This is a genomic window from Streptomyces sp. NPDC042336, assembly GCF_055581985.1.
The window spans coordinates 284281-340619 of sequence record NZ_JBVJEA010000005.1; the positions used below are offsets into that span (position 1 = coordinate 284281).

Below are 56339 nucleotides of genomic sequence, written 5' to 3' on the forward strand. Positions count from 1 at the left end.
CGCGGACGACGGCGACATCGGGCACGGGGAGAAGGGGGAGCACGGAGAAGCCGGCGCCACCGGCCCCGGTCCCGGCACCAGGGCGCGCATACCGCTGCCCCGTGCCTCCGTCGAGGACGGCGGGCGGGTACTGCCCGACCCGGCGCCGGCCGCGCTGGAGCACCAGGTGCTCACGTCACTGCTCGGTGCGTGGGCGCTGGCCGCCTGCTCGGCTCAGGAGGCGGCGGCCGTCGAGGATCACCTCGGGGAGTGCGAAGCCTGTGCCGAGGAGGCGCTGCGCCTGCGCGAGGCCGTCGCCCTGCTCCAGCGGCCGGAGAGCCTCGATCTGAACCCCGCCCTGCGCACCCGGGTCCTGGACGGGTGCCTGGAGCGGCGTCCGCCCCGCATCCCGGTGCCCGAGTGGGCCACCCCCTACGACGCCGAGACCGCGCGCCTCGACGCGCTGCTCCAGGACTTCGGGGACGCCGAGTGGCACGCCCCGGTCCGGCTGCGCTGGTTCGAGGCCGACGACACCGCGAGCCGCCGCACCACCGTCGCCGGGGTCATCGCCCACCTGCTGACGGTCGACGGGACGGTCGCCGTCGCCCTGGGCCTCGACGACCCGCTGGGTGACATCACCGCGCCCACCCGCGCACCGGCCGCCCGCACGGAGGCGTACTGGCGGGCCTCGCACTACCCGCCCACCCGCGCGGTGCGCGCGCCGTGGCGTGAGCAGAGTCACAGCATCGTCCGGACCGTGGCGTTCACCGGTGACGCGGGCGGGATGCCGGTCTCGTACGGCGACTTCGAGCTGCCGTTGCGTGACGCGATGCTGGACCGGGCGTTCGAGTGCTGGGTGCACGCGGAGGACATCGCCGAGGCGGTGGACTATCCGTACGCGCCGCCGTCCGCGCGCCATCTCAACGGCATGATCGACCTCGCGGCCCGGCTGCTGCCGGGCGCCCTCGCGGCCCGCCGCCGGGCCGGACTGGCCGCGCCCGGCGACCGTCCCCACCTGGTCACCGCGGGCGAGCCGGGACGCAGCCTGCGGCTGGAGATCGAGGGCTCGGGCGGCGGCGAGTGGCTCATCCCGCTGGACTCCCCCGGCGCGGTGGGCTCCGCCGACCACGAGGTCGCCCATGTCGCCCTGGACGGCGTGGAGTTCTGCCGGCTGGCCGCGGGCCATGTGCCTCCGGCGGAGGCGGCGGCGGGTCAGGTGGGGGACCGGGAGGCGATCCGGGACGTGCTGTTCGCTGCGGCCGGCTTGAGCCGGATGTAGGGGGCGGTTGCGGATTCGTCGGCGGCTGCGGGTCTGTGGGGGGCTCGCGCAGCTCCCCGCGCCCCTTGAGGGCGTGCAGTGGACGCCCCTTCAGGGGCGCGGGGAGCTGCGCGACCAGCCACGAGGCATCCGCAGCCGCCGACGAGGCGGAAGGCCCCGCCCCACTGGGCGCCGCTAGGCGAAGACCACCGTGCGGCGGCCGTTCAGGAGAATCCTCCGCTCCGCATGCCACTTCACGGCCCGCGCCAGCGCCTGGCACTCCACGTCCCGCCCGATCGCCACCAGCTGGTCCGGCGTGACGTCGTGGCCGACGCGCTCGACCTCCTGCTCGATGATCGGCCCCTCGTCGAGGTCGGCCGTCACGTAGTGCGCGGTCGCGCCGATCAGCTTCACGCCCCGCGCGTGCGCCTGGTGGTACGGCTTCGCGCCCTTGAAGCTCGGCAGGAAGGAGTGGTGGATGTTGATGATCCGCCCGCTGAGCGCCTTGCACAGGTCGTCCGAGAGCACCTGCATGTAGCGGGCCAGCACGACCAGTTCGACGTTCTCCTCGCGCACGATCTCCAGGACCCGGGCCTCGGCCTCCGGCTTGGTGTCCTTCGTCACGGGGATGTGGTGGAAGGGGATGTCGTAGGACCCCACCAGCTCCGCGAAGTCGGTGTGGTTGGACACCACAGCCGCGATCTCCACGGGCAGCGCGCCGATCCGGGCGCGGAAGAGCAGGTCGTTCAGGCAGTGCCCGAACCTGCTCACCATGAGCACGATGCGCATCTTCGCGTCGGCCCGGTTGATCTGCCAGTCCATGTGGAAGGCGTCACCGATCGCGGTGAAGCTGGCGCGCAGCTTGTCCACGGTCACCGGCTCGCCGGCCGAGAAGTGGACCCGCATGAAGAACAGACCCGTGTCGTGGTCCCCGAACTGCTGGCTGTCCTCGATGTTGCAGCCGGTCATGAACAGATAGCTCGAGACGGCGTGCACGATGCCCTGCTTGTCGGGGCAGGACAGGGTGAGGACGTACTGGTCGGCCGGGGCGTCGGCCGAGGGGACGGCGGCGGAGGACTGCGCGTTCATGCAGCACAGGGTCCCATATCCGGCCCCCCGGACCGCGTGCCGTCCCGTCAGGCGGACCGGGTCAGGATCTGCAGCACCTCGAGCGAGCGCGGCTCCGCCTCCGGGTCCTCGCCGTCACTGGTGGCCAGCCGTACGTGCGCGTCGCGCGCCGCCCGCACCGCCTCCGGCCAGTCCGCGTGTTCCAGGTACGCGGTCACCGGCGCGTCTGGCCCCACCTGGTGCATGATCCGCAGGACCCGCAGCACGGCGGTGTCGACCAGCGCCGCCTCCTGCGAGTCGCGGAAGACCGTGCCCACGTACTTCTCGGCCGACCAGTGGTCCAGCCAGGTGTCCTCCACCAGGCGGTACACGGCGTCGGTGACGTCCCCGTAGCCGTCGACGCCGGCCAGCCAGACGTCCCGTTGGAAGGCGGGGGCGGAGAGCATGTGCAGCGCGGAGCGCACCTGGCTGCGCCAGCGCCACCACGGCATGTCGTTGAGTGGCATGCCGCCCATGGTGGAGGAGCGACGGCCGCGACGGGAAGAGTTCTCCGAACCTTGCACGGTCGTCGATCCTACGTTCCTCTCTCCCGCCTCCCTCCGGCACCCGCAATTCACCTCCGCGTCACCGCTCGTTGACCGCGGGTCACTCCCGGGTTGGCCGGGTGACGGAATCGTGCGGGTACATGACCGGCAGGCGTCCCATCCGCAGCACGTTCCCCGGCGGCCTCCGCGGCCGCTCCCGGGCCACCCGCACCGGCGTCCTGTCCGCGGGCGCGCTGGTGGCGTGCGCGTCACTCGCCGCCGGCTGCGGGGTCGTCCCCGGTGCCACGGGGGGCTCCGGGGCCGACCCCATCACCGTCATGACCTGGGCGCCGCAGGACACCGGCGCGACCAACAAGCCCGGCATGCCCTCCCTGGCCCAGGCCTACGCCCGCTGGGTCAACGCCCAGGGCGGCCTGGGCGGCCGCAAGCTCAACGTCCTGACCTGCAACGACCACAACGACAGCGTGACCGCGGCGAAGTGCGCCCGCCGTGCCGTCAAGGAGAACGCGGTCGCCGTCGTGGGCTCCTACAGCCAGTACGCGGACTCCTTCTTCCCCGTCCTGGAGGGCGCCCGCATCCCGTACATCGGCGGCTACGGCCTCACCAACACGGAGTTCACCAGTCCGCTGTCGTACCCGGTCAACGGGGGCCAGCCGGCGCTGCTCGCGGGGCTCGGCAGCGCGCTCGCCGACGCCTGCGGGCCGGTCACGCTCGTCCGGCCCGACACCATCGCGGGCGACCAGCTGCCCGGGCTGCTGGACTCGGGCCTCGTCTCGGGCGGGCACGAGCGGTCCCACGACCAGCGGGCGGCCGAGGACGCCACCGCCTACGACGACCAGTCCGGGCAGGCGCTGGCGCGGGAGGGCACCGGCCGGGGGAAGCCGGGGTGCGTGGTGCCGGTCCTGGGGGACCGCACCGGCACCTTCATGGACTCCTTCCGGCGCGCCCGCGAAGACCACCCCGGCGTACGGACCGCGACCGTGCTCGGCAGCGTCGATCAGACGACGGTCAACGCGAGCGGCGGAGCGTCCGGGCCGTACGAGGGGGCGTACGTCACCGGCTGGTACCCGTCGGTGGGCGACCGGGCCTGGGACGGGCTGAAGAAGCTGATCAAGGAGCAGGCGTTCGGCGACAACAACGTCGACGCGGCGGACGCCGGGGTGCAGACCACCTGGATCGCCTACACCGTGTTCAAGCAGGTCGTCGAGTCGCTCGGCGACGGCGAGGTGAGCGCCGACACCGTACGGCGGGCCCTCGACGACGGTCTGGAGGTCCGCACGGGCGGGCTCACTCCCGACCTCCGCTGGACGTTCGCCGACAAGCTGGCATCGGTCGGTTTCCCGCGCCTGGTCAACGCCGACGTCACCCTCCAGGTCGTCCGGGAGGGCCGCCTGGTCTCGGCCCGCCAGGGCACCGTGGACACCACCCGCACCCTGCAGAACGCGGACGTGGCCTAGGGGGCTGCCCCGCCGGACAGCGCCCCGGCCGGCTCACCGCCTCACAGCTGGGTCGGCCGGCGCTCGGTCAGGCCGTACTTCTTGGCGATGGCGTTCCAGAGCGCCGCGGCCTTGGCCTTCTCCTTGCTGGCCGTGCCGCTCGCCCGGTTGGCCTCCGAGGGCTGGGTGGCGGCCTTGCCCTTCTTGCAGCCCTTCTTGCCGGCCGTCCGGTCGGCCCAGGCCGCGTAGTGGTTGTCGGCCGACGCGGAGGCCTGCCACGCCTTGGTGAGCGCGGTGGTCAGCTCGGTGTGGCGGGGCAGCTGGTCCACCGACAGCTTGGAGAGGCTGTCGACCAGCCCGTTGCGCTGCTTGGCGGCCTCGCGCAGGTCCTTGGCCGCCTGGGACAGGTTGTCGCAGGTCTTCACGTCACCCACGGCGTTGATCACCGTGGTGCGGCCGGTGCCGCTCTCGGCGAGCAGCTTGTCCAGCTCGACGGCCTGCTGCCGGACAGGATCAACCGTCGGCGAGGCCTCGGCGGACGCGGACTCGGACGCGGGGGCCGTGGCGGACACCGTCTGGTTGGCGCCCTTGTCCTCGTCCTCTCCCCCGCCGGCCATCATCGCGCCGGCGCCGACCCCGACGACGGCGATGCCCACGCCGACGGCCACGAGGACCGGCAGCCGCGAACCGGTACGCCCGCCCCGGCCGCCCCGGCCGCCTGCGTCGTCGTTGCCGCGCCGCCTGCCGCCGCCACCGCCGCCGCCCGGGCCCTGCGGGACGTACCCGGCCTGGCCGCCGGGGTACGGCGCCTGGGGCGCGTCGAAGCGGGGCATCTGCTGGGTGGCCGAGGCCGGGCTCTCGGCCCCCGGGGAACCTCGGAAGAGGCTGTCGAACTCGGCGGGCGGCTGACGGCCCTCGTCGACGCCGGGCCCGGCACCGAACGGGGCACCGGCGGGGCCGCCGGGCACGGGCGCGATGAACTGCGTGGCCTCGGCGTCGGGGTTGGGCGCGGGCGCGGCGGGCGCGGGCTGGTGCCCGGCCACGGGCGGCGCGGCGTACTGGGGTGCCTGGCCGAGGTACCGCGTCGACTCGCCGGCGTGCGGCTGCACGGGTCTCTCCGGCGGCAGCGCGCCCGGCCCCGCGGGCGGGACCGGCGGTATGTACTGGGTGGCGCCCTCGTCGGCGGGCGGGACCGGCGGCAGGAACTGCGTCGCGCCCTCGTCGGCGGGCGGCAGCGGCGCGGCACCCCCGCCCTGCTGCTGGTACTGCTGGTACTGGTGCTGCCCGTACGGCGGCTGCGCGCCGTAGGACGGGTCGCCCGCCGGCGTGCCGTACGACGGCGGCTGCGCGCCCTCCGGCGGCAGCGGACCGGGTCCGGCCTGCGGCGGCAGGGCGCCCGGGGCCTGCGCGGGGGAGCCCTGCGCGGGCGGCCAGGCCTGCGGGGCCGAGGGCGGCGCGGACTGCCGCGGGGTCTCCGGGGCGCCCCACGGCTGGGCGTCGGGCGGGGTGGGCCAGCCCTGGCCGGGGGACGGGCTCTGCTGCTCGGGGCCCCAGGGGCGGTCCCAGGCCTGGCCGCCGGGCGGCGCCGAGGCGGGCGCCGGGCCACCGGCCTGCGGGCCGACGGGAGTGCCGGCCAGACCGGGCAGCAAGGGCTCGCCGCCGTCCGAGGGCAGCACGATGCCTTCGCGCGCTTGCCGCGGCGAGGGCTCCTCGCCCTGTCCACTCTGCGTCACCGGGACTCCTACGAATGGGGGACCTTCGGAATCGTCGGCTCACGCTACCGGGTCCCCCGAGCCCACTGCCACGCCGCCCGGGGCGTCGACTCCTTCCCTGTGACAGCAGTAACAAAACCAGGCCGCGGTGCGCTGTTGATGTCCCTTTCCGCTCACCGCGGCGGAGTTTCACGCGTGTTCACTCATCCGCGCCCCGTCCGTTCACGCCGCGGCCTGCAGGTCGAGCCGGGCACCGAACTCCCTGACCACCGCTTCTTCCCGGTACGGCTCGAGCCGGGCCTGGAAGTCGTCCAGGTACTCGGCGCCCCGGTTCGAGCGCAGCGTCTCCAGCAGTTCGACCGCCTTCGTCGCCGTGTTGCAGGCCTGTTCGATCTCGCGCTGCTGCACCTGCGCCGTGGCCAACAGCACATGGCCGATGGCCCGCCTGCGCGCCCGTGACTCGGGGTGCCCGTCCAGGGACTGCCGCGCGTAGCGGGCGGCCGCGTCGGCCTGTCCCAGGTCCCGGTGGCAGTGCGCCAACTCGTCGGCGAGGTAGGCGTCGTCGAAGTGCGCGATCCACACCGGGTCGTCCCCGGAGGCCGGATCGGCCGACTCCATCGCGCCGACCGCCCGCCCGGCCGCCTCGTGGGCCGCCCGTACGTCGCCCAGCAGCGCGTGGCCGCGGGCCTCGGCCGCGTGGAACATCGACTCCGCGCGCGGAGTCACCCGCCCGCGTGCGCCCTCCTGCGCCGCCCGCGCCAACTGGGCGATCTCGCGCGGGTTCCCGAGCTGTGCGGCGAGGTGGCTCATGGAGGCGGCGAGGACGTACCCGCCGTAGCCGCGGTCCCCGGCGGCCTGGGCCAGCCGGAGCGACTGGATGTAGTACCGCTGCGCGAGGCCCGGTTGGCCGGTGTCGACGGCCATGTATCCGGCCAGTTCGGTCAGGCGCGCGACGGTGGCGAACAACTCCCTTCCGACCGCCTCCCGGTAGGAGCCGGCCAGCAGCCCCGAGACGACGCTGTTCAGGTAGTGCACGAGGACCGGGCGCACGTGCCCGCTGCCGTACTGGTGGTCCAGGTCCACCAGGGCCTGTGTCATCGCCCGCACGGCCGCCACGTCGGACTGGCCCACCCGCGGCCCGGCCGAACGCGACACCTGCGGATCGGGGGCGGAAATCAGCCAGTCCCGGCTGGGCTCGACGAGCGCCGAGGCGGCGACGGAGGAACCGGACAGGAAGTCCCGGCGCCCCACGTCGCTGCGCCACAGCTCGCAGACCTGCTCGATGGCCCCCAGTACCGTCGGCGAGAACTGGAGGCCGACGCCGGACGCGAGGTTCTTGCCGTTGGCCATGCCGATCTCGTCGATCGTGACCGTGCGGCCGAGCTTGCGTCCGAGCGCCTCGGCGATGATCGCCGGTGCCCGGCCCCGCGGTTGCTGTCCCCGCAGCCAGCGGGCCACGGAGGTCTTGTCGTACCGCAGGTCGAGACCGTGCTCGACCCCGCACACGTTGACCCGGCGGGCGAGGCCCGCGTTCGAGCAGCCCGCTTCCTGAATGAGCGCCTGCAGTCGTTCGTTCGGCTGCCGCGCGACGAGAGGCCTTGCGGCCATGGCGTAACCCCCATGCGGTCTCATGCGGTCTCGATGCTGTCCCGGCGGATCGTCGGACGAAATGGAACGGATCCGGCCGTGAAGATCAATGCCCAGTCGATGTGCCGACAATGCGAGACTTACGAAGCTTGCGATGCTTACGAGGATTGCCGGGGTAACGGCCGGTGCCGGCCCCAGTCCTGGCTACCCAGCTCCCGCGCTGAATCCTCCTGCGCGCCCCCACCTGTGCACCCATGCGCCCCGAGTGCCGTGCCGACGCCCCTCCCCCGCGCGCGCCGCCCCCGTAACCCCTGGTGGGCCCGGGAGTTGAGTTCCACGTGGAAGAGACCATCCCCGGCACCGAAGCCGCCCAGATCCCGCAGCAGCGCGGCACGTCGCTGCTGGAGACCGCCGTTCGCTACGCCGAGGAGCGTCACTGGGACGTGCTTCCCGGCACCTGGCTGGTGCCCGCCGACGGGGTGCAGCGCTGCTCCTGCGGCGACCCGGCGTGCGCCGCCCCGGGCGCGCACCCGGCGCGCGAGGACTGGGCGGCGCAGGCCACCGGCAGCGCGACCGTCGCCCGGCGGATGTGGCAGAAGCAGCCGGGGGCGTCGATCCTGCTGCCCACGGGACGGACGTTCGACGCGATCGACGTGCCGGAGACCGCCGGGTTCCTGGCGCTGGCGCGGATGCAGCGGATGGAGCTGACGCTGGGACCGGTGACGCTGGCGCCGGACCGGCGGATGCGGTTCTTCGTCCTGCCGGGGGCCGGGGCGAAGGTGCCCGATCTCGTGCGGCGGTTGGGGTGGTCGCCCCGGGTTCTCGATCTGGGCGTGCTCGGGGAGGGGGCGTACGTGGCGGCGCCGCCGACGCGGTTCGGGTCGGCGGGTGCGGTGCAGTGGGCCTGCCGGCCGACCGCTGCGAATAGGTGGTTGCCGGATGTGGAGGAGTTGATCTCGCCGTTGACGTACGCGTGCGGTCGGGATCGTTAGGGGGCGGGATCGTCAGGGGGCGCGCCCCTTCATCTGCCGCGCTGCCGCGACTTGGCGGCTGACGGCCGTGGGTGGCCTCTCGCGCAGTTCCCCGCGCCCCTGGTCGGCGCTGCTCCCCCGTAGGGTGCCAAGTCGACGGAGGGAGACGTGGTGAGTAACAGCGCCGTGCGGGTTCAGGGGCTCTGGAAGCGGTTCGGGCAGCAGGTGGCCGTGGGCGGGATCGATCTGGAGCTGCCGGCGGGGAAGTTCATCGGGCTCGTCGGGCCCAACGGGGCCGGGAAGACCACCACGCTCTCCATGGTGACCGGGCTGCTGCGGCCGGATCAGGGGTCGGTCGAGGTCGTGGGGCACGACGTGTGGCGCGATCCGGTCGAGGTGAAGGCCAGGATCGGGGTGCTGCCCGAGGGGCTGCGGCTCTTCGAGCGGCTGTCGGGGCGGGAACTGCTCGGCTACACCGGCCGGCTGCGCGGGCTGCCCGGCGCGGAGGTCGACAAGCGGGCCACCCAGCTCCTCGACGTGCTCGACCTCGCGGGGGCCCAGCACAAGCTGGTCGTCGACTACTCGACCGGCATGCGGAAGAAGATCGGCCTCGCCGCCGCACTGCTGCACAATCCGGAAGTGCTCTTCCTGGACGAGCCGTTCGAGGGCGTCGACCCGGTCTCCGCGCAGACCATCCGGGGCGTTCTGGAGCGATACACCGCCTCCGGCGCCACCGTCGTCTTCTCCTCCCACGTCATGGAGCTGGTGGAGTCGCTGTGCGACTGGGTGGCCGTCATGGCCGCGGGCCGTATCCGTGCCACCGGGACGCTCGCCGAGGTCCGCGGCGAGGCGGCCTCGTTGCAGGAGGCGTTCCTCGAACTCGTCGGTGCGGGGGGCCGGGACGCCGGTTCGGACCTGGACTGGCTGGGCGGCGGATCCCGATGAGCACGCGGACCTCACCGGCCGCGTCGGGCCCGTCCGGCTCGTCGGGCCGCCCACCGGCCGCCTCCAGCGCGTCCGTCACCTCCGTCACCTCCGTCTTCGTGCGGCTGAAGCTGTCGCTGCTGTGCAACGGGCTGCGGCAGTCCGGCGGGCGGCGGGCCGCGTACATCGCCTCCGCCGTCCTCGTGCTGCTCTTCGCCGCGCTCCAGCTGATCGGCCTGATCGCACTGCGCGGGTACGCCCACGTGGACTCGCTGGTCGTCCTGCTGGCGGCGGTGCTCGCGCTGGGCTGGGCGGTGATGCCGCTGTTCTTCCCCGGCGGCGACGAGACGCTCGACCCCACCCGGCTGGTGATGCTGCCGCTGCGGCCCGGCCCCCTGGTGCGGGCGCTGCTCACGTCCTCGCTGGTGGGCATCGGGCCGCTGTTCACCCTGTGCATGTTCGCCGGTTCCGTGGTCGCGGTCGCGCACGGCGGGGCGGCGTACGCCGTCGGGGTCGTCGGCGCGGTCCTCGCGCTGCTGGTGTGCGTGACCCTGGCGCGGGCCGTCGCCGCCGCCAACGTACGGCTGCTGACCAGCCGCAAGGGCCGCGATCTCGCGGTGCTGAGCGGGCTGGTCGTCGCGGTGGGCGCGCAGCTCGTCAACTTCGGCGCGCAGCGGCTGGGGTCCGCGGGGCTCGGTGAGCTCGACCCGGTGGCCGACGTGGTGCGCTGGGTGCCGCCGGCGTCGGCGGTCGGCGCGATGGACTCGGCGAGCGACGGTTCGTACGGCGTCGCGCTGGTCCAGCTGGCGCTGACGGCCGCGGCGCTGGGGCTGCTGCTGTGGGTGTGGGCCCGCCACCTGACGCGGCTGATGACGGCGCCCGACGGCTCCACGCTCCAGAGCGACGCCGGGGCGGTGCGCGAGCGCGGCTCGGCCGGACTCGCCCGATGGCTGCCGGCGGGCCGTACCGGCACCGCCATGGAGCGCACCCTGCGCTATGTGTGGCGCGACCCGAAGACCAAGGCGGCGTGGGTGACCTCGCTGGCCATCGGCCTGATCGTGCCGGTGTTCAACGCCTGGCAGGGAACCGGGTCGGTCTACTTCGCGTGTTTCGCCGCCGGGATGCTCGGCATCCAGATGTACAACCAGTTCGGGCAGGACACATCCGCGTTCTGGATGGTCGCGATGACGATCTCCTCGACCCGGGACGCCTACGTCGAGCTGCGGGCCCGCGCGCTGGCGCTGCTGCTGATCACACTGCCGTACGCCACCCTCGTCACGGTGCTGACCACCGCGCTGCTCGACGACTGGCGGGCCCTGCCCGAGGCGCTCGGCCTGTCCTTCGCGCTGCTCGGCGCGATGCTGGCGACCGGCGCGTGGACCTCGGCACGCTTCCCGTACTCCATCCCGCAGGAGGGGTACAAGAACGTCGCCCCCGGTCAGGTCGGGCTGGCCTGGGTCTCGATCTTCGGGGGCATGATCGGCGCGGCCCTGCTGTGCGCGCCCGTGATCGCGCTGACGATCTGGCTGAACGTGAGCGGGGGCGCCGGGGGCCTGGGCTGGGTGCTGCTGCCGGTCGGCGCGGTGTACGGCGCGGCGCTGACGCTGCTGGGCCTGCGGCTGGCCGCGCCGCGCACAGCGGACCGGCTGCCGGAGATCCTCACGGCGGTCAGCAAGGGCTGACGGGCGCTCAGGCGTCCCCGAGGGAGTTCAGGAACGGCTCGATGGCCGTCCGCCATGCCTCCGGCTGGTCGTAGTGGACGAGGTGGCCGGCGTCGGCGACCTCCGCGTACTGCCCGTGCGGCAGGACGCGGACCATCTCCTGGGCCTCGGCGCGGCCCAGCTCGCCGTCGAGGCCGCGCACGACCAGGGTGGGGCAGCGCACCTGGGCCAGCTCCTCCCAGTGGGCGTCGTAGACCCAGGTCTCGCGGGAGCGCAGCATCTGCTCGGGCTCGAAGACGGGGCGCCAGCCGTCCGGGGACTCGGCCATCACCTCGGCGTAGAACTCGCCGCGCGCCGGGTTCGGCCGCTCCACCCACGGGTCGTCCTCGCCGAACCACTTGCGGACGTCGGCGAGCGTGGCGAACGGGACCGGCCAGGCGCGGAACCACTCGGTCCAGGTGTGCTGGGAGGCGGCACCGAGGGCGGAGGCCCGCATGTCGCAGACGATCAGTCCGCGGACCAGGTCGGGGCGTTTGGCGGCGAGCTGCCAGGCGGTCAGCGCGCCCATGGCATGGCCGATGAGGACGGCCGGGCCGAGGCCGAGCTGCTCCAGGGCGGCCTCGACGTCCTCGACGTAGGCCTCCCTGGTGTAGGCGGCCCGCGGGGGCTTGTCGCTGCGGCCGTGGCCGCGCTGGTCGAGGGCGACGGCGCGGTGGCGGGCGGAGAGCCAGCGGGCCGTGGGGGCCCAGTGCGAGGCGCGGCCCATCAGGCCGTGCAATAACAGCACGCCGGGCCGGTCTCCGGCACTGGATGCGGAGGGGTCGCCGGATGCGGAGGGGGACGGGTCGTGCGCCCGGTCGGTCTTGGGTGGGTCGCCGAACTCCCAGGCCGCGAGTCGTACGCCGCCCGCGCCGGTCACATCGATGCGCCGCGCCATAGATCCTGGCACCCCCAAGCTCCGCTCGGACCCGCCCGCCCTCACGGGCCGGCCGTCCTGTGAACCGTGTCCTGCCTGCCGTGCAGAGTAACGAACTTATCGAATACTCATTCGAAAGAGCCGTTCCGACGAGCAACACCCCTCATTCGAGTGACACCGCTCAGGGATTGATCGCCGCCGCCCAGGGGAGATCTTCAACGGGAGGCGGACCGCTCGGGGAAAACGGTCCGAGGGGATTGACCTTGAGAGCTCGGGGCTCCAGGTCAGCACAGGGGAGGACAGGCCCCGGCGCCACACGGCGCCGGGGCCCTCTCCGTCTCTCCGGCACGCCCCTCCCCCTCTCCGGCCGGGCGACATCGCTGTCAGCCACGGGCCAAGAGCCCTTCATGTCCGCTGCCTCACGCCACAGCCTCGCACGCGAAGCGTCCGGCCGCTGCCGTTCGGCGCACAGGAATCCCGCAACGACGGGACCCGGTCGACGGCCCCCTCCGGGACCCGGTCAGCGCTTCGCGACGAACACGTGGGAGGCGGTGTCCGCCTCCAGCTCGGCGGCCTCGCCACCGCTGCCCACCAGCACGCCGCCCGCCGACTCGGTCACGCTCACCACCGAGCCGGGCTGCACCCCGGCCCGCCGCAGCGTGTACATCAGCTGCGCGTCGGTCTGGATCGGCTCGCCGATCCGGCGCACGACGACCGTCTTGCCCTCGAGGCCCGGGTCGAGGTCGGCGAGGGACACCATGCCCTCGTCCAGGAACGGATCGGCCCCGTCCGTCTCGCCCAGCTCCTCCAGGCCCGGGATCGGGTTCCCGTACGGCGACTCGGTCGGGTGCCGCAGCAGCTCCAGCACCCGGCGCTCGACCGCCTCGCTCATCACGTGCTCCCAGCGACACGCCTCCGCGTGCACCTGCTCCCACTCCAGGCCGATCACGTCGACGAGCAGGCACTCCGCGAGCCGGTGCTTGCGCATCACGCGCGTCGCCAGCCGCCTCCCCTCGTCGGTCAGCTCCAGATGCCGGTCCGCCGCCACGGACACCAGCCCGTCGCGCTCCATCCGCGCCACCGTCTGGCTGACCGTGGGACCGCTCTGGTCGAGCCGCTCGGCGATCCGGGCGCGCATCGGGACCACACCTTCCTCCTCCAGCTCCAGAATGGTGCGGAGGTACATCTCCGTGGTGTCGATCAGTCCGGACATACGTGCCCCTCGATGAGATTGCCGGAGGCTACGGCCCACCGGCGCGTGCGCTGGCCCTGCCACCAATTCTGACGCATACCACCGACAACCGTGCCTCGCCGCGGAAAGCCGGGCCCGACGGCGCCCGCCCGGACCCTCCCCCGCCGCGTCGACGCCGTATTGACACCGCGCTGGTCCAGACCGCACCGTGATCCGCGACGCAGCCACTCCGAAGGGGTCCCGCATGAGCGACCACAAGCCGGCCGGTCAGTTCCTCGACGCGGCGATCGACCTCCTGCGACGCGTGCGCGACGAGGAGGCGGACAGCGTCGAGGCGGCCGGCACGCTGCTCGCCGACACCGTGCTGAGCGGCGGCCGGCTCTTCGCCTTCGGCGCCGGCCACTCCTCCCTCGCCGCCCAGGACGTGGTGTACCGCGCCGGCGGACTCGCCCTGATGAACCTGCTCGCCGTGCCCGGCGTCGTCGGCGTCGACGTCATGCCCGCCACGCTCGGCTCCGCCCTGGAACGCGTCGACGGCCTCGCGAGCGCCGTCCTGGACTCCTCCCCGCTGCGCGAGGGCGACGCCCTGGTGATCATCTCCCTCTCCGGGCGCAACGCCCTGCCCGTGGAGATGGCCATGAACGCCCGCGCCCTCGGCGTCCGGGTCATCGGCGTGACCTCGGTGGCGTACGCCTCCGAGACCACGTCGCGGCACGTCTCCGGCACCTTCCTCAAGGACCATTGCGACGTCGTACTGGACTCCAAGATCGCCGTCGGCGACGCGGAACTCACCCTCGACACCGTCCCGGCGCCCTTCGCCCCCGCCTCCACGGTCGTCACCAGCGCCCTCATGCAGGCCATGACCGCCACGGCTGCCGCCACCCTCGCCGACCGGGGCGTCGAACCCCCGCTGCTCCGCTCGGGCAACGTGGACGGCGGCCACGAATGGAACGGCCGCGTACTGGAGCAGTACCGGGACCGCATCTTCTACCGCCGCTGAGCGGGTCCGGCGGCCCGCACCGGCTACGGGCCGTCCACCGCGCCGGCCAGGTCCAGCGCGTTCGCGATCCGCACCGCCACGTCCTCGGCGTACATCGCGTCCGGCCGCTCGAAGGCGCTGCGTCCCGCGCCGCGCAGGAACGTGACGACGCCCAGCGTCCGGCCGCGGCTGCGCAGCACCGCGCACAGGCCGTGCACCGTGTCCTCGGGCCACTGGCGGGCCGAGGCCCACCGGCGCACCTGCTCGGCCGGGACCGCCCGCACGCCGGCGCTGGCCCGCACCGAGCCCGCCCGCTCCACGCACTGCACGGCGGGGTGCCCCTCGCCGTAGCGCACCGGCAGCCCCGACGCCCCGGACGGCACACTGGGCCCCGGCGCGCCGGACGGGGTGGCCGCGACCCGCACCAGCCGCACCGGCTCGGCCGCGTCGGTGTCCACCACCGCCCCGCCCACCACCCGGTCGATCAGGGCGTGGTCGGCGAACCCGGCCAGCGCGAAGTCCAGATGGACGATCGCGGCCTCCGCCGGGTCCTCGCACTCGGCCGCGGCACGCGCCGCCCGGTGCAGCTGATTGGCCCGGAAGCGCAGCAGCGCGGCCTCCTGCTCGCTCTGCTTCGACTCCGTGACGTCCTGGAACAGCCAGCCGACGCCCAGCGGCACCGGCTCCTCCGCGAGCGGCGAGGCCAGCCGCACGAACCCACTGCGCCAGCACCGGCGCCGCTCCCCCTCCGGCGTGCGCACGCTCACCCACATCTCGGCGGGCGCGGGCGGCGCGCCCTCGGCCAGGACGTGCGTCAGCGCGTTCTCCAGCTCCTCGACGCCCTGGGCGAGCAGATCGCCGAGCGGGCGGCCCAGCACGGAGGTGCGTCCGGCCCCGAGCGCCCGTGCCGCGTGCGTGTTGACCACGGCGGGGCGCAGGTCCACGTCCACCAGGACGACACCCCAGCTCGCGTCCTCCAGCAGGGCCTCGCTGAGCGCGATGGACCGCTCCAGGTCGATCTGCGCGTGCACCTCGCTGAACGCGCAGTACACCCCCGCCGGCCGCCCGTCGGGCCCGCGGACCGCCGCCGACTGGGTGCGCACCAGGACCCGGCCGCCGTCCTTGGTCAGCAGCGCGAACTCGTTCACCTGGCGGCCCGGCGCCCGCATGGCGGACAGCAGCCGGTCCTCCACCTCGCCGGCGTCCGCGCTGCGCACGGCCCAGCCGGCGAAGCCCTGCCGTCCCACGGCCTCGGCCGCGCTCCATCCCAGGATCCGCTCCGCCTCGCGGTTCCAATGGGTCACGACCCCGTCCGCGTCGAAGGCGCACAGGGCCGCGTCCATGCCGTCGAGGAGCGCGGCCAGCAGGTCCGCGCCGTCCCGCTCGGGCTGCTCCGGCTCGTCCGGCCCCAGCTCGTCGGTGGCCCCACTATGCCGCGAAGCACTCACCTGGACCCCCTGCAGGCTGCGTCCGCCGTACCGTACGTCGGTTCGCTCACTGGCCTTCATTCAACTCGAACGTGATGCAGCACACACCGAGTTCCCGCAAGTTCGCGGAAATCGTTGTACTGCGGAAACTCGGCATAAGCCCCCGTCATGACGGGGCACGGCGGATCATGCCGGGCGGGCGGCGGCGAGCCTCAGGTCGACCCACTCCTCGCGCTCGCCGTCGAGCACGTACCGCTCCTTCTCCACGAACCCACGCGCACGCGCGAACCGCAACCCGTCGGCGTTGGCCGCCAGCACCACGGTCTCCACCGCCCCGGCCTCCAGCTCGCGCGCGTGGGCCAGCCCCGCCTCGTAGAGCGCGGTGCCGATCCCGCGCCCCCGGTACGCCGGCAGCACCCGCGCGATCACGGTCGCCGCCCGCTCCCCGCCGTCGGGCGGCCGGACGGTGGAGCAGCCGACGAGCACGTCATCGAGGTAGGCGTTGGCCAGCCGGTTGCGTCCGGCGCGCTCGCGCGCCTCGTCGAGGGTCATGGCGGCCGGCGGCACGATCACGTTGTGCACGTGCCGCCACTCCTCGACCATGGCGTCCCCGTCCACCGGCTCGATCCGCAGTGCCGGGCCCGCGCCGGTCGCGACCGTGCCGCGCCGCGCGTACACCTCGATCTCGATCCGCATCCGCTCGTCCGCGAGCCCGCAAACCATCATCGTCGCGGCCGGCCGCACCCGGCCGAACGCCCGCCGCAGCACGGGCCAGCACGGCTCGAAGTCCTCCCGCGCGGGCAGCAGGTAGCGCACCCGCACCACGTCCGCGAACGTGCATCCCGCCTCGGCCAGCGCGGCCCCGATGTTGCGCAGGCACTGCTCGGCCTGCTCCACCACGCCCTCGGGGATCGTCATCGACGCGTAGTCGAACCCTGTCGTCCCCGACACGTGCACCCAGTCCCCGTCGACGACGGCCCGGGCGTACCCGATCCGCTCCTCGAACGTCGACCCGCTGACCACTGCCCGCCTCACCGGCGGGACCCCCTCGCGTTCCGTCATGGGCGAAACCGTAGGTGACCAGGGAAGACGCGTCCATGGGAGATCAAGGACGAATCGATCCGGAAATTCGATTGATCGGCGGCCGACGGGTTCCTAGGGTGGGCCGTACACGAGAAGGGAGGTGGTTCGGCAGATGTATGACAACCGGACGCGTGAGGTGGCTGCGGGCTAGCGGCCCGGCACCACACGGAGTGCGGCGCCGGACCAGCGCGTGAGAGAAGCGCGCAGCCGGCCCAATCCCCAGCAGTCACCCGACCCGCGAGTCGCCGGTACGTCCGGCCGGCTCCTCCACGGAGGAACCAGACTCGCGGGTCGCCTGCGTTCAGGGACCGGGGCCTCAGTCCGCGATGTCGGCGTAGCCCTCGATCTCGCGCGGGTCGCGGGTGCCCGGGCCCACGTAGCGGGCGGAGGGGCGGACCAGGCGGCCGGTGCGCTTCTGCTCCAGGATGTGGGCGGACCAGCCGGCGGTGCGGGCGCAGGTGAACATCGAGGTGAACATGGGGGCCGGAACCTCGGCGAAGTCCAGCATGATGGCGGCCCAGAACTCTACGTTGGTGGCCAGGACCCGGTCGGGGCGGCGGGCGTGCAGCTCGGCCAGGGCGGCCTTCTCCAGGGCCTCGGCGACCTCGTAGCGCGGGGCGCCCAGTTCGCGGGCGGTACGGCGCAGGACGCGGGCGCGGGGGTCCTCGGCGCGGTAGACGCGGTGGCCGAAGCCCATGAGGCGTTCGCCCGCGTCGAGGGTCTTCTTGACGTAGGCCTCGGCGTCGCCGGTGCGCTCGATCTCCTCGATCATGTGCAGGACGCGCGAGGGGGCGCCGCCGTGCAGCGGGCCCGACATGGCGCCCACGGCTCCGGAGAGGGCCGCGGCCACGTCGGCGCCGGTGGAGGCGATGACGCGGGCGGTGAAGGTGGAGGCGTTCATGCCGTGCTCGGCGGCGGAGGTCCAGTAGGCGTCGACGGCGGCGACGTGCTTGGGGTCGGGCTCGCCGCGCCAGCGGATCATGAAGCGTTCGACCACCGACTCGGCCTTGTCGATCTCGCGCTGCGGGACCATGGGCAGGCTCTGGCCGCGCGCGGACTGGGCGACGTAGGACAGGGCCATGACGGCGGCGCGGGCGAGGTCGTCGCGGGCCTGGGCGGCGTCGATGTCCAGCAGGGGCTTGAGGCCCCAGGCCGGGGCGAGCATCGCGAGGGCGGACTGGACGTCGACCCTGATGTCGCCGGAGTGCACGGGGATGGGGAAGGGCTCGGCGGGCGGCAGGCCGGGGTTGAAGGCCCCGTCGACGAGCAGGCCCCAGACGTTGCCGAAGGAGACGTGCCCGACCAGGTCCTCGATGTCGACGCCGCGGTAGCGCAGGGCGCCGCCCTCCTTGTCGGGTTCGGCGATCTCCGTCTCGAAGGCGACGACTCCCTCTAGCCCGGGTACGAAGTCGGACATCAGGCGGCTCCTCGTGATCAGTGGTGTACGGCGACCTGGGCGGAGACGGTGCGGCGCCTCCATGGATCCACGGTCGTGTCCCCGACTCGCGGTCCCGGCGGTCACCCCTGTGATGCCCCGTACGGCCGTCGGTCATCCGGCCGGAGCGGGACCAAGCACCATATCCCCGGGTGCCAGGTTTGGGGAGTGGGGTGGCACCGGGTGCCACCCCGGTCGGGGGCGGGGTGGATACGGCAGGATGGGCGGCGTGACCGATCGCGAAGCCGATTCCGGCGTCCCCGCCGCCTCAGTCCCCTTCGATCTCGCCTCCATGCGCAAGCAGTACCGGGCCGAGGGGCTGCCCGAGACCGAGCTGGCGGCGACGCCTGTCGAGCAGTTCGCGCGCTGGTTCAAGCAGGCGGCGACGGACGGCGGGCTGTTCGAGCCGAACGCCATGGTCGTCTCCACGGCGGACGAGCGGGGGCGGCCCAGCTCCCGCACGGTGCTGCTGAAGCACTTCGACGAGCAGGGGTTCGTCTTCTACACCAACTACGACTCCCGCAAGGCGCGCGAGCTGGACGCCAACCCGAACGTCTCGCTGCTGTTCCCCTGGCACCCGATGGCCCGGCAGGTCGTGGTCACGGGCGTCGCGCGCCGCACCGGGCGGGACGAGACCGCCGCGTACTTCCGGACCCGGCCGCACGGCTCCCAGCTGGGCGCCTGGGCCAGCGCGCAGTCGACGGTGGTGGCCGGGCGGCGGGCCCTGGACGCGGCGTACGCGGAGCTGGCGGCGCGTTATCCGGAGGGCGAGCAGGTGCCGGTGCCGCCGCACTGGGGCGGGTTCCGGGTGGTGCCGGACGCGGTGGAGTTCTGGCAGGGCCGCGAGAACCGGCTGCACGACCGGCTGCGGTACGTGGCGCAGGCCGGCGGGGGCTGGCGGGTGGAGCGGCTGAGCCCGTGAATGGCCGGTGGCACGGTGCCGGCACTGGGACAGGTCGCGGGAGCCCCGCACATCAGCTGTCGGCTGAGCAACCTCCGCGACGACTGACCGGCCGCCTCAGTCCAGCGCCTCGTCCAGCAGTCGTGCCCACTGTTCGACCACCCTCTCCCGGCGTGCCCCGTCGTCGGTGAGGAGGTTGGCGAGGCCGAGGCCGCGGGCCATGTCCAGGAGGCCCTGGACGGTTTCGCGGGTGCCGGGGCGGGTCTCGTCGGCGCCGAGGAGGTCGACGGCGATGCGATGGCTCTCGCGGCCGACGCGGGCCTCCAGTTCGGTGACCCGGCCGCGCAGCTGCTCCTCGTTGGAGGCGGCCACCCACAGGTGCAGGGCCGCGCGGAAGAGCGGGCCGGTGTAGAGGTCGACGAGGGCGGCGACCACCGCGCGCCGGTCGTCGGCGGCGGCGCCCTCGGGGAACAGGGCGCGCAGCGCCACGGAGCGTTCCTCGGCGACGTACTCCACGGCCGCCGTGAAGAGGTCCTCGCGGGTCGGGAAGTGGTGCTGGGCGGCGCCGCGGGAGACTCCGGCGTGTTCGGCGACGACGGAGACCGTGGACCCGGCCCAGCCGCGTTCGGCGAGGCAGGCCACGGCGGCTTCCAGGAGCCGTTGCCGGGTGGCCCGGCTGCGGTCCTGCTTGGGCACGCGCTCCGCGCGGTCGGCCGTGTTCACGGCGCCGCTCACACCACCCATTCCGGATCCCGTCGTTCGAGGAAGGCCGTCATCCCCTCGCGGGCCTGCGGGGAGGCGAACAGCCGGGCCGAGAGCGCGGTCAGGTCGGCCGCGTCCCGGTCGAAGGCCTCCAGCACCCTAGCCGTGAGCAGCCGTTTCGTCTCGGCCAGGCCCTGCGGTGAGGCACGGCGCACACCGTCGAGGACGGGTTCGAGTACGGCGTCCACGTCGTCGCCGGCCGCGGTGACCAGGCCGATCCGGGCGGCCTCGGCGGCGTCGAAGCGCTCGCCGGTGAGGTAGTAGCGGGCGAGGGCGCGGGGGTCGGCGCGGGGCAGCAGGGTCAGGGAGATGACGGCGGGCGCCACGCCGATGCGGACCTCGGTGAAGGCGAAGGTCGACTCCGTGGACGCGGCCGCGATGTCGCAGGCGGCGACGAGGCCGAGGCCGCCCGCGCGGACGTGCCCCGCGATCCGGGCGATCACCGGCTTCGGCACCTCGGCGATCTGCCGGAGCAGGCCGACGAGGGCGTCCGGGCGGGGCGGGTCGCGCAGGTCGGCACCGGCGCTGAAGGTGGTGCCGGTGTGGGTGAGGACGACGGCGCGGACGCCGGGGTCCCCGCCCGCGTCGGCGAGGGCGGCGGACAGGGCGCCGACGAGGGCGGCGGACAGGGCGTTGCGGTTGTGCGGGGAGTCGAGGGTGAGGGTCTCGACGCCCCGCGCGCGCGTGCGCTCGACGCGGGCGGTGGGGGTCACTGCTGCTCCCTCAGCTGTCGGCGGAGGATCTTGCCAGAGGCGGCGCGGGGGACGGTGTCGACGAAGGTGACCCGGCGGACGCGTTTGTAGGGGGCGACGCGTTCGGCGACGTACATCATGATCTCGCCCTCCGCGAGGGCGGGCGCGGCCGGCCGGCGGACGACGAAGGCGTGCGGTACCTCGTTGCCGTCGTCGTTGTAGGCGCCGACGACGGCCGCGTCGGCGACGCCGGGGTGGGTGAGCAGGAGGGCCTCGAGTTCGGCGGGGGCCACCTGGAAGCCCTTGTACTTGATCAGTTCCTTGACGCGGTCGACGACGAACAGCCAGCCGTCGGTGTCGACGTGTCCGACGTCGCCGGTGTGCAGCCAGCCGTCGGTGTCGATCATGGCGGCGGTGGCGTCGGGGCGGCCGAGGTAGCCCTTCATGATCTGGGGGCCGCGGATGAGGATCTCGCCGGACTCGCCGGCGGGAAGATCCTTGCCGGGGTCGGTGAGGGACACGATGCGCATCTCGGTGCCGGCGATGAGCTTGCCGACGGTGCCGGGCGGCGCGTCGGCCATGGCGTCCAGGGGGACGACGTGGGTGCCCGGGGACAGTTCCGTCATGCCGTAGGCCTGGCCGACGGGTGGCAGGCCGAGCCGCCGGGAGCAGGCGGCGGCGAGGCGGGCGTCCAGAGGTGCGGCGGCGCTGACGACGTACCTCAGGGAGGAGAGGTCGTAGTCGGCGACCAGGGGGTGCTTGGCGAGCGCGAGGACGATCGGCGGGGCGACGTACAGGCTGGTGATGCGGTGGTTCTGGATGGCGGCGAGGAACTGCTCCAGGTCGAAGCGGGGCAGGACGACGACGGTGGCGCCGAGCCGCAGGGGGGCGTTCATCAGGGCGGTCAGGCCGTAGATGTGGAAGAACGGCAGCACGGCGAGGACGCGGTCGCCCGGCGCGGCCGGCATCAGCGGTTCGAGCTGGGCGAGGTTGGTGGCGATCTGCCGGTGGGTGAGCATGACGCCCTTGGGGGTGCCGGTGGTGCCCGAGGAGTACGGCAGGGCGGCCACGTCCTCGGCCGGGTCGATCGCGACGGACGGCTCGGGGGCGGTCGAGGCCAGCATGTCGACGAGCGAGCGGTGGCCGGGCGCGCTGTCGCAGACCAGGATCTCCCGGACACCGCCCGCGAGTTCGGCGGCCCGGCGGGCGGTGGACAGGAGCGGTGAGACGGTGACGATCCAGCGGGCGGCGCTGTCCTTGAGCTGCTTGGCGAACTCCTCCGCCGTCGCGAGCGGATGCACCGTGGTGACGGAGGCACCCGCGCGGGTGGCGGCGTAGAAGGCCGGCGGGAAGGCGACGGTGTTGGGGCTGTGCAGGGCGAGGACGTCGCCCTTGCGCACGCCGGACTCGGCGAGGGCGGCGGCGACGCGCCGGTGGAACCGGTCCACCTGCTCGTAGGTGAGGGTGGTGCCGTCGGTGCCGTCGATCAGCGCCGGGGTGCTCCCGAAGGCGGCGGCCCCGCCGAGCACCGCGTCGTGGATGGGCAGGTCGACGGGCGGGACGTCTGCGTACTCGCTGCGGAACACGGTTCCTCCGACGCCGTTCGGACACGGCCTAGTACGACTTGGGCAGGCCCAGGGTCTGGTGGGAGACGTAGTTGAGGATCATCTCCCGGCTCACCGGGGCGATACGGGCGACGCGCGACGCCGTTATCAGCCGGGCGAGCCCGAACTCGCGGGTGAGGCCGTTGCCGCCGAGGGTGTGCACGGCCTGGTCGACGGCCTTCACGCAGGCCTCCCCGGCCGCGTACTTGGCCATGTTGGCGGCCTCGCCCGCGCCGACGTCGTCGCCCGCGTCGTAGAGGTGGGCCGCCTTCTGCATCATCAGGCGGGCGAGTTCGAGGTCGATGTGCGCCTGGGCGAGGGGGTGGGCGATGGCCTGGTGGGCGCCGATGGGGGTCTTCCAGACGGTGCGCTCGCGGGCGTACTCGACGGCTTTCGCGAGAGCGTGGCGGCCCATGCCGATCGCGAAGGCGGCCGTCATCACGCGCTCGGGGTTGAGGCCGGCGAAGAGCTGGAGGAGGCCCGCGTCCTCGTCACCGACCAGGGCGGCGGCGGGCAGCCGGACGTCGTCGAGAGTCAGCTCGAACTGCCGCTCCACCGCGTCGAGTTCCATGTCGATGGGGCGGCGCTCGAAGCCGGGTGCGTCGCGCGGGGCGATGAACAGGCAGGGCTTGAGCCTGCCGGTGCGGGCGTCCTCGGTGCGGCCGACGATCAGGGTGGCGTCCGCCATGTCGACGCCGGAGACGAAGACCTTGCGTCCGGTGAGGATCCAGTCCCCGGTGGCCGGGTCGCGGCGGGCGGTGGTGGTGATGCGGTGGCTGTTGGAACCGGCGTCGGGTTCGGTGATGCCGAAGGCCATGAGGCGGGTGCCGTCGGCGAGTGCCGGGAGCCACTCGCGCTTCTGCTCCTCGGTGCCGAAGCGGGCGATGACGGTGCCGCAGATCGCCGGGGAGACGATCATCATGAGGAGCGGGTTGCCCGCGGCGCCCATCTCTTCGAGGACGAGGGAGAGTTCGGTGATGCCGCCGCCGCCTCCGCCGTAGGCCTGCGGCAGGTTGACGCCGATGTAGCCGAGCTTGGCCGCCTCCTGCCAGAAGTGCCTGTTCTCGGCGAGGTCGCGGATGCGGGGGTGGTTCCTGGCGAAGGTGGATACCGCTTCGCGGAGGGACTTGTGCTCGTCGGATTCGATGAGGGTGGTCACTGTGCTCCTTCGGGTGCGGGTTCGTTGTGGCTGGTCGCGCACACGCGGCGGAGCCGCATCTTCAATGCGGCCCCGCGCCCCTACGTCGCTTGCACCACCGCCAGTAGCGAGCCGACCGTCACTTGTTGTCCCGGTACGGCGTTCAGCTCGGCGAGTGTTCCCGTGGTGGGGGCCGTGATCCGGTGTTCCATCTTCATGGCCTCCAGCCACAGGAGGGGCTGGCCCGCCCGGACGGTCGTGCCCTTCCTCAGGCCCTCCGCGACGCGGACGACCGTGCCCGGCATGGGGGCCAGGAGGGAACCGGGGGCGTGCTGGGCGGTGGGGTCGGGGAAGCGGGGCAGGGCGGTGAGGCGGGTGGCGTCGACGTGGATGTGGTCGCCGTAGCGGGCGATGGCGAAGCGGCGCTGGACGCCGTCCGTTTCGAGGACGACCCGCTCGGCGTCGGCGTGGACGACGCGGACGCCGTCGGCGGTGAGACCGGTGCGGGTGTGGCGGTAGCGGACCTCGTGTTCCTCGCCCGCCATCGCGTAGCGCTTGACCTGCGGTTGCGAGGGCAGATTGCGCCAGCCGCCGAAGCGTCCCGCCCGGGTGCTCGCGTCGGCGAGGGCCGCGGCGAGCGGGGCGAGGGGGTCGGGGGCCGGCTCGGTGAGGGCGGCCAGGTGGCGGTCGTAGAAGCCCGTGTCCATGCGGGCGGAGGTGAACTCCTCGTGGCGCAGGGAGCGGACGAGCAGGTCGCGGTTGGTGACCGGGCCGTGGATCGCCGCCCGTTCCAGGGCACCGGCGAGGCGGCGGACGGCCTCCGCGCGCGTGGGTGCGTGGGCGACCGCCTTGGCGAGCATCGGGTCGTAGTGGACGCCGATGTCGTCGCCGTCGGTGTAGCCGGTGTCCAGGCGGATGCCGTCGGGGACGGCGAGGCGGTGCAGGCGGCCGGTCTGCGGGGCCCAGCCGTGGGCGGGGTCCTCGGCGTACAGGCGGGCCTCGACGGCGTGTCCACGCGCGCGCGGGGGGTCGTTCTCGAGGGCGTGGCCTTCGGCGATCCGGAGTTGGAGGGCGACGAGGTCGATGCCGAAGAGCTCCTCGGTGACGGGGTGCTCGACCTGGAGGCGGGTGTTCATCTCCAGGAAGTGCGCCCTGCCGCCGGCGACGAGGAACTCGACGGTGCCGGCGCCGGCGTAGTCGACGGCGCGGGCGGCGCGTACGGCGAGGTCGTGGAGTTCGGCGGTGAGTTCGGGGGTCAGGCCGGGTGCCGGGGCCTCCTCGATCACCTTCTGGTGGCGGCGCTGGAGGGAGCAGTCGCGGGTGCCGAGCGCCCAGACGGTGCCGTGGGTGTCGGCGAGGATCTGCACCTCGACGTGGCGGCCGTTCTCCAGGTAGGGCTCGACGAAGACCTCGCCGTTGCCGAAGGCGCTCGTGGCCTCGGCACGGGCGGCGGTCAGTTCGGCGTCGAGGTCGGCGAGGTCGCGTACGACGCGCATGCCGCGTCCGCCGCCGCCCGCCGCCGCCTTCACCAGCACCGGCAGGTCGGCCTCGGTGACGTCGGTGAGGGGCGCGATGCCCATCAGTTCCTTGGCGCGGGTCTTGGACGCCATCGCCTCGATGGCCTCGGGCGGCGGCCCGATCCACACCAGCCCCGCGTCCCGCACGGCGCGCGCGAAGTCGGCGTTCTCGGAGAGGAAGCCGTAACCGGGGTGGACGGCGTCGGCTCCGGCGGCGACGGCGGCCTTCACGATCAGGTCGCCGCGCAGGTAGGTGTCGGCGGGGGACGCGCCCGGCAGGCGTACGGCCGCGTCGGCCACGCGCGCGTGGAGGGCGTTCTCGTCGGCGTCCGAGTGCACGGCGACGGTCCGGATTCCCCACGCGTGGCAGGTGCGGAAGACGCGGCAGGCGATCTCGCCCCGGTTGGCGACGAGTACGGAGGCAATCATGTGGTTCCTCACATCCGGAAGACGCCGAAGCCGCCGCGCGCGCCCTGGTAGGGGGCGGTGTGGATGGCGGACAGGCACAGGCCGAGGACGGTGCGGGTGTCGCGCGGGTCGATGACGCCGTCGTCGTAGAGCCGCCCGGACAGGAACATGGGCAGTGACTCGGCCTCGATCTGCTGCTCCACCATGGCGCGCAGGGCGGCGTCGCCCTCGTCGTCGTACGGCTGTCCCTTCGCGGCGGCGGACTGGCGGGCGACGATGGACAGCACGCCGGCGAGCTGCTGGGGGCCCATGACGGCGGACTTGGCGCTGGGCCAGGCGAACAGGAAGCGGGGGTCGTAGGCGCGGCCGCACATGCCGTAGTGACCGGCGCCGTAGGAGGCGCCGAGGAGGACGGACAGGTGGGGGACGCGGGAGTTGGAGACCGCGTTGATCATCATGGCGCCGTGCTTGATGATGCCGCCCTGCTCGTACTCCTTGCCCACCATGTAGCCGGTGGTGTTGTGGAGGAACAGGAGCGGGATGTCGCGCTGGTTGGCGAGCTGGATGAACTGGGCGGCCTTCTGCGACTCCTCGCTGAACAGGACGCCCTGGGCGTTGGCGAGGATGCCCAGCGGGTAGCCGTGCAGGGCCGCCCAGCCGGTGGTCAGGCTGGTCCCGTACAGCGGTTTGAACTCGTCGAAGTCGGAGGCGTCGACGATCCGGGCGATGACCTCGCGCGGGTCGAAGGGGGTGCGCAGGTCGCCGGGGACGATGCCGAGGAGTTCCTCGGGGTCGTACTTGGGCGGCTCGGCGAGGGGCGGATCGGCGTACGCCTTGCGGTGGCCCAGGCGGGCGACGACGCGGCGGGCCTGACGCAGGGCGTCGGGCTCGTCGACGGCGAAGTGGTCGGCGAGGCCGGAGGTGCGGGCGTGCATCTCGGCGCCGCCCAGGGACTCGTCGTCGCTCTCCTCGCCGGTGGCCATCTTGACCAGGGGCGGCCCGCCGAGGAACACCTTGGCGCGCTCCTTGACCATGATCACGTGGTCGGACATGCCGGGGATGTAGGCGCCCCCCGCGGTCGAGTTGCCGAAGACGACGGCGACGGTGGGGATCCCGGCCGCCGACAGCCGTGTGAGGTCCCGGAAGATCGCGCCGCCGGGGATGAAGATCTCCTTCTGGGAGGGCAGGTCGGCGCCGCCGGACTCGACGAGGCTGATGCAGGGCAGCCGGTTGGCGAGGGCGATGTCGTTGGCGCGCAGGGCCTTCTTCAGCGACCAGGGGTTGCTGGCGCCGCCGCGCACGGTGGGGTCGTTGGCGGTGATCAGGCACTCGACGCCCTCGACGACGCCGATGCCGGTGACGAGCGAGGCGCCGACCGTGTACTCGCTCCCCCAGGCCGCCAGCGGCGACAGCTCCAGGAAGGGCGTGTCCGGGTCGAGGAGCAGCTCGATGCGCTCGCGGGCGAGGAGCTTGCCGCGCTTGCGGTGCCGGGCGACGTACTTCTCGCCGCCGCCCTCGAGGGCCTTGGCGTGTTCGGCGTCCAGGTCGGCGAGCTTGGCGAGCATGGCCTCGCGGTGCGCGCGGTGGTCGGGGTCGGCGGGGTCCAGGGCGGAGGCGAGGACGGTCACAGCGCGTTCCCCGGGGCGTACGGCGGGACGGTCACAGCAGAACCTCCGGGATGTCCAGGTGCCGGGCGCGCAGCCATTCACCGAGCGCCTTGGCCTGCGGGTCGAAACGGGCCTGCGCGGCGACGCCCTCGCCGAGGATGCCCTCGACGACGAAGTTCAGGGCGCGCAGGTGGGGGAGCTGGTGCCGGGTGAGGGGCAGGTCGCGGGCCTCGGGGATCAGCTCGCGGAACCGGTCGGCGGTCAGCGCGTGGACGAGCCAGCGCCAGGCGTCGTCGGTCCGCGCCCACACGCCGACGTTGGCGTTGCCGCCCTTGTCGCCGCTGCGGGCACCGGCGACGAGGCCGAGGGGGGCGCGGCGGGCGGGGCCGGGCGGGAGGGGCTCGGGCAGAGGTGGTTCGGGTACGGCGCGGAGTACGGCGGTGTCCTGGGCGGCCGGCACCGGGACCCGCCGCCCGTCATGGAGGACGGCCACATGGTCGACGGCACCATGAGGAACGTACACATCCTCGAACACCCCATAGGGCGCGCCCTTCCCAGGTGGCGCGAGCACATGGAACCCGGGGTAGCCGGCTAGGGCCAGCTCGATCGCGGCGCCGCTCAACGCCCGCCCGACGGCCTGCTGGTCGGGGTCGCGGACGACGAGCCGCAGCAGGGCGCTGGCCGTCTCCTCGGTGGGCGCGTCGGGCCGGTCGGTGCGGGCCAGGTCCCAGCGGACGTCGGCGATCTTGCCGAGGGCGGGTTCCATCTGTGCCCGGACCAGACCGGCCTTGGCCTCGATGTCGAGGCCGGTGAGGACGAAGGCGACCTCGTTGCGGAAGCCGCCGAGGCGGTTGAGGCCGACCTTGAGGGTGGGCGGCGGCGCCTCGCCGCGCACGCCCTCGACGCGGACGCGGTCGGGACCGGCCTGGCTGAGCCGTACGGTGTCCAGCCGGGCGGTGACGTCGGGGCCGGCGTACCGCGCGCCGCCCGTCTCGTACAGCAGCTGGGCGGTGACCGTGCCGACGTCGACGAAGCCGCCGGTGCCGTCGTGCTTGGTGATGACGGAGGTGCCGTCGGCGTGCAGTTCGGCGAGCGGAAAGCCGGGGCGCCGTACGTCGCCGTCCTGGAAGAAGGCGTAGTTGCCGCCGGTCACCTGCGCCCCGCACTCCAGCAGGTGCCCGGCGACGACCGCGCCCGCGAGCCGGTCGTACTCCGTCGGGCCCCAGCCGAAGTGCGCGGCGGCGGGCCCGGTGACCAGGGCGGCGTCGGTGACCCGCCCGGTGACGACGACGTCAGCGCCGGCCCGCAGGCACTCGGCGATGCCGAAGCCGCCGAGGTAGGCGTGGGCGGCCAGCGCTCCCGGGTGGGCGGCGGTGAGGTCGTCGCCCTCGACGTGCGCGACCCGCACCGGGATGCCGAGCCGCCCGGCCAGTGCCCGTACGGCGTCGGCGAGTCCGGCGGGGTTGAGGCCGCCCGCGTTGGCGACGATCCGCACCCCCCGCTGGTGGGCGAGCCCGAGGCATTCCTCCAGCTGCCGCAGGAAGGTGCGGGCGTATCCGGCGCCGGGGTCCTTCAGCCGGTCGCGGCCCAGGATGAGCATGGTCAGCTCGGCGAGATAGTCACCGGTGAGGACGTCCAGCGGGCCGCCGGTGAGCATCTCGCGCATGGCGTCGAAGCGGTCGCCGTAGAACCCGGAGGCGTTGCCGACGCGGAGCACGCTCACCGGGTCTCCCCCTGCGGCGGGCGTCCGGCTCCGGGCGGTCCGGCGAAGGCCTGGGCGATGTCCAGCCAGCGGTCGGCGTCCGGGCCCTCGGCGGTGAGGGCGAGGTCGGCGCGGTGGGCGCGCTGGGTGGCGAGGAGGCAGAAGTCGAGAGCGGGGCCGGTGACGCGCTGCGGGGCGTCCTCGGGGCCGTACGTCCACAGGTCGCCGCCCGGGCCGGTGAGTTCGACGCGGAACGGCTCGGCGGGCGGGGTGAGTCCGTGGGTGGCGTAGGCGAAGTCCCGGGCGCGGACCCCGATACGGGCGACGTGCCGCAGGCGGTCGGTGGGCGGGCGGGACACGCCGAGGGTCGCCGCGATGTCGAGGCCGTGGGCCCAGGTCTCCATCAGGCGGGCGGTGGCCATGGAGGCGGTGGCCATGGGCGGGCCGTACCAGGGGAAGCGGGCACCGGGTGCGGCGGCGCGCAGTGCCGCGTCGAGGGCGGTGCGGTCCTGCCGCCAGGCCGCCAGCAGCGCGGCGGGGTCCTGCTTCGCCCCCTCCTCGGCGCCGTCGTCCACGTACCGGTCGGGTGCGGCGAGGGCCTGCTCGACCAGTCCCGTGAACCCGTCCTCGTCGGTGACGGCGACCAGGGCGGCCCGGTCGGTCCAGTTCAGGTGCGCGATCTGGTGGGCGATCGTCCAGCCGGGCGCCGGGGTGGCCAGGCGCCAGTCCTCCGGTCTCAACCCGGCGACCAGGGCGTCGAGTTCCTCGCCCTCCTCGCGCAGGTCGTCGATCACGGGCGTCGGGTCGGACACGGTCGCTCCCCTCGGGCACGGCGATGTGCGGCGCGGTGTGGGGAGGAGCATGGCAGGGCGGGGATTAACAATCAAGCACGCTTGCATGATTTTCGCAGCGATGAAGGCGAGAGCGGCCCGGCGTCGATGCGCCGGGCCGCTGGACGACCGCGCGGTCTCAGTTCTTCCCGGCCGGCCAGACCGTCGTGTCCATGGAGATGAAGGCGGCCTCCGGCAGGGCGGTCGACTTCACCTGGACAACGAACAGGGCGATGTCTCCGTTGTTCCGCCGGACGCAGATCTCCTGGCCGGCGGACGCGGCGGCCAGCGGGAGGCGGTGGACGGCATCCCGGGCGGTCATGTCGCGGCACTCCTCGTACGTGGCGCCCGGGTCACCGAACAGCATCGTGAAGACGCTGGTGTCGCTCTCCAGGGCGCAACTCGGGTTCGCGCAGTCGAAGCGGACGTCCCCCTCGCGGTCCTCGCGCATGGTGCCTTCGGTGAGGCTGATCGAGTTGTCGGCGTTCACCAGCAGGGCGCCGTGGGCGTGGGCCCGCGGCGGCGTCGTACCGGACGCGGAGCCGTCGGACCCCCCGTCCGGCCGTCCGGCCGCCGAGTCGCCCCCCGCACCGGCCCCCGACGCGGTCTCCTCCCCGGCCGCCGCGGCGGACCCCTCCGCCACCGGACCGGGCGTAGCGGACGCGGAATCGGACGCGGAGCGGGACGCCGACGCGGAAGCGACCGCGTCCCGGGCCCGGTCGAGGCCGCGTCCCGCCGCGTCCAGCAGCGCCGAACCCGCCGCGATCACCAGGCCGCACGCGACGACGGCGGCGGCCGAGAGCAGGACGGCGCGTCTCCTGCGGCGCCCGCGCTCCCGAGGCCCGTCGGGCCGCCGCGGCACGAACGGCCCTCCCGGTCCGGCGCCGCCCGGCCAGGGCGCCGGAACGGTCCCCAGCGGGGCGGTCCACGGCGCCGTGTGCGCCGCGGTCGGGCCCGGGACCGCGGCCGGTGCCTCGGCGGTCGCCGGTCCGGTGGCCGCGACCGGCGGCACAACCGTCACCGGCGGCCCGGCGATCTCCCGCCACACGGCGGGCCCGGCCTCCTCCCCGCCGTCCCGGCCCAGCTCCCTGCGGCACCACTCGACGATCTCCGCCGGGGTCGCCCGTTCCTCGGGGTCGGCGGCCAGGCACCGGCCGAGCAGGCCGCGCAGGCGCTCGGGCAGCCCGGACAGGTCGGGCTCGGAGTGGACGATCCGGTACAGCACGGTGGCGGCCGGGCCGTCGCCGTACAGCGGCTTGCCCAGGGCCGCGAAGGCGGCCGTCTGCCCGAGCGAGAAGACGTCGGTGGCCGCCGTGATGTCGCCCGCGGAAGCCTGCTCGGGGGCCATGAACTGGGGCGTGCCGATGGTGGCGCCCGTGGCGGTGTGCGCGGTGCTGTCGGCGGCGAGCGAGATGCCGAAGTCGATGACCCGCGGTCCGTCGGCGGCCAGCAGTACGTTCGCCGGCTTGAGGTCCCGGTGCACGATCCCCGCGCCGTGGACGGCCTGGAGCGCCTCGGCGACCCCGGCCATCAGCCACAGCACCGCGGGCACCGGCAGCGGCCCGCTCCGGGCGACGGCGCCCGACAGGGAGGGCCCGGGCACGTACAGCGTGGCCAGCCAGGGCGGTACGCCGTCCGGGTCGGCGTCGATCAGTTCGGCGGTGTAGGCGCCCTTCACCCTGCGGGCGGCCTTGATCTCCCGGCCGAAACGCCGCCGGAAGGCCGGGTCGTCGGCCAGTTCCGACCGTACGACCTTGATGGCCACGGGCCGGCCGCCCCGGGTGTGCGACAGGTAGACCCGTCCCATGCCGCCCGCTCCGAGCCGGGCCGCGAGACGGTAACCGCCCACGGCGCGCGGGTCGTCGTCCTGCAAGGGCTGGAAGACCTCGGCGGGGTGGTTCATCGGTTCCCTCCCCGTGATCCCGATGAGCTGACCAGGTACGCAGCCTATGCGGTGCGGGTGGCGGTCCCGCCCGCCGGGGCGGTCGCCGGGGCGGTCACGGCAGCTCGGGGAGCGCCTTCGCCCGCCGGCGTCCCACCTGGGTCCGTACCGCGCCCATGCTCGCCGCGATGACCAGCGCGATGGCGGCGGACTGGGTGGCGGTCAGGGCCTGGTCGAGGATGAGGAAACCGGCCGCCGCGGCGATGGCCGGTTCCAGGCTCATGAGGATGGCGAAGGTCGGCGCGGGCAGACGCCGCAGGGCGAGGAGTTCGAGGGTGTAGGGCAGGACGGAGGAGAGCAGGGCGACCCCGGCGCCCAGCGCGAGCGTCTCCGGGTCGATCAGCTTCGCCCCCGACTCGACGACGCCCAGCGGCAGGAACAGCAGCGCGCCGACCGCCATCGCCAGGGCCAGTCCGTCGGCCTGCGGGAAGCGGCGTCCGGTGCGGGCGCTGAAGACGATGTACGCCGCCCACATGGCGCCCGCCGCCAGGGCGAAGGCGGCACCGGCCGGGTCGAGGCCGTCGAAGCCGCCGCCGCCCAGCAGGAAGACGCCGGCCAGGGCGAGCGCGGCCCAGACCAGGTTGACCGCGCGGCGGGAGGCGAAGACGGACAGGGCGAGCGGGCCGAGCACCTCCAGGGTGACGGCGGGGCCGAGCGGGATGCGGTCGACGGCCTGGTAGAAGAGGCCGTTCATGCCGGCCATGGCGATGCCGAAGACGACGACCGTGCCCCAGTCGGCCCGGGAGTGGCCGCGCAGCCGGGGGCGGCAGACCACGAGCATGACGACGGCGGCCACGGCCAGCCGCAGGGTCACCACGCCGAGCGCCCCGGCCCGCGGCATCAGGCTCACCGCCAGCGCGGCACCGAACTGCACGGAGATCCCACCGGCGAGGACCAGGCCGACCGGGCCGAGAGCACCGAACCGCCCGGTCGGCGCACCGCCCGGCGCATCGCCTGGCCCACCGGCCGGCACAGACGCGGGGGCGACGGCGGACGCGGTGGCCGGGGACGAGGTGCCGGGGGTGGCGCTGGGGGTACTCACGGGGGCTCCGGGACGGTGTGCGGGTGGACGTCGTTCAGCACGCTGCACTGCACGGTACAGCGTAATGGACGCTGTCAGGCATGTACTGCTTTTACGCAACTGTCAGGGCCGGGACGTACGGCTGTCAACGCACGTCCGCGGGGCGAGCCGGGACCGGCCGGCCCCGGCCGGTTACCGAGCGGGTACCGTCCACCGGGTGAGACGACTCCCGACCCGCCTCTGGCGCCTGCTGCGCCCCGTCCAGAGCCGCCTGATGTGGCTGGTGAACGCCAAGTTCGTGGTCGGCGTGACCGGCGTCGTACGGGACGACGAGGGGCGGGTCCTGATGCTGAAGCACCGGATGTGGGCGCCGGGCCGCCAGTGGGGTCTGCCGAGCGGCTTCGCGCACAAGGGCGAGGACTTCCGGCAGACCGTCGTCCGGGAGGTCAAGGAGGAGACGGGCCTGGACGTGGAGGTGGGCCGGCTGGTCATGCTGACCAGCGGCCTGCGCACCCGCCTGGAGGTGGCGTACGAGGCCCGGCTGCTGGGCGGCGAGCTGCGCCTCGACCCGTTCGAGATCCTGGAGGCCCGCTGGTGCCGCCCTGACGAACTCCCCGAGGACGTCCAGCCGGTGTGCCGTCCGCTGGTGCGGGGCGAGACGGTGCCCTGAGCGCCGGGTGCGGGAAGGCGGTCACAGCGACCGTGAAATGATCCGGCCGGCGCCCCACGGCGCCCGCGCCTCGGCCGAGTTCGGAGTCCCGGCAGTGCTTTTCGACGTCAATCGCGGCGAACTCGTCGACGCCTTCGGCGAGTCCGGGCTCGCGACCCTGCCCGCCGCCGCCTTCCCGCCCCTCGCCGCGGACACCGACGGCGCCCGCCTCCTGCGGACCGTCGGCGTGCCCACCGGGACGCTCCGGCTGCGTGCGCCGGACGAGGAGACCGGACGGCTGCCCGCGGTCGGACGCGTCGTCGACACCGGGGACTTCGAGGACGCCCCGCCGGGGGCCGGCGACTGGCCCGTCATCGGCTGGCTCCTCAGCGCCCACCTCGCCCTCGACCCGGGTTCCGGCAAGGTGTACGCCTTCGACGCCGGCGAGGAGACGGTGCGAGGGCTCCACACGGACGTCTCCTCCCTGGTCCGGGTCACCGCCCGGTTCCAGCGGCTGCTGGCGGAATTCACCTTCGACGGCGACGACGAGGAAGCCGGCTTCGAGCGGCTCGACCGCCAGGTCGAACGCATCCGCCGGGAGACGAGCCGCATCGACCCGCTCCCCTTCCAGGACGACGAGACGGTGTGGTCGGTGGTCGGCGAGGAGATCGCCATGGGGCAGCGGTTCGAGGGAGACAGCCCGGGAGCCCTTTCGCTCTACGGGTGACGGCCGGGTGACGGACACCCGCCCGCCCGGACCGCCGCCGGTCACCCCCGTGCTCGCCGGTCATCCCATGCTCTTGGCACCGTCCAGGGACTCCCGGATGATGTCGGCGTGGCCCGCGTGCTGGGCGGTCTCGGCGATGACGTGCATCAGCACCCGGCGCGCCGACCACTCGTCGCCGGCCTCGAACCAGGGCGCCTTCGGCAGCGGCTGGGCGGCCCCCAGGTCGGGCAGGGTGGCGACCAGCTCCTCGGTCCGGCGGGCCACCTCGGCGTAGTCGTCCAGCACACCGGCCAGCGTCTCGCCGGGCAGCATCCTGAACTCGTCGGCCCGCCGGGCCCAGTCGTCCTCGGTCATGGCCGTGAAGTCGCCCATCACCGAGGGGCCGTTCACGATGAAGCCGGTCCAGCCCCGCTCGACCGCGGTGACGTGCTTGATCAGGCCGCCCAGGCACAGCTCACTGGCGGTGGTCCGCAGCCCGGCCTGCTCGTCGGTGAGGTCGCGAGTGGTGAAGCGCAGGAAGTGCCGGTGCTTGGCCAGCGTCGCCACCAGGTCGGCGCGCTCGCCGGTGAGGGCCGGGGCCTCGGTCAGGTCGCGGGTGGTCGGCTCGCTGGTGAGGGACTCAATGGTGGTCATGGTCTCCGCCTTCCGGTGTTCCTGCTCCGTCGGTCGAGGAACACGCTATGGGCCGTATAGGTCAGGTCTCGTCCTAGACCGCCGGCCACCGCGGGGCTTCCGGAGAAGGCCGGGACAGCGCGGGGGGCCTAGTGGGCGATCTCCCCGCCGCCCATCAGCAGGCCCAGCCCCTCGGTGTCGTCGAAGGTGTCCTCGGACAGCCGGGTGACACCGGCGTCGGACGGCCCGTCCGCGGTGCCGGGCAGCAGGAGGGCGACGCCGTCGACCGTGTCGCCGCCCGGCGCGGTCACCACGAGGTCGGCGTGGGAGTCGCCGTCGAGGTCGGTGAGGCCCACGGCGGCGCCGAAGTCGGCGTCCCCGCCCGGGGCGGCGCCCAACTCGTCCCCGTCGAACAGCCGGGCGCCCGCACCGCTGACCCCGTCCGGCCCGCCCTCCAGGTACAGCACCTGCTCCGGCCCCGGCTCTCCGTACACGTCCCACCGGGGAGCCCCGGCGACCACGTCGGCGTATCCGTCGCCGTTGACGTCGCCCGTGTCCAGGCCGGTGAAGACGGCGTCCTCGTCCTGAGGTTCCTCGCCGGGTACGCCCGGGGTGTCCCGGTCGACGGTCGTCGTCCTCTCCCCCGGCCCGGTCTTCGACCCGTACACCACCGTCACCGAGCTGCGGCTCGCGTCGCCGCCCCGGGGACTGAGCACCAGGTCGCCGTACCCGTCGCCGTCCACGTCGCCGATCGCCCCCTCGCCCGCGTCGTGGAGCCGGATGCCCTCGGGCTGCGTGAAGCCGTCCCGGCCGCCGTGCAGATAGCTGACCGGCCGGGTCCTCTCCCGCCAGGGCACCTCGGGTCCGGTGTCGGCGTCGTGGAAGCTCACCAGGTCGTCGATGCCGTCGCCGTCGAGGTCCCCGGCGAGCAGGTCGCCGTAGTTCGCGCCCCTGACGTCCGGGGCGGGACGGCGCGGAGCGGGGACGGCGCCCGTCGCGGCGGGGGTGCCGTCCCGCCCGAAGGGCCCCTTGAGCAGCCCCTTGCCGGAGCCGAGCCCGAAGACCAGGTCGGGGTGCCCGTCCCCGTCGAAGTCACCGCCGACGAGCTGCTCGTCCAGGATCGGGTCGATGCCCCAGGCGACGTGACTGCCGTCCGTCCCCGGCACCCGGGCGGCACGCGAGAGCCCGTCCTCGGAACCCCACATGATGATCACGCTGGGCTTCCAGTCGAAGACGGAGGCGGCGAGGTCGGTGTACCCGTCCCCGTCGAAGTCGCGAGCCACGACATCGGTGCCGAAGAAGGCCTCGTCCCGGTTGCCGCCCGGTATCCCCGGGTCGTCCTGCGTCAGGTACTGGCACCGGGCGATCCCGGTCCCGTCCCCCGCCCCGTACGCGACCTCGATGCTCCCCCCGCCGACCCCGTACGCCACGCTCCCCATCGAGCCGAGGGCCAGGTCCGGGTGCCCGTCCCCGTCGAAGTCGGCAACGCCGTCCGGCGCGGGCCGGTCCGACGCGGGGGCGGTGGAGGCGGTGCCGTGGACTCCGCCCGTCCCGCACCCGTACGGCGCGGCGATGCCGGCGGGCTCCCCACCGGCGATCACCACCCCCGCCGCGACCACCAAGGCGACGAGGGCCGCGCCACACCCGGACACCCACGCCCGCTTGCCGCCCCACCGCCGCCGATCTGCCGCTTGATCCGAACCGTCCATACGAACGATCACGCGTCGGCGGCGGCGCGCGGTTCCGGCACCTCGGAGCGGGAAGCGCTCCTCCCGCTGATCGCGCGGCTGACAGTGGCGCCGTTCACGCGAACGGACTCACCCGATCGCGAGCCGTCAGACCCGCTCCAGGGGCCGGTGCGGCCCGCTGGGAAGCTCCGCTTTGATCGTGTCGCCCGGGCGCACTGCGCCACCCGCCTTCACGATGCTCATGATTCCGGCCTTGCGTACGACGTTCCCGCTCTCGTCGCGGCCGACCACCTGCTTCAGCAGCCCGTCTCGGAAGTTGTCGATCTGCAGGCAGGGGTTGCGCAGGCCGGTCACCTCCAGCACTGCGTCGTCGCCGACGCGCAGCAGCGTGCCGGCCGGCAGGCCGAGCAGATCGATGCCACGGGTGGTGATGTTCTCGCCGAGGTCGCCGGGCGCCACCTTGAATCCCTCCGCACCGACCTCTGCGAAGAGCTCTTCATGGATGAGGTGGACCTGGCGCAGGTTCGGCTGGGTGGGGTCCTGCGCGACGCGTGAGCGATGCTTGACCGTCACGCCGGCATGGACGTCGCCCTCCACCCCGAGCCCGGCGAGCAGCGTGATGCCGTCCCGGTTCGGCTTGGTGAACGAGTACACGCCGTTGCTGCTGACTGCCGCCACCGTCCCGCTCATCCTCGGCCCCCTCCTCAGTGACACGATCGGCCACGACCCTAGCCCCCGCCCATGGGATCGGCACAAGGCGCCGGTCGGGGCAGGCCGAAATCCCGTGGAGCCCAGCTGCGCGGCATGGGAAGCTCTTCGGCGCCCGCTGACGGAAGGGAAGGCCGACAGGTGTACGTACCGCCCTCTGCACGAGCTCTCGACGACGACGAGCGTGAGCTCGTGGAGCTGGCACGCCGCACCATAGACGCGCATACCGACGCCGGGCCCGACGAGGACGGGGTCCACACGATGGGCGCCGCGGTCATGGCCGCCGACTACCGGATGTTCGCCGGCGTGAACCTCTACCACTTCACCGGCGGCCCCTGCGCCGAACTCGTGGCTCTGGGAGCCGCGCGAGCCCGGGGTGCCCGCCAGATGCGCTGCATCGTCGCCGTGGGAAACCACGGACGCGGGGTCGTCGGTCCGTGCGGGCGCGATCGGCAGGTCTTCGTGGACTACTACCCCGCCATGCGCGTCATCGTGCCCACGCCCGCGGGGCTCAGATCCGTGCTCGCCGCCGACCTGATGCCGCTGACCCAACAATGGACCCCGGAAGGCATGAAGGGTCTCGACCCGTCGCTCTACCAGGACCCCTATACGGCCGGTCCCCCGGTCATCCGGTTCAACCCCCGCTACCTCGAAGACGTCCGCTCCGGCACCAAGACCAGAACCACCCGCTTCCGGGACCCGGCCCAGCTCGGGCCGGCACGGCTGGTGTTCGAAAGCGACCCGGAAGTCGTGTTGTCGGCAGAAGTGACCGGCATCAAGCACTGCCTGGTCAGCGAACTCACCGACCAGGACGCCCAGGCCGAGGGTCTGGCGACCGCGGACGAACTCCGGAAAGGCCTCAAGGGCCACTACCCGGATCTGGCGGGAACCGACGAGGTCGACGTGATCACCTTCCAGGTCGACGACGGAACCGGTGCCCCTCGGACCGCGGAGGCGTGGCGGAGAGCCGGGGACACTGGCTCCGGGACCTGACACTGATCCCACGGTGCCATCCGGGCTCCCGGGATCAGCCTCCGGGCGTACGCCCAAGTACCGCCCCGGGCCGACGCGTTGAGCGGGCACCGGCGCCTAGCGTCGTCCGCATGACCGGAAGATCACGCACCTCACGCAGGACCGTCCTGACCGCGCTGATCGCGGGGGGTCTGTCCGTCCCCCTCCTGGGAGCGGCCCCCGCGTCGTCGGCTCCCGACACCGCCCTGGAGCTGCCCACCCCCACCGGCCCCCACCCCGTGGGCCGCCGCACCCTGCACCTCGTCGACCGGCACCGCGCCGACCCCTGGGTGCCGACGGCGCGCGGCAGGGAGCTGATGGTGTCCGTTTCCTACCCGGCACGCCCGTCCGGTGGGACCCCGGCGCGGTACATGACCGAGAGCGAGGCGCAGCGGCTCCTGGAGGTCAAAGGACTCGCCGGGGTCGTGCCGGCCGCGACGGTCGCGGGGACGCGGACGCATGCGCGGGTCGGCGCACCTCCCGCGCCGGGTCGCTTTCCCCTCGTCCTGCTGTCCCCCGGCTTCTCGATGCCGCGCACCACGCTCACCGCGCTCGCCGAGGAACTGGCCGGCCGCGGTTACGTGGTGGCCGCCGTGGACCACGCCTACGAGTCCGTCGGCACGGAGTTCCCCGGCGGCCGGGTCCCGCCCTGTGTGGCCTGCGACCGGGTCGGCGTCGACGTCGAGGAGGCGGCCGTGGTGGAGGGCCGGGCCGCGGACCTGTCCTTCGTGATCGACGAGTTGACCGGCCACCGGCGCGCGGGGGCGCTCGCCCCCGTGATCGACTCGCACCGTATCGGCGTCGCCGGGCATTCGATCGGGGGAGCGGCCGCCATGGCGACGATGGCCGCCGACCGCCGCGTACGGGCGGGGGTCAACCTCGACGGGGGGTTCTTCGTGCGCGACGCCGGGTCCGGACTCGGCCGGCGTCCGTTCATGATGGTCGGCGCCGAGGACGTCCACGGTCCCGCCGACACCGGCAGCGACTGGCCCGCCACCTGGGAGCGTCTGCACGGCTGGAAACGCTGGCTGACCGTGACCGGGGCCGGGCACTTCTCCTTCACCGACATCCCCTGGCTGGCGGAGCAGCTGGGGCTGGCGGATCCGGAGGTCCCGCTCTCGGGCGAGCGGGGTTGGTATATCACCCGGGACTACGTCCGTGCCTTCTTCGACCTCCATCTGCGGGGCATCCCCCAGACGCTCCTGCACGGCCCCACGCCCTCACACCCCGAGGTCGCGTTCCACCGGCCGTAGCCACCACCGGAGCCTCACTCCAGCCCCTCCGCCAGCACCTCCGCGAGGTGCCGCCCCCGCACTCCCGCCAGCTGCTCCAGCTGGGTCCGGCACGAGAAGCCGTCCGCCAGGACCACCGCGCCGTCCGGGGCCTCGCGCACCGCCGGGAGGAGCTGGTCCTCCGCGCACGCGGCCGACACCTCGTAGTGGCCGTCCTCGAAGCCGAAGTTGCCCGCGAGACCGCAGCAGCCGCCGCTCAGCCCGCCGGTCAGGCCCGCCGACTCGCGCAGCCGCCGGTCGGCCGCGTCGCCCAGGACCGCGTGCTGGTGGCAGTGGGTCTGGCCGGTGACCGGACGGTTCACGGCGGGCGGGGTCCAGTCGGGGGCGTGGCGCTCCAGCACCTCCGCGAAGGTCAGCACCCGCGCCGCCAGCCGGGCCGCGCGCGGGTCGTCGTGCAGCAGCTCGGGCAGGTCCGTGCGCAGGGCGGCGGCACAGCTCGGCTCCAGGACGACGACCGGTGCGGACGTCTCCAGCACGGGGGCCATCAGGTCCAGCGTGCGGCGCATCACCGTGCGGGCGCGGTCCAGTTGGCCCGTCGAGACGTACGTCAGGCCGCAGCAGACCTGCCCCCGGCGGGCCGTCAGCAGGGACAGGAGCGGGGCCGCCGACCTCGACGTCCCGTCGCCGACCACCGCACGTCCCCGCAGCGTCGGCGGCAGCACCACCCGCAGCCCCGCCGCCTCCAGCACCCGTACGGCCGCCCGGCCGACGGAGGGCGAAAGGTGCTCGGTGAAGGTGTCCGGCCACAGGACCACCAGGTCGCCGCCCCCGGCCGGCCCTCCCCGCCCCCGCCACCACCTGCTGAACGTCTCCCCGGCCAGCCGCGGCACCTCCCGCTCCCCGGCGATCCCGCCCAGCCGCTTCGCCACCGCGGCCAACGGCCGTACCGACGCGAGCGCGTTGACGACCGGCGCCACCCGCGCCCGGGCCGCCCAGCGCAGCCACACCGGCAGCCACCCCATCACGTAGTGGGCGGCGGGGCGGCGGCGCCCGGCGTAGTGGTGGTGCAGGAACTCCGCCTTGTACGTGGCCATGTCGACCTCGACCGGGCAGTCGGAGCGGCAGCCCTTGCAGGACAGGCACAGGTCCAGGGCGTCCCGGACCTCCGGCGAGCGCCAGCCGTCGGTCACCAACTCGCCCGCGAGCATCTCGTGCAGCAGCCGGGCCCGGCCGCGCGTGGAGTGCTGCTCGTCCCCCGTGGCACGGAAGGACGGGCACATCACGCCCGCTCCCGACACCGACGTCGTACGGCACTTGGCGACCCCCACGCAGCGGCGCACCGCCGCCGAGAAGTCGCCGCCGTCGGACGGGTAGCCGAACTCCACGTCCACCGGCTCGCGCGGCAGGACGGAGAAGCGGAGGTTCGCGTCGAGCGGCGCCGGGCGGACCAGCATGCCGGGGTTGAGGAGGTCGTCCGGGTCCCAGACGGCCTTGGCGCGTTCGAAGAGGGCGACTGTCCGCGTGCCGTACATCCTCGGCAGCAGCTCCGCCCGCGCCTGCCCGTCGCCGTGCTCCCCGGACAGCGAGCCGCCGTGCGCCACGACCACGTCCGCCAGCTCCTCCGAGAAGCGGCGGAAACGGGCCACCCCGGCGTCCGTCAGCAGGTCGAAGTCGATGCGTACGTGGATGCAGCCGTCACCGAAGTGCCCGTACGGCGTGCCACGCAGGCCGTGGGAGGTCAGCAGGGTCCTGAAGTCCCGCAGGTAGCCGCCCAGCCGGGCGGGTGGCACGGCGCAGTCCTCCCAGCCGGGCCAGGCCTCCGAGCCGTCCGGCATCCGCGTCGCCGTACCGCTCGCGTCCTCCCGGATGCGCCACAGCGTCCGCTGCCCGGCCGGGTCGGTGACCACGAGGGCGTCCACGACGTCCGCCGCCCGGACCACCGCCTGGGCACGCGCCCGCGCCTCCGCCTCCGTGTCGCCGCCCGTCTCCACGAACAGCCAGGCCCCGCCCCGCGGCAGCCCCTGCGTGGACGGCACCAGGTCCACCGCCATGCCCTCCACCGTGAGCGGACCGAGCGGCAGCAGTCCGGCCGCCGCCTCCGCCGCACCGGCCTCGTCGGCGTAGCCCAGCACCGCCAGCGCACGCGCGCGGGGCGACTCGACCAGCCGTACGACCGCCTCGGTCAGCACGCCGAGCGTGCCCTCCGAGCCGCAGAAGGAGCGGGCCACGTCCGCGCCCCGCTCCGGGAGCAGGGCGTCCAGCGCGTAGCCGGAGATGCGGCGCGGGAGGTCCGGGAAGCCGGTACGCAGGCAGGCCAGGTCGCCGTCCACCAGCGCGCGCAGGCCCTCGGGCGCCCCGGACCACGCCTGCCCGAGCCGCAGCCGCCGCCCCCGCGCGGTGAGCACGGTCAGCTCGCGCACGCTGTCCGCCGTCGTGCCCCAGGCCACCGAGTGGGAGCCGCAGGAGTTGTTGCCGATCATTCCGCCGAGGGTGCAGCGGCTGTGGGTGGCGGGGTCGGGCCCGAAACGCAGTCCGTGCGGCGCGGCGGCGTCCTGGAGACGGTCGAGGACCAGCCCCGGCTGGACGACGGCCGTACGCGCCTCCGGATCGATTCCGACCAGCCGGTTCATGTGCCGGGTGAAGTCCAGCACCACCCCCGTGCCCGTCGCCTGCCCGGCGATCGACGTACCGCCGCCCCGCGCCACGACCGGCACCCCGCGCTCCCGGCACACCTCCAGCACGCCCGCCACGTCGTCGGCGTCCCTCGGGGCCACGACACCGAGCGGGACCCGCCGGTAGTTCGAGGCGTCCATGGTGGTCAGCGCCCGGGACGTGGTGTCGAACCCGACCTCGCCGCGGACGGCCCTGCGCAGTGCTGCCTCCAGATCGGTCATGCCCTCCAGCATGGGCTCTGGTAGCTCCCTACAGGTCCGCACGGCGGAGATCTCGTCTCATCGGACGGACATGTCTTCGCCCGGTTTGGCCGAGGCGATACCCTCCGGCTCGTGGCTGAGATCCAGATTCCTGCTGACATCAAGCCCGCGGACGGTCGATTCGGCGCGGGCCCCTCCAAGGTGCGGGTGGAGGCGCTGGACGCCCTGGCCGCCACCGGTACGTCCCTGCTCGGCACCTCCCACCGCCAGGCGCCCGTCAAGAACCTGGTCGGCAAGGTCCGCGAGGGCATCCGCGAGCTGTTCCGGCTCCCCGACGGCTACGAGGTGATCCTCGGCAACGGCGGCTCCACCGCGTTCTGGGACGTCGCGACCCACGGCCTGATCGAGAACAAGTCGCAGCACCTGAGCTTCGGCGAGTTCTCCTCCAAGTTCGCCAAGGCCGCCAAGCTGGCGCCCTGGCTGGCCGAGCCGACCGTCGTCTCCGCCGACCCGGGCACCCACCCCGAGGCGCGCGCCGAGGCCGGCGTGGACGTGTACGGCCTGACGCACAACGAGACCTCCACCGGTGTCGCCATGCCCGTCAAGCGCGTGGCCGGTGCCGACGAGGGCGCCCTCGTCCTGGTCGACGCGACGTCCGGCGCGGGCGGCCTGCCGGTCGACATCACCGAGACCGACGTCTACTACTTCGCCCCGCAGAAGTCCTTCGCCTCCGACGGCGGCCTGTGGATCGGCGTGTTCTCCCCGGCCGCGATCGAGCGCGCCGAGCGGGTCCACGCGTCCGGCCGCCACGTCCCGGAGTTCTTCTCGCTGCCGACCGCGATCGACAACTCCCGCAAGAACCAGACGTACAACACCCCGGCGCTCGCGACGCTCTTCCTCCTGGGCGAGCAGCTGGACTGGATGAACGGCCAGGGCGGCCTGGACTTCACCACCGGACGCACCAAGGACTCCTCGACCCGCCTGTACACGTGGGCCGACGAGTCCAAGTACGCCACCCCGTTCGTCTCCGACCCGGCCAAGCGCTCGCAGGTCATCGGCACCATCGACTTCGCCGACGACATCGACGCCGCCGCCGTCGCCAAGGTGCTGCGCGCCAACGGCATCGTCGACACCGAGCCGTACCGCAAGCTCGGCCGCAACCAGCTGCGCGTCGCGATGTTCCCGGCGATCGACCCGGCGGACGTCGAGGCGCTCACGAAGTGCGTCGACCACGTGATCGAGAAGCTGTAGCCGCCACCACCGGTCCAACGACGAAGGGCGCCCGCCGCACGATCCGCCGGGCGCCCTTCGTGCGTCCGTGGGCTCTACTCCTCGACGAACAGCTCCTCGGCGCGCTCCACGCTCAGCGAGCGGTCGAGCCAGGTGCCCAGCACGTCGAGATCCGTGCAGACGGTGACTCGCTCCCGGACGGACTCGGGGATCTCGACACCCCGCACCTCAAGAATGTGCAGAATGTCTTCTGCCTTGCCCTCGGCCTTGCCTTCGGTCTGGCCCGTGGCACGGCCTCCGAGCCAGGACTCCTCGACGATGGTGTTACTGCCCGGGAAGTTCGGGGTGTAAGTGGCCATCAGGTGCCTCCAGTAGTCACGACCCGGGCCTTCGCCCAGTCCGATTTCGACGATCTCCGCCCAGTCCACTCGGTCGACGTCCACAGACCCGGACTTCTCGGCGTCGTCCGCCACTCCTGACGCCAGCGCGTCAAGTATCGCAGTCAGCCCCGAATCCGTGGCGTAGGCGAGTGCGGAGAAGACGGGTCCGGCTTGCCCTGCGACTCCACGGCGAGCACGAAGCCACCCTCCTCGCCGGGCACGTGCACCCGGAAGACGCTGTCCACTCGGCGCTCAAGTGGCCTGATCTCGGTGAGGTCGGTGTCCACTCCGAGGTGTCAGGCCAGCCCCGCCGCGATGGCGCGGCGGATCGCGTCCGGGCGGTCGCGGAGGTGGGCCTTGGCGAACAGGTTGTTGATGTGGGTCTTGACCGTGGCCTCGCTGATGAAGAGCTTCTCGGCGATGCCCCGGTTGGACAGGCCCTGGCCGATCAGAGCGAGGACCTCGCGCTCGCGGGGTGTGAGGTCGTCCGGGAGGGGCCGGCCGGGAGCGGGCGCCGCCTGTGCCCTGGCCGTGGCGAGCAGGCGGGCCTGGACCTCGCGGTCGAGCACGGACTGGCCCGCGCCGGCGGCCCGGATGGCCCGGGTGATGTCCTGGCGTCCCGCGTTCTTGGTCAGGTAGCCGCGGGCGCCCGCGCCCAGGGCGCCGAGGATCGAGTCGTCGTCGGCGAAGGTGGTCAGGACGACCACCGCCACCTCCGGATGCTCCTCGGTCAGGCGGCGGGTGGTCTCGATGCCGTCCAGCACGGGCATGCGCAGGTCCATCAGCACCACGTCGACGGGGCCGGCGGCGACCGCCGCCAGTACCTCGCCGCCGTCCGCGGCCGCCGCGACGACCTCGATGTCCTCGGCCAGGCCGAGCACCGCGGCCAGCGGCTCCCGCACAGCGGCCTGGTCGTCGGCGACGACCACCTTCAACCGCGCCGGTCCCTAAGTCTGTTCGCTCATCCTGGAATCACCGCTTCCACCTGCCAGCCGCCCTGGTCCGGTCCCTCGGTGACCGGCCCCGCGGTGACGCTCCCGCCCAGCAGGGCGACGCGCTCGCGCATTCCGATCAGGCCCATCCCGCTGCCGATGCCCGGGGTCACCGCGCGGGTGGCGGGCCGGTTGCGGACCCTCAGTGTGATCGATGCGGCGGTGAACGTCAGCTCCACGGCGACCTTTGCGCCGGGAGCGTGCCTGGCCGCGTTGGTCAGGGCCTCCTGGGCGATCCTCAGCAGGTTCTGCGTCACCTGGGCCGGTGCCTCCCGGACGGTGCCCCGGACCGTCGGGGCGTCGTGGTGGCCCGCCGATTCGATCATCGCGGTCAGGCTCTCCAGCAGCGGCAACGCGTCCTCGCGCAGCGCGTGCACGGTCCACTGCGCCTGCTTCAGGCTCTCCTTGACCAGGCCGTGGGCCTTGTTGTTGGCCTCCCGGACCTTCTCCAGGTCTCCGGTGTCGAGCAGGGCGTCGGCCAGCTCCAACTGCATGTTGATCCCGGCCAGGGAGTGCGCGAGGACGTCGTGCACGTCCCGGGCGATCCGGCCGCGCTCGGTGAGGACGGCGGTCCGGGCCTCCGCGCGGGCGGCGCGTTCCGCCGACTCGGCGGCCGAGAGCGCCGACCGTACGGCCTGGCGCTGGGTGCGGTTGAGGATGCCGACCACGACCGGGACGCCGGTGGTGAGGCCGAGCACCCAGGGCAGTTCCGGGTCCCCCGGACCCAGGTGGAAGTACAGGACACCGGCGCAGAGCAGGGAGCACGTCCCCGCGAGGGCGAGGGCCCGCCTGGTGTCGAGCCGGTAGCCGATGTGCCCGGCGAGGAAGAACGCGAACAGGTAGCTCGTGCCGCTGCCGCTGACGCCGATCAGGGCGGCGGCCGCGGCGATGCCGGAGGTGAGCCAGGTGAGCGCCACCCGCGGGGGCACCCGGTGCTCGGGCACGCCCCGGCCGAGCAGCGCCGCGGAGTTGAGCACGAACAGGACGGCGACCGCCAGGCCCTGGCCGCCGAACCCCAGGGGCCGGATCGTCAGGACTCCCACGGCGACGACCGCGAAGCTCAGGCCCCACTGCACACGCGGGTCCTGACCGGGCACCGGCCGCGGGTCCGCCCCCGGGTGCGGGGGCGGGGTGTTCTCGGTGGCGGACACCGGCAGAACATAGCGCACGGTCAGGCCGTACGGTCGAGGACGGGCGCGGTGGAAGCCGCGGGAGCCACGGCCCCGGCCCGGACGCGGCTGCGTACGTAGATCGTGGCCACCCGCGTGACCACCTCGGTGACCGCCATCAGCACGAACGCCGTCACCCACGCCTGGTCGCCCGTGATGTGGTGAGCGATGCTGAACCGGGCGACGTCGTCGGCGCCGCCACCGTGCTCGACCCAGACCTGGAAGCCCATGCGGGCGCCCATGCCCAGCACCCACAGGATCGCCGACACCGCCCCGGCCTTGATCATGAGGTGCCCGTCGAGCGCCCGGATCCGGGTGTAGATGCCGCCCGCGACGCCGAGTACGGCGCCCGCGCCCGCCAGGGCCGCGATCAGCACCAGGTCGTTGCCACCGGTCGGGACGGAGTCCAGGTACGAGTACGCCACGAAGGCCACGATCCCCAGCGGGATCAGGAAGGTCCTGCGGTCGAGCCGGCCTTCCCGCAGCTGCCGGAAGACGACGAGGACGAGGGCGATGTCGGTGATCCACTCGGTTGCTGTCATGCCTTCAAGGCTCCTCGGACCAGGGCCGCGACACCTGGACCCACGGGTGGAGCCGGGGGTGGAGATCCACCGCTCCCCCGGCCTCCACCCCCGGCCCGGCCGCCCCCGCCCGGAACACCCCTACCGGCTCAGCCGCTGGAACCTCCGTACCGCCAGCGGCAGGAAGACCGCCGTCAGGATCACCGGCCACACGCCCGCCATCAGCAGCGCGTGCTGCTCGACCCACGAGTCGCCGCCGCCGACCGGCGTGCCGAACAGCTCGCGGGCGGCCGCCGCCGTGGACGAGATCGGGTTCCAGGCGGCCACCCAGCCCAGCCAGTCGGGCATGAGCTGCGGGGCGACGAAGATGCTGGAGATCATCGTCAGCGGGAAGGCCACGGCGAACAGGCCGCCCGCCGCCTCCGGGTTGGGGACCAGGAGGCCCAGCCACACGCCGATCCAGATCAGCGCGAACCGCAGCCACAGCAGCAGTCCGAACGCGGCCAGGAAACCCCAGCCGCCGTCCGGACGCCAGCCCATGGCCACCGCCGTCAGCATCATGATGGCCAACTCCGCGCAGGCGACGACCAGATCGGTCACCCCGCGCCCCGCCACCACCGCGGACGACGCCATCGGCATGGAGCGGAACCGGTCGATGACCCCCTTGGTGGAGTCGTACACGACGACGGTCGCGGTGTTGATGAAGCCGAACGCCATGGTCATCACGAACATGCCCGGCATCAGGAAGTCCTTGTAGTCCCCGCCGCCGGGCACCGTCATCGCGCTGCCGAAGACATAGCCGTAGAGGAGGACCGACAGGATCGGGAAGCCCAGTTGCCAGGCGATGTTGACGGGCTGGCGCTGGTAGTGGGTCAGGCCGCGGCGGACGATGTTGCCGCAGTCGGCGAGCAGCCAGTACAGCCTCCCGCGCTCGGGCGGGGCCGTCGCCGGCCCTGCGGCGCTGTCGAGGTCGAGGGCACTCATGCCGCCACCGTCTCCTTCTGCGCGCTCGACGCGCTCCGCGTGCCCTCGGCGTGCTCCGCGCCCGTGCGGTGACCGGTCAGGCGCAGGAACACGTCGTCCAGGCTCGGCCTGCGCAGTCCGATGTCCTCCACGGCGACGCCCTCGTCCTGGAGGGTGCGCGCCACCTCGGTCAGGGCCGACACCCGGTCGGTGACCGGGGCGTGCACGCGCAGCGCCTCCTCTTCCACCGCGGGTTCGCCCCTGCAGACCCGGGCGACCGTCTTCACCGCCCGTGGGATCTCGGCCCGGTCGGCGACCACGACCTCGATCCGGTCGCCGCCGACCAGGTTCTTCAGCCCGTCCGGGGTGTCGTCGGCGATGGCCCGGCCCCGGTCGATGACGGTGATGCGGGAGGCGAGCTTGTCGGCCTCCTCCAGGTACTGCGTGGTCAGCAGGACCGTCGTGCCGCCCGCCACCAGCGCGCGGACCGACTCCCAGACCTCGCCGCGGCTGCGCGGGTCCAGGCCCGTCGTCGGCTCGTCCAGGAACAGGACGGCCGGGGCGAGGATCATCGACGCGGCGAGGTCGAGGCGGCGCCGCATGCCGCCGCTGTACTTGCCCACGCCCCGGTCGGCGGCGTCGGCCAGATCGAACCGCTCCAGCAGCTCGGCCGCGCGGGCCCGGGCCCGCCTGCCGCCCAGGTGGAACAGGCGGCCGAACATCTCCAGGTTCTGCCGGCCGGTGAGCACCTCGTCCACGGCCGCGTACTGGCCGGTGAGGCCGATCCGCGCCCGCACCTCGCGGGCCTGCCGGGCGATGTCGAGGCCCGCCACCTCGGCCCGTCCCCCGTCCAGGCGGATCAGCGTGGACAGGATGCGCACGGCCGTGGTCTTGCCCGCGCCGTTCGGCCCGAGCAGGCCGTGCACGGTGCCCTCGCGGACGGTCAGGTCGAAGCCGTCCAGGGCGCGTTTGTCGCCGTACCGCTTCTCCAGGCCCTCGGCCCGTACCGCGTACGTGTCGCTCATGGGTCCCAGCCCCCTTTCACTTCCCAACTGAGTACACCGTACCCGATTGCGCGTACGGCGTACCCAGTTTTCGGACGCGGTTCTAAACTGGCCCCATGGCAAGCGGTGCGGAGACCAGCGGCAGCGGCGACATCGGCCGCACCCTCGAACTGTTGTGGGACACCGGCCGGCGCCCCAGCCGGGGCCCGAGGCCGGGCCTGACGCTGGAGCGGATCGTGGAGGCCGCCGTCGAGGTCGCGGACCGGGACGGTCTGGGCGCCGTCTCGATGCGCCGGATCGCCACCGAGCTGGGCACCGGCACGATGTCCCTGTACCGCTACGTCCCCGGCAAGGGCGAGCTGCTCGACCTGATGCTGGACCGCGTGCAGCGCCCGTCCCAGAACCCCGCCGACCTCGGCGACGGCGGCTGGCGCTCGGCGCTGGAGGCCCTCGGCCACGCCACGCTCGCCCTCTACCGCCGCCACACCTGGCTGCTGGAGGTCAACCAGTCCCGCCCGATCCTCGGCCCCTCCGCCCTGGACAGCATGGAGAAGGTGCTCGCCCGGATCAAGCCGATGGGCCTGACCGACGCCGAGCTGGTCTCGGCGATCGTCATGATCGACGGGTACGTCGTCGGGGCCGCCCGCACGCAGGTGTACGAGCGGGAGGCGGAGCGCAGGTCCGGGCTGACGGACGCGGAGTTCTGGCAGGCCCAGGAGCCGGTGCTGGTGAAGGCGATGAACAGCGGGCGCTACCCCGTGCTGTCCTCCCTCTCCGAGGACGCCTTCGGCACCGGCTTCGACCACTTCGAGTTCGGGCTGCAGCGCATCCTGGACGGCCTTGAGGTCCTGGTGACCGCGCGCCGGGCGGCGGACGGCTCAGCGGCGGCGGAAGAGACGGCGTAGGCCCAGCAGGGCCGCGAGCGCGAGGACCAGCCCGACCGCGCCGACCTTGAGCGTCACCCCGCCCGGACCGTCGGACCCGGCGGAGTCCCCGCCCGATTCGGCACCGCCCCCGCCCGAACCGCCGCCCTCCCCGGGCACGTCCTCGGCCTTCACGGGGCTGTCGGCGCCCTCCATGCCCAGCAGCAGCTTCTTGCCGTCGACGGTGTAGGTGGCGGACTCGCCCTGCCCCAGTGGCACGCTGATCCGCCCCTCGCGCTGGATCTTCCCGCCGTTCCAGTCGTACCAGATGCCCCCGAGGTAGCCGCGCACCGCGAGCTGCTCGCCGTCCGGGGAGAACGCGGCGTCGGTGGCCCACAGGTCCACGGGGACGGTGGGCTTGAAGACGTTGGTGCCGGAGGACGACAGCTTCGCCGGGCCCTCGTACAGGTGCCCGCCGTCCTCGCCCTTGTCGATGATGTAGACCCGTCCGGTCTTCGGGTGGACCACCATCGACTCCGCGTCACGGGAACCGTCCGTGTACTTCACCACGTACTGCGTCGCCTTGACGGTCTGGTCCTTCAGTTCCGTCGGCTCGGGCAGCTCGTAGATCCACACGTACGGCCAGGTCACGCCGTCGTTGTCGCCGATGTCGCCGACGAAGATCTTGTGGCCGGGCCCGATGGCGATCGCCTCGACGTCCCGGGGCGTGCCGACGCCGGACAGCGCGACGCGGGCGACGGTCTCGCCGGTGGCGCCGTCCACGGCGTAGAGGTAGGGCCCGGTGTCCTGGTCGTTGTGCGTCCAGTAGATGCCGGGGTGCAGGCGGGAGGCGGCGAGGCCGCTGGACTCGGTGATGCGCGGGTCCTTGATCGTGAAGCCGTCGCTCCCGGCGGGCCCGTCGTCCCCGTCCGCCGCTGAGGCGGGCACGGCGAACGCGCCCACGAGAAGGGCCGAGGCGAGGAGGGCGAAGGGTCGGCGCATGCGCCAAGCCTGCCATCCCGCGCGGGCGTTCATGTCGGCGGTCACCCCGCCGGTCACCCCGCCGGTCACCCTGCGTGGTCGGGCTCACATCGCGCCGGCCGGATCGATCGTCCATGATGAGCGGATGCTCAGGTTCATGTTCGTCGGTGACTCCATGACGATCGGAAGCGCCGGCGAACACACGTGGCGCTACCGGCTGTGGCGGCACCTGCGCGACTCCTGCGGCCGCCCCTTCACCTTCGTCGGCCCACGCGAGACCCTCCACGACCAGGTTACGGACACCCCCACCTCGCACGCCTACGCCGATCCCGGCTTCCCCCGCGCCCACCTGGCCGGCTGGGGCGAGGGCTGGCACCACATGACCCCGCTGATCGGGGAGACCGTACGGGACTTCCGCGCCGACGTGCTGCTGGTCTCCCTGGGCCTGATCGACCTCGGCTTCTACACCAACGCCGAGCAGACCAACGACAACGTCCGCGCCTTCGTGGCCGCCGCCCGGTCGGCGAACCCGCGTATCCGCGTCGCCGTGCTGCCGGTCCTCCACAACATCCGGGTGGAGGCGGACCCGTCCTTCGCCGAGCAGGTCGCCCACTTCAACGAACTCCTCGCGAAGACCACCACCGACCTCGACGACCCGGGCTCCCCGCTGCTGCTCGTCCCGCCGCCCGCGGCGTACGACTTCCACACGGACACCTACGACGGCACCCACCCCAACGAGAGCGGCGAGCACCGCATCGCGGAGGCCTTCGCCACGGCGATGGACGAGGAGTGGGGGCTGGGCGGGCCCTACTCCCCCGCCCCGTAGGCCGCCTGGATCTCCCGGACCAGCCGGTCGGCACAGGACCGCACGGACCGGCCGCTCCAGTTCTCCGTCTCCTGCCCGAGGTAGACGGCGCGCGCGTGGGCCAGCGGCGGCCGGAGACCGGCGGGCAGGCGCGTCAGGGCCCAGTCGGCCACCGCGTCCTTGGACCGGATGTCACCGGTGACGAGGGTGCTCCAGACCCGGGCGAGGGTGAGCAGCACGTTGCGCGTGTCCGACCCCAGCTCCTCCAGCAGCCCCGGCACCCCGGCGGCGATCGCCCGGCGCAGATCGCCGTGGGGCACGGGGTCGAGGAGGGTCGCGGGCGACGGGCCGTACAGCGGGGCGTCGGCGCGCAGCACCATGGTCAGGAGCGGGGCCAGGTCGGGGTCGTCCTCCGGCTCCGGGACGGTGCCGCGTTCGTAGGCGTCGCGCAGCCACTCGCCGTACAGGTACTCCCGGCGGGGCGGATACAGCCAGGGCCGGACCTCGTCCCGTACGACGGCGATCAGCTCGACGGGGCGTCCTTCGCCCCCTGACACGCCGAGCAACTCCCCGGTGAGCCCTTCGCGGTGCCCGTACGTCGTCGGACGCGCCAGCACGACGAGGAGGTCGAGATCGCTGTGGGGTCGCAGCCCGCCGAGAGTGGCGGAGCCGTGCGCGTAGACGCCGAGCACGTTGCCGTCATCGTCGTCGAGATGGCGCCGGGCGAGGGCGACAAGGTGGTCGGTGCGGTCCCGGTCCCGCTCTGGCACATGCGCGTCCTCTCCTGTCCAGGTCGCCGTGCGTATCGTTGTACGGCGCGGCTGCTTCCGCCCGTGGGACAGCCGGGGAGGAGCGCCACGATGACCGTCCTTGAAGACAGGATCGCCATGGCCGACGCCAACACGGAGTGCTTGGATGCGTGGTTCGAGCGCCTGGAGCGGATGCCCGTCCCCGAAGGATTCAGGGTCGAGATCGTCGGGGGCAACGTCCACATGACACCGCAGCGCGACACGCATTGGGCAATCATCCGCCGGATCGTACGGCCCATCGAGGACCGGTTCGGCATGGACGTCGTGGTCCTCTCGAACGTCCGCATCGACTTCCCAGGCCACAAGAACGGCTTCTGCCCCGACGTGGCCAAGCTCCGCGACGGCGCGAAGCAGGACGAAACGGGCCACTGGCGCTACGAGGACGTCGAGTTCGTAGCCGAGGTCATCTCCCAGGGCACCGCAGCCAACGACTACGGCCCCAAGAAGCTCGCCTACGCCGCCGCCGAGGTCCCCCTCTACCTGATCGCCGACCCGTACCAGGGCCGCTGCCACATCTTCACGCACCCGAAGGACGGCGACTACACCACCGAGACGAGGGTCGTCTTCGGGGAGGACCTGAACCTCACCGACACCGTCCTCGACCTCACCCTCAGGACCGACGCCTTCCCCCGCGACTGAGCGGGCCCGCTTGCCTGGAGCGCACTCCAAGTCGTTGGCTTGGGGACCATGAAGTACACGCAGCTCGGACGCACGGGACTCAAGGTCAGCCGGCTCGTCCTCGGCACCATGAACTTCGGTCCGCAGACCGACGAGGCCGACAGCCACGCCATCATGGACGCGGCGCTGGACGCCGGCATCAACTTCTTCGACACCGCCAACGTGTACGGCTGGGGCGAGAACAAGGGCCGTACCGAGGAGATCATCGGCAACTGGTTCGCCAAGGGCGGCGACCGGCGCGACAAGACGGTCATCGCCACCAAGGTGTACGGCAACATGGGCGCCGACGGCGAGGCGTGGCCCAACCACGACAAGCTGTCCGCCGTGAACATCCGGCGTGCCGTCGACGCCAGCCTCAAGCGGCTCCGGACCGACCACATCGACCTGTACCAGTTCCACCACATCGACCGCGCCACCGGGTTCGACGAGATCTGGCAGGCCATCGACACCCTGGTGCAGCAGGGCAAGGTCCTGTACGCCGGGTCGTCGAACTTCCCCGGGTACAAGATCGCGCAGGCCAACGAGACCGCCGCCCGGCGCGGCGGGACCATCGGCCTCGTCAGCGAGCAGTGCCTGTACAACCTGGCCGAGCGCCGCGCCGAGATGGAGGTGATCCCGGCCGCGCAGGAGTACGGCCTCGGCGTCATCCCGTGGTCGCCGCTGCACGGCGGGCTGCTCGGCGGGGTCATCAGGAAGGAGGTCCAGGGCGGGCGCCGGGCCTCGGGGCGCGCGGCCGACACCCTGGCCGACCCGGCGAAGCGGGCGCAGATCCAGGCGTACGAGGACCTGCTCGACAAGCACGGTGCCGAACCGGGCGAGGCGGCGCTGGCGTGGCTGCTGACCCGGCCCGGGGTGACCGGCCCCATCGTGGGTCCGCGGACCGCCGAGCAGCTCGCGTCGGCGCTCAGGGCCGTGGAGCTGGAGCTGTCGGACGAGCTGCTGACCGGGCTCGACGAGATCTTCCCGGGTCCTGGGCCCTCCCCGGAGGCCTTCGCCTGGTAGCGGAGTGAGCTGGTGAGCGGGGCGGCGGCCGCCCCACGGGCCGGTCAGCCGAGGGCCGCCGCCACCGCCACCACCACGAGCATCAGCACGAGCACACCGGCCATGATCCGGTTACGGGTCTTCGGGTCCACGTCCCCGAGCCTAACCGGAGGCGCCGAGCGGCATGCGGGCGACCGCCTCGTAACGGGGCTGCTCGCCCGCCACGCCCGACTCCGGCAGGTTGCTGCGGACCAGCGCCAGGTCGGACACGGTCCAGGTGGGCCCGGTGAAGCCGGCCAGCGCCTCGACGTAGGGGCGGACGTCGAACGCCTGCCTGCTGCGGGCCAGGGTCAGATGCGGCTTGTAGCGCCGGTGCTCGCTCATCGGGACGCCCGCCCTGCGTCCCGCCGCCTCCGCGCGGTCGGCCAGCAGCCGCAGGGTCGCCAGACCGCCCTCGGCGCCCGCCCACAGCGCCCGCCCGCGCCCGAACTGGCCGCCGCCGCGCAGCGCCAGATCGAAGGGCGCGGTGCGGTGCGCCGCCCGCTCCAGGCGCGCCGTCAGATCGGGTACCAGCTCGTCGTCGACCTCGCCGTAGAAGGCGAGGGTGAGGTGCCACCCGGGCCGGCCGGTCCAGCGCAGCCCGTCCGCACCGGGCAGCCCGCGCAGCGCGGCCACCTCGTCGGCGAGCGCGGCGGTGACGTCCTCGGGCGGCAGCACGGCGGCGAAGAGTCTCATGCCGCCAGCCTCGCAGAGCCCCGCCGCCGGACCCCTGGTTTTTCCGCCCCTACGCCGCCGGTGCCAGTGCCTCCTGGCGCTCCCGCGGCACGAAGCGGACCTGCGGGTGGCCGCGGTGCCAGCCGACCGACAGGCGCAGGTTGCCGACGCGGGCCAGGACCAGGCCGATGACGAGCGCGGCGGTGGCGGCCACGGCGCCGCCCGCCGCGAAGCCGACCCGGGCACCGTAGGTGTCGGTGACCCAGCCGACGATCGGGGCGCCGACCGGGGAGCCGCCGAGGAAGACCATCATGTACAGGGCCATCACGCGGCCCCGCATGGCCGGGTCGGTGGACATCTGGATGCTGGTGTTGGCGGTGACGTTGACGGTCATGCTGAAGACACCGATGGGGACCATGAGCAGCGCGAAGAGCCACAGCTCGGGCGCGGCCGACGCCACGATCTCCAGGGCGCCGAAGCCCAGCGCCGCCGCGATCAGGACGCGGAGGCGGGCGGTGCCGCGCCGGGCGGCGAGCAGCGCGCCGGCGAGGGAGCCGACGGCCATGAGGGTGTTGAAGAGGCTGTACGCTCCGGCGCCCGCGTCGAAGACGTCGTCGGCGAAGGCGGACAGGAAGACCGGGAAGTTGAAGCCGAAGGTGCCGATGAACCCGACCAGGGTGATCGTCCAGATCAGCTCGGGGCGGCCGGCGACGTAGTGCAGGCCCTCGCGCAGCTGGCCCTTGCCGCGCGGGGCGCGCTGGACGGTGTGCAGCTCGCGGGCCCGCATCAGCAGCAGGCAGCTGAGCGGCGCGACGAAGGACAGGCCGTTGGCGAGGAACGCCCAGCCGGTGCCCACGCCGGTGATCATCAGACCGGCGACGGCGGGGCCGACGAGCCGGGCGGACTGGAAGTTGGCCGAGTTCAGGCTGACCGCGTTCTGCAGCTGGTCCCGCCCGACCAGCTCGGAGACGAAGGACTGGCGGGCCGGGTTGTCCATGACGGTGGCCAGGCCCATCGCGAAGGCGGCGACGTAGACGTGCCAGACCTGGACGTGCCCGCTCAGGGTGAGGACGGCGAGGGCGAGCGCGGTCAGGGCCATCGCGGACTGGGTGACCAGCAGCGTGGGCCGCTTGCGCAGCCGGTCGACGAGGACGCCGCCGTAGAGGCCGAAGAGCAGCATGGGCAGGAACTGCAGGGCGGTGGTGATGCCGACGGCGGCCGAGGAGCCGGTGAGGCTGAGCACCAGCCAGTCCTGGGCGATGCGCTGCATCCAGGTGCCGATGTTGGAGACGACCTGGCCCAGGAAGAACAGGCGGTAGTTCCTGACCTTCAGGGAGGCGAACATCGACGTCCTGCGGGGGGCGTCGGGAGGGGTGGTCGGGGTGTCGTGGCCGTCAGGTGCGGGGGCGGAAGCTGCTCCGGATCCCGTACTCAAAAGGTTCGCCTCCTCGCGAGAACTGCTTACTTGTGGGCCAGCTTCTCCAGCACGGGGGCGGCGGCGCGCAGTTTCGCCCACTCGTCCTCGTCGAGCCCCTCGACCAGCGTGGCCAGGAACGCGTTCCGCTTGCGGCGGCTCTCCTCGAGCATCACCACGGCCTGCTCGGTCTGCGTGACGACCTTCTGGCGCCGGTCCTCGGGGTGCGGCTCCAGCCGGACCAGGCCCTTGGCCTCGAGGAGCGCCACGATGCGGGTCATCGAGGGCGGCTGCACGTGCTCCTTGCGGGCCAGCTCGCCCGGGGTCGCGCTGCCGCAGGTGGCCAGGGTGCCCAGCACCGACATCTCGGTGGGGCTGAGCGACTCGTCGACCCGCTGGTGCTTGAGCCGACGGGACAACCGCATCACGGCGGAGCGCAGGGAGTTCACGGCGGCGGCGTCGTCGCCATGCTTGAGGTCCGGCATGTTCCTTAGCGTAACTCATTAGTCTCGCGAAATACCACCGCTCAACCGCCCGTCTGCCCGTGACGCCCGCCACTGAAACCCGCAGTTCACCCGTACGAGTGAGTCGTTTCCGGAAATCGGCCCATCACCCGGTGGGCCGGGGCGACCCTCGTGCTCATGGGGACCAGCGTGCTCAGCCTGCGGATGGACGGGGAGCTGCTCGACCGGCTCCGGGACCATGCGGCGAAAAGAGGAATGAGCGTCCAGGACTATGTCGTCCGGACGCTCATTCGCGATGACTTCGACCAGCGGTTCCAGTCCGCCGTGGAGGAGACGGAACGGTTCTACGGGGTGCCGTGACCCCGGGGACCCGGAGCGGGCCCGCGGGGGATCAGGTCAGGCCCAGGGCCGGCATCAGGTAGTAGAAGGCGAAGACCGCCGACACCACGTGCATCGCCACCGGCACCTCGCGGCCCCGTCCGGCCGCCAGGCGCAGCACCGAGAAGGTGATGAAGCCCATGCCGATGCCGTTGGTGATCGAGTAGGTGAACGGCATCATCAGCATCGTCACGAA

The 56339-nt window shown here is 73.3% G+C and carries 52 protein-coding genes (2 of these 52 only partly in view); 17 read left to right on the forward strand and 35 right to left on the reverse strand.

The window, feature by feature from the left end:
• Positions 1-1258: the 3' portion of a maleylpyruvate isomerase N-terminal domain-containing protein gene (locus ACZ6IM_RS14155; RefSeq protein ID WP_469556698.1), read on the forward strand. It extends 23 nt beyond the left edge of the window; the window shows 1258 of its 1281 coding nt (coding positions 24-1281); its start codon lies beyond the left edge, outside the window; it ends in the stop codon at positions 1256-1258.
• Positions 1259-1432: 174 nt separating this feature from the next.
• Here the strand turns inward: ACZ6IM_RS14155 and purU are convergent, their stop codons facing one another.
• Positions 1433-2326, reverse strand: coding sequence for a formyltetrahydrofolate deformylase (gene purU, locus ACZ6IM_RS14160; protein ID WP_052839202.1), 894 nt, complete (start codon positions 2324-2326; stop codon positions 1433-1435).
• A 47-nt stretch (positions 2327-2373) separates the two neighbouring features.
• Entirely contained in the window at positions 2374-2820 is a 447-nt protein-coding gene (locus tag ACZ6IM_RS14165; RefSeq protein WP_052839201.1) for an SCO4402 family protein, read from the reverse strand.
• A gap of 170 nt (positions 2821-2990) precedes the next feature.
• Between ACZ6IM_RS14165 and ACZ6IM_RS14170 the strand changes: the two genes are divergently transcribed.
• A complete protein-coding gene (locus tag ACZ6IM_RS14170) occupies positions 2991-4307 on the forward strand; it encodes an ABC transporter substrate-binding protein (protein WP_469556701.1) in 1317 nt (438 codons plus the stop codon).
• A gap of 41 nt (positions 4308-4348) precedes the next feature.
• Here the strand turns inward: ACZ6IM_RS14170 and ACZ6IM_RS14175 are convergent, their stop codons facing one another.
• Both ACZ6IM_RS14175 and ACZ6IM_RS14180 read right to left on the reverse strand, forming a co-directional pair.
• Positions 4349-6019, reverse strand: a complete 1671-nt coding sequence (locus ACZ6IM_RS14175) for a hypothetical protein (protein WP_052839199.1) — start codon at positions 6017-6019, stop codon at positions 4349-4351.
• 201 nt (positions 6020-6220) lie between these two features.
• A complete protein-coding gene (locus ACZ6IM_RS14180; protein ID WP_052839198.1) occupies positions 6221-7606 on the reverse strand; it encodes a hypothetical protein in 1386 nt (461 codons plus the stop codon).
• Between the two features lie 317 nt (positions 7607-7923).
• Here ACZ6IM_RS14180 and ACZ6IM_RS14185 point away from each other — a divergent pair, with 317 nt between their 5' ends.
• The 3 genes from ACZ6IM_RS14185 (at position 7924) to ACZ6IM_RS14195 (ending at position 11162) form a co-directional block, all read left to right on the forward strand.
• Positions 7924-8577: a bifunctional DNA primase/polymerase gene (locus tag ACZ6IM_RS14185; RefSeq protein WP_052839197.1), complete on the forward strand. Its 654-nt coding sequence runs from the start codon at positions 7924-7926 to the stop codon at positions 8575-8577.
• Between the two features lie 147 nt (positions 8578-8724).
• Positions 8725-9501, forward strand: a complete 777-nt coding sequence (locus ACZ6IM_RS14190; protein ID WP_052839196.1) for an ABC transporter ATP-binding protein — start codon at positions 8725-8727, stop codon at positions 9499-9501.
• Positions 9498-11162, forward strand: coding sequence for a transporter (locus tag ACZ6IM_RS14195; RefSeq protein ID WP_469556704.1), 1665 nt, complete (start codon positions 9498-9500; stop codon positions 11160-11162). The genes ACZ6IM_RS14190 and ACZ6IM_RS14195 overlap by 4 nt, the downstream gene beginning before the upstream one ends.
• Before the next feature lie 7 nt (positions 11163-11169).
• Here ACZ6IM_RS14195 and ACZ6IM_RS14200 read toward each other — a convergent pair whose 3' ends face one another.
• Together ACZ6IM_RS14200 and ACZ6IM_RS14205 are read right to left on the reverse strand one after the other, a co-directional pair.
• Positions 11170-12078 carry an alpha/beta fold hydrolase gene (locus tag ACZ6IM_RS14200; protein ID WP_052839194.1) on the reverse strand — a complete coding sequence of 303 codons (909 nt, stop codon included), beginning with the start codon at positions 12076-12078 and terminating at the stop codon, positions 11170-11172.
• A gap of 499 nt (positions 12079-12577) precedes the next feature.
• Complete coding sequence (locus tag ACZ6IM_RS14205) at positions 12578-13270, reverse strand: metal-dependent transcriptional regulator (RefSeq protein WP_052839193.1); 693 nt, start codon at positions 13268-13270, stop codon at positions 12578-12580.
• Between the two features lie 223 nt (positions 13271-13493).
• Here ACZ6IM_RS14205 and ACZ6IM_RS14210 point away from each other — a divergent pair, with 223 nt between their 5' ends.
• Entirely contained in the window at positions 13494-14249 is a 756-nt protein-coding gene (locus ACZ6IM_RS14210) for an SIS domain-containing protein (RefSeq protein WP_052839192.1), read from the forward strand.
• Between the two features lie 23 nt (positions 14250-14272).
• Here ACZ6IM_RS14210 and ACZ6IM_RS14215 read toward each other — a convergent pair whose 3' ends face one another.
• The 3 genes from ACZ6IM_RS14215 to ACZ6IM_RS14225 form a co-directional block, all read right to left on the reverse strand.
• On the reverse strand, positions 14273-15736 hold the full coding sequence (locus ACZ6IM_RS14215; RefSeq protein ID WP_052839191.1) for a PAS domain-containing protein: 1464 nt from the start codon (positions 15734-15736) through the stop codon (positions 14273-14275).
• A gap of 105 nt (positions 15737-15841) precedes the next feature.
• Entirely contained in the window at positions 15842-16717 is an 876-nt protein-coding gene (locus ACZ6IM_RS14220) for a GNAT family N-acetyltransferase (protein WP_052839190.1), read from the reverse strand.
• A 337-nt stretch (positions 16718-17054) separates the two neighbouring features.
• Positions 17055-18155, reverse strand: coding sequence for a citrate synthase 2 (locus ACZ6IM_RS14225; protein ID WP_052839189.1), 1101 nt, complete (start codon positions 18153-18155; stop codon positions 17055-17057).
• A gap of 238 nt (positions 18156-18393) precedes the next feature.
• Here ACZ6IM_RS14225 and pdxH point away from each other — a divergent pair, with 238 nt between their 5' ends.
• Entirely contained in the window at positions 18394-19095 is a 702-nt protein-coding gene (pdxH, locus tag ACZ6IM_RS14230; RefSeq protein ID WP_469556708.1) for a pyridoxamine 5'-phosphate oxidase, read from the forward strand.
• A gap of 96 nt (positions 19096-19191) precedes the next feature.
• On the opposite strand, the gene ACZ6IM_RS14235 is transcribed toward pdxH, so the two are convergent.
• From ACZ6IM_RS14235 to ACZ6IM_RS14280, 10 genes are all read right to left on the reverse strand, one after another.
• On the reverse strand, positions 19192-19818 hold the full coding sequence (locus ACZ6IM_RS14235; RefSeq protein ID WP_052839188.1) for a TetR/AcrR family transcriptional regulator: 627 nt from the start codon (positions 19816-19818) through the stop codon (positions 19192-19194).
• Positions 19806-20549 (reverse strand): enoyl-CoA hydratase family protein, encoded by a 744-nt coding sequence (locus ACZ6IM_RS14240; protein ID WP_052839187.1) that lies wholly within the window; start codon positions 20547-20549, stop codon positions 19806-19808. Before ACZ6IM_RS14240 ends, ACZ6IM_RS14235 begins: the two co-directional genes overlap by 13 nt.
• A complete protein-coding gene (locus tag ACZ6IM_RS14245; protein WP_052839186.1) occupies positions 20546-22114 on the reverse strand; it encodes a 4-coumarate--CoA ligase family protein in 1569 nt (522 codons plus the stop codon). Before ACZ6IM_RS14245 ends, ACZ6IM_RS14240 begins: the two co-directional genes overlap by 4 nt.
• 28 nt (positions 22115-22142) lie before the next feature.
• A complete protein-coding gene (locus tag ACZ6IM_RS14250; RefSeq protein ID WP_469556711.1) occupies positions 22143-23291 on the reverse strand; it encodes an acyl-CoA dehydrogenase family protein in 1149 nt (382 codons plus the stop codon).
• Between the two features lie 80 nt (positions 23292-23371).
• The gene (locus ACZ6IM_RS14255) at positions 23372-25216 is read right to left on the reverse strand and encodes an acetyl/propionyl/methylcrotonyl-CoA carboxylase subunit alpha (RefSeq protein ID WP_052839184.1); all 1845 of its coding nucleotides are present in this window, start codon (positions 25214-25216) and stop codon (positions 23372-23374) included.
• An 8-nt stretch (positions 25217-25224) separates the two neighbouring features.
• Positions 25225-26823, reverse strand: a complete 1599-nt coding sequence (locus ACZ6IM_RS14260; RefSeq protein WP_052839183.1) for an acyl-CoA carboxylase subunit beta — start codon at positions 26821-26823, stop codon at positions 25225-25227.
• A 31-nt stretch (positions 26824-26854) separates the two neighbouring features.
• On the reverse strand, positions 26855-28525 hold the full coding sequence (locus ACZ6IM_RS14265; RefSeq protein WP_052839182.1) for an acyclic terpene utilization AtuA family protein: 1671 nt from the start codon (positions 28523-28525) through the stop codon (positions 26855-26857).
• Positions 28522-29316, reverse strand: coding sequence for a TIGR03084 family metal-binding protein (locus ACZ6IM_RS14270; RefSeq protein ID WP_052839181.1), 795 nt, complete (start codon positions 29314-29316; stop codon positions 28522-28524). The genes ACZ6IM_RS14265 and ACZ6IM_RS14270 overlap by 4 nt, the downstream gene beginning before the upstream one ends.
• 157 nt (positions 29317-29473) lie before the next feature.
• Entirely contained in the window at positions 29474-31237 is a 1764-nt protein-coding gene (locus tag ACZ6IM_RS14275) for a serine/threonine-protein kinase (protein ID WP_052839180.1), read from the reverse strand.
• Between the two features lie 94 nt (positions 31238-31331).
• The gene (locus tag ACZ6IM_RS14280; RefSeq protein ID WP_052839179.1) at positions 31332-32318 is read right to left on the reverse strand and encodes an EamA family transporter; all 987 of its coding nucleotides are present in this window, start codon (positions 32316-32318) and stop codon (positions 31332-31334) included.
• A 196-nt stretch (positions 32319-32514) separates the two neighbouring features.
• Here ACZ6IM_RS14280 and ACZ6IM_RS14285 point away from each other — a divergent pair, with 196 nt between their 5' ends.
• Together ACZ6IM_RS14285 and ACZ6IM_RS14290 are read left to right on the forward strand one after the other, a co-directional pair.
• Positions 32515-32967 carry an NUDIX domain-containing protein gene (locus ACZ6IM_RS14285; RefSeq protein ID WP_052839178.1) on the forward strand — a complete coding sequence of 151 codons (453 nt, stop codon included), beginning with the start codon at positions 32515-32517 and terminating at the stop codon, positions 32965-32967.
• A 94-nt stretch (positions 32968-33061) separates the two neighbouring features.
• Complete coding sequence (locus ACZ6IM_RS14290) at positions 33062-33673, forward strand: SUKH-4 family immunity protein (RefSeq protein WP_052839299.1); 612 nt, start codon at positions 33062-33064, stop codon at positions 33671-33673.
• Positions 33674-33733: 60 nt separating this feature from the next.
• On the opposite strand, the gene ACZ6IM_RS14295 is transcribed toward ACZ6IM_RS14290, so the two are convergent.
• The 3 genes from ACZ6IM_RS14295 to ACZ6IM_RS14305 all read right to left on the reverse strand — a co-directional run bounded on the left by ACZ6IM_RS14295 (position 33734) and on the right by ACZ6IM_RS14305 (position 36663).
• Positions 33734-34306 carry a DinB family protein gene (locus ACZ6IM_RS14295; RefSeq protein ID WP_052839177.1) on the reverse strand — a complete coding sequence of 191 codons (573 nt, stop codon included), beginning with the start codon at positions 34304-34306 and terminating at the stop codon, positions 33734-33736.
• 128 nt (positions 34307-34434) lie between these two features.
• Positions 34435-35937 (reverse strand): VCBS repeat-containing protein, encoded by a 1503-nt coding sequence (locus ACZ6IM_RS14300; RefSeq protein ID WP_469556716.1) that lies wholly within the window; start codon positions 35935-35937, stop codon positions 34435-34437.
• 183 nt (positions 35938-36120) lie between these two features.
• Positions 36121-36663, reverse strand: a complete 543-nt coding sequence (locus ACZ6IM_RS14305) for an MOSC domain-containing protein (protein WP_052839175.1) — start codon at positions 36661-36663, stop codon at positions 36121-36123.
• A 159-nt stretch (positions 36664-36822) separates the two neighbouring features.
• Here ACZ6IM_RS14305 and ACZ6IM_RS14310 point away from each other — a divergent pair, with 159 nt between their 5' ends.
• Together ACZ6IM_RS14310 and ACZ6IM_RS14315 are read left to right on the forward strand one after the other, a co-directional pair.
• Entirely contained in the window at positions 36823-37674 is an 852-nt protein-coding gene (locus tag ACZ6IM_RS14310; protein ID WP_469556719.1) for an ASCH domain-containing protein, read from the forward strand.
• Positions 37675-37784: 110 nt separating this feature from the next.
• A complete protein-coding gene (locus ACZ6IM_RS14315; RefSeq protein ID WP_052839174.1) occupies positions 37785-38945 on the forward strand; it encodes an alpha/beta hydrolase family protein in 1161 nt (386 codons plus the stop codon).
• Positions 38946-38959: 14 nt separating this feature from the next.
• Here ACZ6IM_RS14315 and ACZ6IM_RS14320 read toward each other — a convergent pair whose 3' ends face one another.
• Positions 38960-41818 (reverse strand): FAD-binding and (Fe-S)-binding domain-containing protein, encoded by a 2859-nt coding sequence (locus ACZ6IM_RS14320; protein ID WP_052839298.1) that lies wholly within the window; start codon positions 41816-41818, stop codon positions 38960-38962.
• Between the two features lie 111 nt (positions 41819-41929).
• Between ACZ6IM_RS14320 and serC the strand changes: the two genes are divergently transcribed.
• Positions 41930-43048 carry a phosphoserine transaminase gene (gene serC, locus ACZ6IM_RS14325; protein ID WP_052839173.1) on the forward strand — a complete coding sequence of 373 codons (1119 nt, stop codon included), beginning with the start codon at positions 41930-41932 and terminating at the stop codon, positions 43046-43048.
• A 74-nt stretch (positions 43049-43122) separates the two neighbouring features.
• Here serC and ACZ6IM_RS14330 read toward each other — a convergent pair whose 3' ends face one another.
• From ACZ6IM_RS14330 to ACZ6IM_RS14355, 6 genes are all read right to left on the reverse strand, one after another.
• On the reverse strand, positions 43123-43500 hold the full coding sequence (locus ACZ6IM_RS14330; protein WP_052839172.1) for a hypothetical protein: 378 nt from the start codon (positions 43498-43500) through the stop codon (positions 43123-43125).
• Positions 43501-43703: 203 nt separating this feature from the next.
• On the reverse strand, positions 43704-44336 hold the full coding sequence (locus ACZ6IM_RS14335) for a response regulator transcription factor (protein WP_469556805.1): 633 nt from the start codon (positions 44334-44336) through the stop codon (positions 43704-43706).
• 32 nt (positions 44337-44368) lie between these two features.
• Entirely contained in the window at positions 44369-45568 is a 1200-nt protein-coding gene (locus tag ACZ6IM_RS14340; RefSeq protein ID WP_469556722.1) for a sensor histidine kinase, read from the reverse strand.
• Positions 45569-45570: 2 nt separating this feature from the next.
• A complete protein-coding gene (locus ACZ6IM_RS14345) occupies positions 45571-46110 on the reverse strand; it encodes a hypothetical protein (RefSeq protein WP_052839169.1) in 540 nt (179 codons plus the stop codon).
• Positions 46111-46230: 120 nt separating this feature from the next.
• Entirely contained in the window at positions 46231-47073 is an 843-nt protein-coding gene (locus tag ACZ6IM_RS14350; RefSeq protein ID WP_052839168.1) for an ABC transporter permease, read from the reverse strand.
• Positions 47070-48077: an ATP-binding cassette domain-containing protein gene (locus ACZ6IM_RS14355; protein WP_469556724.1), complete on the reverse strand. Its 1008-nt coding sequence runs from the start codon at positions 48075-48077 to the stop codon at positions 47070-47072. Before ACZ6IM_RS14355 ends, ACZ6IM_RS14350 begins: the two co-directional genes overlap by 4 nt.
• A 95-nt stretch (positions 48078-48172) precedes the next feature.
• On the opposite strand from ACZ6IM_RS14355, the gene ACZ6IM_RS14360 reads away from it, so the two are divergent.
• On the forward strand, positions 48173-48961 hold the full coding sequence (locus tag ACZ6IM_RS14360; protein WP_052839166.1) for a TetR/AcrR family transcriptional regulator: 789 nt from the start codon (positions 48173-48175) through the stop codon (positions 48959-48961).
• On the opposite strand, the gene ACZ6IM_RS14365 is transcribed toward ACZ6IM_RS14360, so the two are convergent.
• On the reverse strand, positions 48935-49921 hold the full coding sequence (locus tag ACZ6IM_RS14365; RefSeq protein ID WP_469556727.1) for a WD40 repeat domain-containing protein: 987 nt from the start codon (positions 49919-49921) through the stop codon (positions 48935-48937). The two genes, ACZ6IM_RS14360 and ACZ6IM_RS14365, sit on opposite strands and share 27 nt — an antisense overlap.
• Before the next feature lie 124 nt (positions 49922-50045).
• On the opposite strand from ACZ6IM_RS14365, the gene ACZ6IM_RS14370 reads away from it, so the two are divergent.
• Entirely contained in the window at positions 50046-50726 is a 681-nt protein-coding gene (locus ACZ6IM_RS14370) for a GDSL-type esterase/lipase family protein (RefSeq protein WP_052839296.1), read from the forward strand.
• On the opposite strand, the gene ACZ6IM_RS14375 is transcribed toward ACZ6IM_RS14370, so the two are convergent.
• Positions 50708-51475, reverse strand: a complete 768-nt coding sequence (locus tag ACZ6IM_RS14375; RefSeq protein ID WP_052839165.1) for an aminoglycoside adenylyltransferase domain-containing protein — start codon at positions 51473-51475, stop codon at positions 50708-50710. The genes ACZ6IM_RS14370 and ACZ6IM_RS14375 overlap by 19 nt on opposite strands.
• A 90-nt stretch (positions 51476-51565) precedes the next feature.
• On the opposite strand from ACZ6IM_RS14375, the gene ACZ6IM_RS14380 reads away from it, so the two are divergent.
• Both ACZ6IM_RS14380 and ACZ6IM_RS14385 read left to right on the forward strand, forming a co-directional pair.
• On the forward strand, positions 51566-52153 hold the full coding sequence (locus tag ACZ6IM_RS14380; protein ID WP_052839164.1) for a Uma2 family endonuclease: 588 nt from the start codon (positions 51566-51568) through the stop codon (positions 52151-52153).
• Positions 52154-52201: 48 nt separating this feature from the next.
• Positions 52202-53194 carry an aldo/keto reductase gene (locus ACZ6IM_RS14385; RefSeq protein ID WP_052839163.1) on the forward strand — a complete coding sequence of 331 codons (993 nt, stop codon included), beginning with the start codon at positions 52202-52204 and terminating at the stop codon, positions 53192-53194.
• Between the two features lie 141 nt (positions 53195-53335).
• Here the strand turns inward: ACZ6IM_RS14385 and thpR are convergent, their stop codons facing one another.
• The 3 genes from thpR to ACZ6IM_RS14400 are packed head-to-tail and all read right to left on the reverse strand — an operon-like array spanning position 53336 to position 55786.
• Positions 53336-53908, reverse strand: a complete 573-nt coding sequence (gene thpR, locus ACZ6IM_RS14390; protein ID WP_052839162.1) for an RNA 2',3'-cyclic phosphodiesterase — start codon at positions 53906-53908, stop codon at positions 53336-53338.
• A gap of 49 nt (positions 53909-53957) precedes the next feature.
• Positions 53958-55322 (reverse strand): MFS transporter, encoded by a 1365-nt coding sequence (locus ACZ6IM_RS14395; protein WP_469556729.1) that lies wholly within the window; start codon positions 55320-55322, stop codon positions 53958-53960.
• 26 nt (positions 55323-55348) lie between these two features.
• A complete protein-coding gene (locus ACZ6IM_RS14400; RefSeq protein ID WP_052839160.1) occupies positions 55349-55786 on the reverse strand; it encodes a MarR family winged helix-turn-helix transcriptional regulator in 438 nt (145 codons plus the stop codon).
• Between the two features lie 150 nt (positions 55787-55936).
• On the opposite strand from ACZ6IM_RS14400, the gene ACZ6IM_RS14405 reads away from it, so the two are divergent.
• Positions 55937-56125 (forward strand): hypothetical protein, encoded by a 189-nt coding sequence (locus ACZ6IM_RS14405; protein WP_052839159.1) that lies wholly within the window; start codon positions 55937-55939, stop codon positions 56123-56125.
• A 31-nt stretch (positions 56126-56156) separates the two neighbouring features.
• Here the strand turns inward: ACZ6IM_RS14405 and ACZ6IM_RS14410 are convergent, their stop codons facing one another.
• Positions 56157-56339, reverse strand: partial view of an NCS2 family permease gene (locus tag ACZ6IM_RS14410; protein ID WP_052839158.1) — the final stretch only. It continues 1275 nt past the right edge of the window; the window shows 183 of its 1458 coding nt (coding positions 1276-1458); its start codon lies beyond the right edge, outside the window; it ends in the stop codon at positions 56157-56159.

Excerpts from the sequence above, each read along its gene's own strand:
- purU (WP_052839202.1), bottom strand. The coding sequence starts at position 2,326 with ATGAACGCGCAGTCCTCCGCCGCCGTCCCCTCGGCCGACGCCCCGGCC.
- ACZ6IM_RS14165 (WP_052839201.1), bottom strand. The coding sequence starts at position 2,820 with ATGGGCGGCATGCCACTCAACGACATGCCGTGGTGGCGCTGGCGCAGC.
- ACZ6IM_RS14170 (WP_469556701.1), top strand. The coding sequence starts at position 2,991 with ATGACCGGCAGGCGTCCCATCCGCAGCACGTTCCCCGGCGGCCTCCGC.
- ACZ6IM_RS14180 (WP_052839198.1), bottom strand. The coding sequence starts at position 7,606 with ATGGCCGCAAGGCCTCTCGTCGCGCGGCAGCCGAACGAACGACTGCAG.
- ACZ6IM_RS14195 (WP_469556704.1), top strand. The coding sequence starts at position 9,498 with ATGAGCACGCGGACCTCACCGGCCGCGTCGGGCCCGTCCGGCTCGTCG.
- ACZ6IM_RS14200 (WP_052839194.1), bottom strand. The coding sequence starts at position 12,078 with ATGGCGCGGCGCATCGATGTGACCGGCGCGGGCGGCGTACGACTCGCG.
- ACZ6IM_RS14205 (WP_052839193.1), bottom strand. The coding sequence starts at position 13,270 with ATGTCCGGACTGATCGACACCACGGAGATGTACCTCCGCACCATTCTG.
- ACZ6IM_RS14210 (WP_052839192.1), top strand. The coding sequence starts at position 13,494 with ATGAGCGACCACAAGCCGGCCGGTCAGTTCCTCGACGCGGCGATCGAC.
- ACZ6IM_RS14215 (WP_052839191.1), bottom strand. The coding sequence starts at position 15,736 with ATGAAGGCCAGTGAGCGAACCGACGTACGGTACGGCGGACGCAGCCTG.
- ACZ6IM_RS14220 (WP_052839190.1), bottom strand. The coding sequence starts at position 16,717 with ATGACGGAACGCGAGGGGGTCCCGCCGGTGAGGCGGGCAGTGGTCAGC.
- ACZ6IM_RS14225 (WP_052839189.1), bottom strand. The coding sequence starts at position 18,155 with ATGTCCGACTTCGTACCCGGGCTAGAGGGAGTCGTCGCCTTCGAGACG.
- pdxH (WP_469556708.1), top strand. The coding sequence starts at position 18,394 with ATGGGCGGCGTGACCGATCGCGAAGCCGATTCCGGCGTCCCCGCCGCC.
- ACZ6IM_RS14235 (WP_052839188.1), bottom strand. The coding sequence starts at position 19,818 with ATGGGTGGTGTGAGCGGCGCCGTGAACACGGCCGACCGCGCGGAGCGC.
- ACZ6IM_RS14255 (WP_052839184.1), bottom strand. The coding sequence starts at position 25,216 with ATGATTGCCTCCGTACTCGTCGCCAACCGGGGCGAGATCGCCTGCCGC.
- ACZ6IM_RS14275 (WP_052839180.1), bottom strand. The coding sequence starts at position 31,237 with ATGAACCACCCCGCCGAGGTCTTCCAGCCCTTGCAGGACGACGACCCG.
- ACZ6IM_RS14295 (WP_052839177.1), bottom strand. The coding sequence starts at position 34,306 with ATGACCACCATTGAGTCCCTCACCAGCGAGCCGACCACCCGCGACCTG.
- ACZ6IM_RS14305 (WP_052839175.1), bottom strand. The coding sequence starts at position 36,663 with ATGAGCGGGACGGTGGCGGCAGTCAGCAGCAACGGCGTGTACTCGTTC.
- ACZ6IM_RS14315 (WP_052839174.1), top strand. The coding sequence starts at position 37,785 with ATGACCGGAAGATCACGCACCTCACGCAGGACCGTCCTGACCGCGCTG.
- ACZ6IM_RS14320 (WP_052839298.1), bottom strand. The coding sequence starts at position 41,818 with ATGACCGATCTGGAGGCAGCACTGCGCAGGGCCGTCCGCGGCGAGGTC.
- ACZ6IM_RS14345 (WP_052839169.1), bottom strand. The coding sequence starts at position 46,110 with ATGACAGCAACCGAGTGGATCACCGACATCGCCCTCGTCCTCGTCGTC.
- ACZ6IM_RS14350 (WP_052839168.1), bottom strand. The coding sequence starts at position 47,073 with ATGAGTGCCCTCGACCTCGACAGCGCCGCAGGGCCGGCGACGGCCCCG.
- ACZ6IM_RS14355 (WP_469556724.1), bottom strand. The coding sequence starts at position 48,077 with ATGAGCGACACGTACGCGGTACGGGCCGAGGGCCTGGAGAAGCGGTAC.
- ACZ6IM_RS14360 (WP_052839166.1), top strand. The coding sequence starts at position 48,173 with ATGGCAAGCGGTGCGGAGACCAGCGGCAGCGGCGACATCGGCCGCACC.
- ACZ6IM_RS14365 (WP_469556727.1), bottom strand. The coding sequence starts at position 49,921 with ATGCGCCGACCCTTCGCCCTCCTCGCCTCGGCCCTTCTCGTGGGCGCG.
- ACZ6IM_RS14370 (WP_052839296.1), top strand. The coding sequence starts at position 50,046 with ATGCTCAGGTTCATGTTCGTCGGTGACTCCATGACGATCGGAAGCGCC.
- ACZ6IM_RS14380 (WP_052839164.1), top strand. The coding sequence starts at position 51,566 with ATGACCGTCCTTGAAGACAGGATCGCCATGGCCGACGCCAACACGGAG.
- ACZ6IM_RS14385 (WP_052839163.1), top strand. The coding sequence starts at position 52,202 with ATGAAGTACACGCAGCTCGGACGCACGGGACTCAAGGTCAGCCGGCTC.
- thpR (WP_052839162.1), bottom strand. The coding sequence starts at position 53,908 with ATGAGACTCTTCGCCGCCGTGCTGCCGCCCGAGGACGTCACCGCCGCG.
- ACZ6IM_RS14400 (WP_052839160.1), bottom strand. The coding sequence starts at position 55,786 with ATGCCGGACCTCAAGCATGGCGACGACGCCGCCGCCGTGAACTCCCTG.